This is a genomic window from Acidovorax sp. SRB_24 (assembly GCF_012931925.1).
In genome coordinates, this window is record NZ_MWOM01000002.1 from 1 (window position 1) to 56423 (window position 56423).

Genomic DNA, 56423 nt, shown 5'->3' on the forward strand with positions numbered 1-56423 from the left:
CCCGGTCCGCCGCGTGCGCCGGCTGCTGCAGCAGCGGCAGCACGTGGGCCACCAGGTCGGACGGGAACTTGCGGTGGTTGAGCCGCAGCATCAGCGACAGCTGCTGCGCTGGCATGTCGGGGTACTTTTCGTAGAACGCGGCCACGACTTCGGCCAGCAGAAGGATGCGGCCCAGGGGCGAAATGTCGGCACCTTGCAGGCCGCGCGGGTAGCCGGTGCCGTCCATGCGTTCGTGGTGTTCCAGCACCGCCAGCTCCACCGGGCGCGGATAGACCTGCGCAGCGCGCAGCACCAGCATGGCCGTGACCGGGTGGGCCACCAAGTGCTTGCGCCCGGCGCCCACGACCTTGTGCTGCGGATCCTGCCATGCGGGTTCCATGTGCAGCACGCCGACATCGTGCAGCAGCGCGGCGGTCGCCAACGGCACGCAGCCGCGCTCGTCCATGCCGCTTTGAACGCCCAAGAAAACCGCGACCATCATCATCTGCAGGCTGTGCTGGTACAGGTCGGGCCGCTGCTCGCGCATCACGGTGAGCCGGAACGCGAGCGGCGCGGGCAAGGGGATCAGCGGCAGCGGCGCCAACAGGCGGGCCGGTGAACCCAAGGCCCGCACCAGCAATTGCGTTAAGGGCTGCTGGGCCACACCGCGCCCCGCCGCCACCAAAGCGGCGTGGTCGACCATGTCTTCGGCGACCAGATGGGTGTCGATGGGCTCGCGCAGCTTGTGCTGCACCAGCCGCTCATAGAGGCGGCTGTCGATGCGCGTGCCCTGGTCCACGAGCTTGATGCCGCTGTGCGAATAGATGGCGCCCCGGGTCACCACCCGGCACTTGTCCGCCAGGTCGGTGACCGCGCGCAGGTAGGGCGCGTTGTCGACAAGAAGCTCGGATGCGCTGGCATCGGTGGGGGTCGGCAGGTCATGCATGGGAGAGGGTCAAAGGCAAAGCACTGCCAGCGAATATACGGTGCCCTGCGCAGGGAGCCGCCGGAGCCGGCCCTATCGCTCAGGCAGCGCGTGCGGCGCCGCAGCCCCCCGCCCAGCAGACAGCACGGCCTGCGCCACCAGCACGACGAGCACATTGAGCAGCAGCGCGCTGAGGCCGGTGTACAGGGCATAAGAATGGCCGCCCAGCACGAAGGCATGCACGGGCTTGATGCCGTCGGCAAAGGCCAGCGCCGTGCCGGTGGCCATGCCCACCACCCAGCCCAGCAGCAGGGCCGGCGCCCGGAAGACCTTGGCGAACAGGCCGAACACCACCGACGGGAAGGTCTGCACGATCCAGACGCCACCCAGCAGCTGCAGGTCCAGCGCGTACTGCGTGGGTACGAACAGGATGAACAGCAGGGCGCCGAACTTGACCACCAGCGAGGCGATCTTGGCGACCTTCGCCTCGCCGTGCGGCGACACGGCCGGGTTCACGTAGGCCTTCCAGAAATTGCGCGTGAACAGATTGGCCGCACCGATGGACATCACGGCCGCCGGCACCAGTGCGCCGATGGCAATCGCCGCAAACGCAAAGCCGCTGAACCAGGCCGGAAACAGCGCACCGAACAGCGCCGGCACCACGTCGTTGGGGGTCTTGATTGCCAGGTGCGCGGCATGCGCCATGTAGCCCAGCAGCGCAATCAGGCCCAGCAGCAGCGTGTAGGCCGGCAGGAACACCGCGTTCTTGCGGATGGTGTCGGCGCTTTTGGCGGCGAAGATGCCGGTCAGCGTATGCGGGTACATGAAGGCCGCCAGGGCCGAGCCCAGCGCCAGGCTGGCATAGGGCAGCATCTGCGCGGGCTGCAGGATCAGGCCGGTGGCGCCGCCCTTAGCCGCAAAGGCATCGCCAGCCGCCTGGAACACGGCGCCATAGCCGCCCAGCTTGGCCGGCACCAGCACCACCGCCACCAGCACCACAATGTAGATCATCAGGTCCTTCACGAAGGCGATCAGCGCCGGCGCGCGCAGGCCGGCCGAGTAGGTGTAGAGCGCCAGGATGACGAAGGCCGCCGCCAGCGGAAACTCACCCGACAGCCCCAGCGCCTTGATGACCACCTGCATGCCCACCAGCTGCAGCGCGATGTACGGCATGGTGGCCACCACGCCTGTCAAGGCCACGGCCAGCTCCAGCGTGCGCGAGCCGTATTGACCATAGACCACGTCGGCCGCCGTCACGTGGCCGGCCTCTTTGGCCACGCGCCAGAGCCGCGGCATGATGGCAAAGACGATCGGATAGACCACGATGGTGTAGGGCAGCGCGAAGAAGCCGTAGGCCCCCACGGCATACACCAGCGCGGGCACCGCGATCACGGTGTAGGCCGTGTAGAAATCGCCGCCGACCAGAAACCAGGTGATCCAGCCACCGAAACGGCGCCCGCCCAGGCCCCACTCGTCCAGGTGCTGGCCCTGCGGACCGCCCGGCGGCGGCGCCGGGCCCCGCTGCCAGCGCGAAGCCACGAAGCCCATCACCGTGACCAGGGCGAAGAAAAAGATGAACACCGCCAAAGCGGTCCAGTGGATGGGGGAGTTGTCCATCATGCATCCTCCCCGCCCCGCGCCTTGTAGTAGCGGTACACCAGCCACGTCAGCAGCGCGGTGACGAACACCCAGGCCAGCTGATACCAGTAGAAGAAGGGGAAGCCGAAAAGCGCGGGCTGTGCGTGGTTGTAGAACGGCACGTACAGCAGGCCGACAAACGGCAGCAGAAGAAGCACCCACATAGGTGGCCTTTCTTCACGAGGCAATGCCGAAAACTATACGCCTGGGCGCCGCAATGTACAGCGGCCGGCATTTCCTCTTTTCCCCACAGGGACATGGGTGGGCGCAGCATGCCCCTGGCCCGCAGCGCCCTGCTCGCGCATCCGCCGGCGCCCTTCCATGTTCAATCCAGCGCGAATGCCAAGAATGGCCGCAGACCGTGCCTTCGCACGGCCAGGCACTCCACCAAAGTGCGTTGGATTGGGCGCGGGGAATCAGAGCAGCGTGACGCCGGTCTTGGACTGCAGAAACGCGCGCGTGACCCCTGGGGCCAGCTCGACCACCTTCAGGCCCTGCGGCGTCACGTCCATCACGGCCAGGTCGGTGATGATGCGGTCCACCACACCCACGCCCGTGAGTGGCAGCGTGCACTGCGGCAGGATCTTGAGGTCTTCGGTGCCATCTTTCTTTTTGGCGACATGCTCCATGAGCACGATCACGCGCTTGACGCCCGCCACCAGGTCCATCGCACCGCCCATGCCCTTGACCATCTTGCCGGGGATCATCCAGTTGGCCAGATCGCCTTTTTCGCTGACCTGCATGGCACCAAGAATGGACAGGTTGATCTTGCCGCCGCGGATCATGGCAAAGCTGTCATGGCTGCCGAAGATGGACGACCCCTTGATGGTGGTCACGGTCTGCTTGCCCGCGTTGATGAGGTCGGCGTCGACCTGGTCTTCGGTCGGGAACGGGCCGATGCCCAGCATGCCGTTTTCCGACTGCAGCCACACTTCCTTGTCGCCCGTGAAATTGGCCACGAGCGTGGGGATGCCGATGCCGAGGTTCACATAGAAACCGTCCTCGAGTTCCTGCGCGGCACGCGCCGCCATCTGGTCTTGGGTCCACGGCATGATCAGGCTCCTGTCTTTTCGCTGAGGGTGCGCTTTTCAATGCGCTTTTCGGGGTGCGGGTTGTGCACGATGCGGTGCACATAGATGCCCGGCAGATGGACCTCGTCGGGCACCATGTCGCCGGTTTCCACGATCTCCTCGACCTCCACGATGCAGACCTTGCCCGCCATGGCGGCGGCCGGGTTGAAGTTGCGCGCCGTCAGGCGGAACTGCAGGTTGCCGGACTTGTCGGCGCGGTGCGCCTTGACCAGGGCCACGTCCGGCACGAGCGAGCGCTCCATGACATAGGTCTCGCCATCGAACTCGCGCAGCTCCTTGCCCTCGGCCACCACGGTGCCCACGCCGGTCTTGGTGAAGAACGCCGGAATGCCGGCGCCCCCGGCGCGCAGCTTCTCGGCCAGCGTGCCCTGGGGCGTGAATTCGAGCTCGAGTTCGCCCGCCAGGTACTGGCGCTCGAACTCCTTGTTCTCGCCGACGTAGCTGGCGATCATTTTCTGGATCTGGCGCGTGTTGAGCAGCTTGCCCAGGCCAAAGCCGTCCACGCCGGCATTGTTGGAGATCACCGTGAGGTTTTTCACCCCGCAGTCGCGCAGCGCATCGATCAAGGCCTCGGGAATGCCACACAGCCCGAAACCCCCGACGGCCAGCAACTGGCCATCGGCAACGACGCCCCGCAGCGCCTCGGCTGCAGAGGGAAATACCTTGTTCACATCGGTCTCCTAGTACAAATGGGTACGGTTAAGATACTACGTATTTTTATAAGTAGTTTTCCGTAGAGATTTGCACTATATGGGTTTTGATTACCGGCTGGCTTTCGATATGGCTCCTATGGGCTTGGTGCTCTCACGCAACCGCACGATGGTGGATTGCAACCAGCAATTGTGCGAGATGTTCGGCGCTTCGCGCGAAGTGCTGATCGGCCAGTCTTTTCAGATCCTCTACCCCAGCGCCGATGAATACGAAAGGTTGGGCGCGCGCATGGCGCCCATCCTCAACGCCCACGGTTATTACGCCGACAACCGCATCATGAAGCGCACCACGGGCGAGATGTTCTGGTGCCATGTCGCGGGCCGCGCGATCAACCGCGAAGCGCCCCACGAGTCGGGCATCTGGAGCTTTGAAGACCTGAGCGCGCAGCGCCCGGTCAAGGCCGACCTGACTGGCCGCGAGCGCGAAGTGGCAGCGCGCCTGCTCGAAGGCATGACCTCCAAGGAGATCGGCAAGGCGCTTACCATCAGCCACCGCACGGTCGAAATCTACCGCGCGCGCCTGATGCGCAAGTACGGCGCCTCCACCGCGGCCGACCTGGTGCACAAGCTGGTGACGGGCTGAAGACGCAGGCTTAAAGCGCCAAGTGCCCTTTGGCGAAAGTGGAACGTCGACCACAGCGACGAGTCTCCCGGCACCGCAGACGCCCCTCCTCCTTTTTGACGAGCCGGAACGAAGCCCGTCACCTGCACAGCGGGCGCGCAACGCTCGCGCCCCTGCCCAGCCGGTTACGCCGCTGCCGTCGCGGCGGGCGAGCGTCCCAGCACTTCGAGCAGGTTCTTCGCCGCGCTCACGCCCATGTTCACGTAGGCGTCGCTGGTCACGCCGCCGATGTGCGGGCTGAGAATGAAATTCTTCTCGCCCTGGAACGGATGGCCGGCCGCCATGGGCTCCACGGCAAAGCTGTCGAGCCCCGCCGCCATCACCTGGCCCGAGCGCACGGCCGCCAGCAGCGCCGCTTCGTCGATGAGCCCGCCGCGCGCGGTGTTCACCAAGATCACGCCGCGCTTGCATTGCGCCAGCGTGTCGGCGTTGAGCATGCCGCGGTTCCCATCGGTCAGCGGGCAGTGCAAGGAAACAGCATCGGACTCGCGCCAGAGGGTCTCCAGATCCACGCTCTGCACCCAGGCCGGAAGGTTGCTGGCGAACGGGTCGAAGCCGATGACACGCATGCCGAACGCGTCGGCCATCCTGGCAAAGCGCAGGCCGATGGCGCCCAGGCCCACAAGGCCCACGGTGCGGCCGCAAAGCTCCAGGCTCTTGTGCGTGGCCTTGTCCCAATGGCCGGCGTGCATGCGCGCATCCAACGCCACCACCGACTTGGCGCAGGCCAGCAGCAGCGCCAGCGCCTGCTCGGCCACGGCCGCTGCGTTGGCACCCACGGCGGCCACCACCTCGATGCCACGCGCTTGGGCTGCCACCTTGTCGATCGTGTCCGTGCCGCTGCCGTGCTTGGAGATGACCTTGAGCGAGGGCGCCGCATCCATCACCGCTGCGCCCACCTTGCCGTAGCGCACGATGATGGCCACGGGGTCGTGCCGCTGGCACAGCGCCACCAGATCCTCCTCGGTGGGTGTCTTTCCTGCATAGACGATCTCGTACCCGCTGAGCAGGTCCAGCGCCTGCTGCGCCAGGTCGGCGCCCGTGACGATGATGGCGGCGCTCACAGCAACTCCCCTTCCTTGAGCACACCCGCGGCGCGCAAAGCGGCTGGCAGCCACTTGGAGGCCGTGTCGCCACGCGCGATGGCTGCGATGCGCGCCGCTTCGTCAGCCACCTTCTTGGCGGCCAGCGCCAGCATGGCGGGCGCCTTGGCGCGCTCGATGACGACCACGCCGTCGGCGTCGCCCACCACCAGGTCGCCCGGGTTCACCATGGCGCCGCCGGCCGAGATCGGGTGGTTGATGCGGCCGGGCACATACTTGGTCGGACCGGCAGGGTTGAAGCCGGCGCTGAACACGGGAAAGCCCAGATCCAGCAGTTCCAGCCTGTCGCGGATGGCGCCATCCACGATCACGCCAGCCAGGCCCAGCTTCTTGCAGGCGCTGAGCATCAGCGTGCCCATCAGCGCGGCAGTCTGGTCGCCCTTGCCGTCGACCACCAGCACGTCGCCGGGCTTGGCCAGTGCGATGGCGGCGTGGATCATGAGGTTGTCGCCCGGGCGCACCTCGACGGTGAAGGCCGGGCCGGCGACCTTCATGTCATGGTGCACGGGCGCCACGCGGCTGTGCATGGTGCCGCGTCGGCCAGCCACGTCGGCCAGGATGGCGGCCTGGAAGGTCGCCGCTTTGTTCACGACCTCGGCGCTCACGCGCTCGATGTCACGGATGACTTCGGAAAGTGGGCTCATGGTGGTTCAGTCCGATGAAGAGGAAAAAGAAGAAATAGAGAGTGGTGCGGTAGTACGGCGGAACCCGGCCTTAATCGGCCTTGATGCCGGCCCGGATGACCCTGTTCTGGGACGGAGTCCACCTTCTATGGGTATCCGAGCGCCTTGCCGACTTCCTGGCTCAGGCGCTGCACGGTGGCGACGTGGCAGACGCGAACACGGTCTGGCTCTGCTCGACCACGAAGTCGCTCATGCTGGGGACGTTGGAGGCCGCGTCAGTCCAGGCTCGCGCCCGAATCCTTGACGATCTTGGCCCAGCGGGGCACTTCAGTGCGCAGCAGTTGGCCGAACTGTTCTGCGGTCCCGCCCAGGATATCGCCGCCTTCGGAGCGCAGCTTGTCGGCCACGTCGGGCTGTTGCAGCGCCTGGTTGATAGCCTTGTTGAGCTGCGCCACGATGGGCGCAGGCGTTCCAGCCGGTGCAAGGATTCCGAACCAGGTCACTGCCTCAAAGCCCTTGTAGCCCGACTCTGCCAGAGTGGGTGTATCCGGCAACTGGGCTGCGCGCTTGGCCGAGGTGATGGCAATTACCTTGAGTTTGCCGTTGCGCACTTGGCCCAGCAGCGTGGGCACCGACGACATGTACAAATCAATCTGCCCACCCAGCAGGTCCGTCATGGCCTGGGAGGCGCCCTTGTAGGGGATGTGGCGCAGCTTGATGCCGGCGGCGTTCTCGGCCAGTTCACCGGACAGGTGGGCCACGGTGCCGTTGCCGGAATAACCCAGGGTGACGACGTCGGGCTTGCTCTTGGCGGCGGCCACCACGTCGGCAAAGGTTTTGTACGGGGAACTGGCGGGTGCAGCGATCACGATGGGCGAAGACGACACCAGCGCCACGGGCACGAGGTCCTTGAGGGGGTCGTAGGGCAGCTTGGCGTAGAGCGAGGGGTTGATGGCCAAGTTGCTGGTCTGGCCCATGACCAGGGTGTAGCCGTCAGGGGCAGCCTTGGCCGCGGCATCCACACCCAGGTTCCCGCCCGCACCAGGGCGGTTGTCCACGATCACATTCCACTTGTTCTGATCGGTCAGCTTCTGCGCCACGGTACGGGCAATCATGTCCGTGCCGCCGCCGGGTGGGAATGGCACGATGAAGCGGATCGGCTTGTTCGGATAGGCGGCCTGCGCCCAGGCCGCCCCGGTGGGCAAGACAGCAGCGGCAAGGCCCAAGAAGGTTGCACACAGACGTGTGGCAAAGGAATGCGAACGCGATGAAATTGGCATGGATTTGTCTCCGTTGTGGTGATCGTCACGGCGTCGGCATTCGGGTCCGAGGCCGTGGGGCGCGACTGTACGTAGGCGTTTCAATCCATACAATGGCGTTGCGCACAACGAAACGAATTGCACCATGGGCAACCCACAGAAAACGGCCTCGGCCAGTGCCGAACCAACGCCGCCTGGTCCGTCCTTCCCCGGCAACACTGCCGCACCGATAGTCGGCAACGACGCCGGGGGCGTCGCCGCGGTCACCCGAGCCCTGCATGTGCTGGAAGCGTTTGCCCTGGGCGAATCCAGCCTTTCCCTGGCCGAGTTGAGCCGCCGTTGCGGCTTGCACAAGAGCACGGTGCTGCGCTTGGCGCGCACGCTTGCGCAGTCGGGCTTCATGGTGCAGCGCGAAGACGGCGACTGGCGCCTGGGCCCCGCCGCAGGCTGGCTGGGAGCGCGCTACCGGGCGGGGTTTGACGTACAAAACGTGCTCGAACCCGCGCTGCGCGAATTGACACACGCTACGGGTGAAAGCTCTGCTTTCTACGTGCGCGAGGGCCAGGTGCGCACCTGCCTGGTGCGCGTGGAAGGTCCCCAGGCTCTGCGCCACCATGCACGCATGGGCGAGGGCCTGCCACTGGACAAGGGCTCGCCTGGGCGGGTGATTCTGGCCTTCTCGGGAGAGCCGGGCAAAGCGTATGAAGAAATCCGCCGAAAGGGCTACCACTGGTCCATCGGCGAGCGCGAACAAGGCGTAGCCACCGTGACGGCCCCGGTGTTCGGCATGCACTGGCGGCTCATGGGTTCGGTGTGCATCTCGGGCCCGGCATCGCGCCTGCCTGCCCCCAAGCTCGAAGCCCTCGCACAGACCGTGATCGCCGCAGCCACCCGCCTTTCGTACGCACTGGCCGGCAACACGGCACCACCTTCGCAACGTCTGGTGCGCGCCGCCCAATGGCATCCGTGATACTGCCGGTGCACGACAACAGGAGACCGACTTGACCCGCTACCCCTTTCCCGACCTCAACACCCTGCCCGAAGACATCCAGGCCAAAGTGCTGGAAGTGCAAGAAAAAGCCGGTTTCATTCCCAACGTGTTTTTGGCCTTTGCGCGGCGCCCGGCCGAGTGGCGAGCCTTTTTTTCCTACCACGACGCACTGATGGATCCCGAAAGCGCGGGCCGCACCAGCAGCCTCACCAAGGGCGAGCGCGAGATGATCGTCACCGCCACCAGCGCGACCAACCAGTGCCTGTACTGCGTGGTGGCGCACGGCGCCCTTCTGCGCATCTACGAGAAGAAACCCTTTGTGGCCGACCAGGTGACGGTCAACCACCGCAAGGCCGACATCACACCGCGCCAGCGCGCCATGCTCGACTTCGCTATGAAGGTCTGCCAGCGCTCGCACGAGATCGAGGACGCCGACTTCGCCGCGCTGCACGCGCACGGCTTCGACGACGAGGACGCCTGGGACATCGCCGCCATCACCGCGTTCTTTGGCCTGTCCAACCGCATGGCGAGCTTTGCCGGCATGCAGCCCAACCCCGAGTTCTACCTGATGGGCCGCGTGCCGCGGCAGAAGTAATACTATCTTTTTGATAGCCTCCAACGCTTACCCTGAAAGCGCTGCAGCCACTTTTCATTCAAAAATCAGGCTGTGACCAGGGCCCGCATCCAGTCGGGCAAGGACTCGGCCTTTTGCCGGGGAAAATCCACCCAGATGGTGGTGGCGCCGCCGGCGGCGCAGATGACGCCGGGCTCGCCCACGCGCTCGAGCGTGCCCCAGGTCTCGAACGTGGTGCGGCCCGGGTCGCTGACATACAGCTTGAGCAACACCTCGTCGGGGTACTGCAGCTGCTGGTAGAAATTGCAGAACGCGTTGACGATCACCGGGCCCTGGCCCTGCGGGTCGGGCGTGCAGCCCACCTTGTACATCCACTCGATGCGCGCGGTCTCCAGGTAGCGAAAGTACACCGTGTTGTTGACGTGGCCCATGGCATCCATGTCGCCCCAGCGCACCGGAAAGCGCAGTTCGTGCACCAGCTTTTTGGTTTCGGGAATCTCGATCTTCACGCCAGCACCCGCCGTCACACCGCAAAACCGTCGTCGGCCGCGATCACCGCGCCGTTGACAAAATGGCTCTGGTCGCTGGCCAGCAGCACGATCAGGGCGTCCAGGTCCTGCGGCTGGCCGACGCGCTTGCGCGGCAGCATGGCCACGAGCTTCTGGCCCGGCTCGGTCTCCCAGTGGTGGTGGTTGATCTCGGTGTCGATGTAGCCCGGGCACAGCGCGTTGACGTTGATACCAAAGCGCCCCCATTCCAGCGCCATGGCCTTGGTCATTTGCACGACGGCCGCCTTGCTCATGCAATAGACGCCGATCTGCGGCAGCACCTTGAGCCCCGCCATAGAGGCGATGTTGATGATGCGCCCGCCCGTGAAGCCCCCGGGCGCGGCGCCGCGCGAGCGCGCGATCATGCGTTTGCCCACTTCCTGCGCCACGAAGAAGGCGCCTTTGACATTGGTGTCGAAGATGAAGTCGTAGTCCTCAGGCGTCACGTCCTGCAGGCGCTGCGTGGTGCTCACGCCCGAGTTGTTGACCAGGATGTCGATCGAGCCCATCTCGGTTTCGGCGTGGGCGACGGCCGCCTTGATGGAGTCGGGGTCGGTCACATCGAGCTCGACCACGTGCGCGTCGCCCCCCTCGGCCTCGATGCGCGCGCGCAGGTCCTTGAGTTTTTCCAGGCGCCGGCTGGCCAGCACCACGCCCGCGCCAGCGGCCGCAAGCGTGCGCGCAAACTGCGCCCCGAGGCCGCTGGAGGCGCCGGTCACGAATGCCACGCGGCCTGATAAATCGATGCTGTAAGCCATGGACACCTCTTGGACTGTTCGGCCATTGTTCAGTGGTAGGACGCACGTTCGATTGTGTGCGCAGCCCCCAATACAATCAGTCGCGCGCCAGACAGAGCCTGCAGGCCCTGTCTGCTGAGAATCCTCCATTATCAAACGCCCGACGAGACGCTCATGACCAACGAAGAAATCCTCGCCCAGTACGGCCCCCGCGAAGCCATGGAATACGACGTGGTCGTAGTCGGCGGCGGCCCTGCCGGCCTGTCCACCGCCATCCGTCTCAAGCAGCTTGCCGCGCACAGCGGCAAGGACCTCTCGGTCGTGGTGCTCGAAAAGGGCTCCGAGCCCGGCGCGCACATTCTCTCGGGCGCCATCATGGACCCCAAGGCGTTGACCGAGCTGTTTCCCAATTGGAGGGAGCTGGGCGCACCGCTGCACCAGCCCGTCACCGACGACGCCATGGTGTTCCTGGGCGAAAAATCGTCATTCCGCACGCCCAACTTCCTGCTGCCCGAGTGCTTCCAGAACCACGGCAACTACATCGTCAGCCTGGGCAATGTCACGCGCTGGCTGGCCGAGCAGGCCGAGGGCCTGGGCGTGGAGATCTTCCCCGGCTTTCCTGCGGCCGAGGTGCTCTACAACGCCGACGGCTCCGTCAAGGGCGTGGCCACCGGCAACATGGGCGTGGGCAAGGACCACGAACCCACGGCCGACTTCCAGCTGGGCATGGAGCTGCACGCCAAGTACACGATTTTTGCCGAGGGCGCGCGCGGCAGCCTGGGCCGGCAGCTGCTGGCCCGGTTCAAGCTCGACGAGGGCCGTGATCCGCAGGCCTATGGCATCGGCGTCAAGGAGCTGTGGGAGATCGATCCGGCCCGCCACCAGCCCGGCTTCGTGCTGCACACCGCCGGCTGGCCGATGGACGCCGACACCTACGGCGGCGCCTTCCTCTACCACGCCGAAGACAACAAGGTGGCGCTGGGCTTCATCACGGGCCTGGACTACAGCAACCCCTACCTGAGCCCGTTCGAGGAATTCCAGCGCTGGAAGACCCACCCCAACATCCGCTGGTACCTTGAAGGCGACGCTTCCAAGGGCATCAAGCCGGCCAAGCGCATCGGCTACGGCGCGCGCGCCATCACGGCCGGCGGCCTGATGTCGCTGCCCAAGACGGTGTTCCCCGGCGGCGCGCTGGTCGGCTGCGAGGCCGGCTACCTGAACGTGAGCCGCATCAAGGGCAGCCACGCCGCCATCAAGACCGGCATGCTGGCCGCCGAGGCCGCGTTCGACGCGATCCAGGCGGGCCGCCAGCACGACGAGCTCAGCGCCTACCCCAAGGCGTTTGAGGACAGCTGGCTCTACACCGAGCTCAACAAGGCGCGCAATTTCAAAGCCTGGTTCAAGAAGGGGCTGACCACCGCCACGCTGATGAACGGCATCGAGCAGTTCGTGCTCAAGGGCAACATCCCGTGGACGCTGCACCGCCACACGCCCGACCACGCCAGCCTCAAGCCCGCGGCCCAGTGCAAGCCCATCGTCTACCCCAAGCCCGACGGCAAGCTCACCTTCGACCGACTCTCGAGCGTGTTCATCAGCAACACCAACCATGCCGAAGACCAGCCGGCCCACCTCACGCTCAAGGATGCGAGCGTGCCGGTCAACGTCAACCTGGCCCAGTACGCGGGCCCCGAGGCGCGCTACTGCCCGGCCGGCGTGTACGAATTCGTGCCCGACGAAGCCCAGGGCGGCAGCGCCCAGCGCCTGCAGATCAATGCGCAAAACTGCGTGCACTGCAAGACCTGCGACATCAAGGACCCGACGCAGAACATCGTCTGGGTCACGCCCGAAGGCGGCGGCGGCCCGAACTACTCTGGCATGTAAAAACCATAGCACTCTGCGCTTTGTGGGCCTGCGTTGCAGGCCCTTTTTCATGTCGCATCCAAACCGGCCACCGCAGCAGCGCAGCGGGCGCCTCCGCGCCCTGGCCGCGGTCCGGCACAAACCCAGAAATAGGAACATACTGGCGCCACCTCACCCCCCGGGGTCTCCTCGCGGGCGTGACCCCACGATGGAGAAATGGCATGCCGTCCACCCCATTGAGCCCGCCCTTTGCCCTGCGCAGGCGCCACGTCATCGGCGGGGCCCTGGCCGCCGCCACCGTGGCGCTGTGGCCCTGGACACCGGCCTTTCCGGTGGAAGGCGGTGCGCAGACCACCTTCCTGACCTTGTCCCAGCTGCTCACCGGACGCGACACGCTGGACCCGACGCTGGGCCGCCGCTTGCTGGAGGCGCTGCAGGCCAGCGACACGAGCTTCGACCAGCACGCCACCGATCTGCTCGACCTCCTGCAAACGCGCAAAGTCCTGCTGCCCAACTTGCCAGCGCTGCTGACCGCTGAAAAGCCGCCCTTCGCCGCACTGCCCAGCCAGGTCATGGCGGCCTGGTACCTTGGTGTCGTGGGCGATGGACCACAGGCCCGCGTCGTGGCCTTCGAACACGCCCTCAATGCCGCCACCGTCTCGGACAAGCTCAGGCCGCCCACCTACGCCTACGGCGCGCCCGGCAGCTGGAGCGCCAACCCCAACACCTGAGGTGCCTATGCCGCAAGACCTCTCCGCAGATTTCGTCATCGTCGGTTCCGGCATCATCGGCGCGCTGCTGGCACGCAAGCTTGCCCTGGCTGGCGCCTCGGTGCTGATGCTCGAAGCCGGCCCGCTCGTCACGCGGGCCGAACTGGTGGCGCGCTTTCGCAATTCGCCGCGCCGCAGCGACTGGATGTCGCCCTACCCGCCTTCGCCCTGGGCGCCGCACCCCGTCTACCAGCCCGAAGACAACGGCTACATGGTGCACGCCGGCCCCTACCCCTACAAGGCCGAATACATCCGGCAGGTGGGCGGCACCACCTGGCACTGGGCCGCGCAGGCGTGGCGCAACGTGCCCAACGACTTCCACATCCACAGCCTCTATGGCGTGGGCGTGGACTGGCCCTTTGGCTACGACGAGCTGGAGCCGTATTACCAGGAAGCCGAGGAGATCATGGGCGTCTCGGGCGCGCCCAACACCGGCTCGCCGCGCAGCAAACCGTTCCCGATGGAGCCGGTGGCGGAGGTCTGGGCGATGCGCCGCCTGCGCGAACGCCTCGCCCCCGAATACGACGTGGTCGGCAACACCACCGCCCGCAACAGCCGCAGCTACGATGGCCGCCCGCCCTGCTGCGGCAACAACAGCTGCCAGCCGATCTGCCCGATCGACGCGCAGTACCACGGCGGCCTGTCCGTGGACGCGGCGCTGGCGGCCGGCGCCAGGCTGCAGGCGAACGCCAATGTGTTCAAGCTCGAGCACGATGCCGCTGCCCGCATCACCGCGGCGCACTACTACGACCCCGACAAGGTGGCGCACCGGGTCACCGGCAAGACCTTCATCGTTGCGGCCAACGGGGTGGAGAGCCCGCGCCTGCTGCTGCTGTCGCAAAGCGACAAGTTCCCGCGCGGCATTGCCAACAGCCGCGACATGGTGGGCCGCCACCTGATGGACCACCCCAGCACCTCGCTCACCTTCGACGCCGACGAGGACGTGTGGCTGGGCCGGGGGCCGCAGAGCCCCAATTCCATCAACACCATGCGCGATGGCGCCTTCCGCTCGGGGCATGCGGCCTACCGGCTCGACTTCACCAACATCTCCCGCGTGGACGTGACCACCAGGGCGCTGATCGACGAAGGGGTGTACGGGCCCGAGTTCGAACGCCGCCTGCGCTACAGCGCCGCCCGCGAAATGAACGTCAAGAACGTGCTCGAGGTGCTGCCCAGGCCCGAGCACCGCATCGCGCTCAGCGACCAGAAAGATGCCATGGGCCTGCCCAAGCCGCAGACCCACTACTCGATCGACGACTACACCCGCGCCGGCCATGTGCGCTCGCAGCAAGACTTCAAGCGCATTGCCGAGCTGATGGGCGGCACCAACCTGCGCTTCAGCAAGGACGGCGACTTCGCCAACAACCAGCACATCTGCGGCACCGTGAGCATGGGCACTGACCCGGCCGTGTCGGTGTGCGACGAATGGGGCCGGGCCCACGACCACGAGAACCTGTACCTCGCCGGCACCGGCGTGCTGCCCACCTCTTCCACCTGCAATTCGACGCAAAACGGCATCGCGGTGGCCCTGCGCAGCGCGCAGCACCTGCTGGCGCAGCAGACCGGCCAGCCGGTGCCGCGCGCCGCAGCCCCCAGCGCCAGGAGCTGAGCATGCGCACTTGCCTGAACTCTTGTCTTCGCACCGGCCTGGTTGCGGCCCTGTGTCTGGTGGCGCTCAGCGCCCGGGCCCAGGCCCCGGCCACCGCACCCCAAGACCTGGTCGAACGCGGCCGCTACCTCGCGACGGCGGGCGACTGCGTGGCCTGCCATACAGCGCCCCAAGGCGCGGCCATGGCCGGCGGCCTGGCTATCGCCACCCCGCTGGGCGCCATTTACTCCACCAACATCACGCCCTCGAAAACCTCGGGCATCGGCAACTACACGCTGGCGCAATTCACGGCCGCCCTGCGCCAGGGGCGGCGCGCCGACGGGGCCTACCTGTACCCGGCCATGCCGTACACGGCTTATGCCAAGACCACCGACGATGACATGGCGGCGATGTACGCCTACTTCATGCACGGCGTCGCGCCCATCGACAGCGCCCCCCCGGCCACCCAGCTGCCTTTCCCTTTCAGCATCCGGGCCTCCCTGGCCGTGTGGAATGCCTTGTTCCTCGACACCACGCCCTACCAGCCCAACGCACAGCAGACGCCCGAATGGAACCGGGGCGCCTACCTGGTGCAGGGCCTGGCCCATTGCAGCGCCTGCCATACGCCGCGCAACGCCCTGATGGCCGAAGACCCGAAGCGCAGCCTGGGCGGCGGTGAAGCCGGGCCATGGCATGCGCCCAACATCTCGTCCGACCCCCAGGGCGGCATCGGTGGCTGGTCCGAAGACGAACTGGTGCGCTACATGCGCGAAGGCCATGTGGTCGGCAAAGGCTCCAGCGGCGGCCCGATGGCCGAAGCCGTGGACCACAGCCTCAGCCGACTTTCCGAGGCCGACCTGCACGCGATGGCCGTGTACCTCAAATCCACGCCCGCCATCGCAGACCCCGCCGCTACCCAGCCCGCCTACTCCTGGGGCCAGGCCACGGACCAGCTGGCCAGCATCCGCGGCGTGGCACTGCCGCAAAACCTCGGCAGCATGACCGGACCGCAGCTCTACGACGCGCTCTGCGCCAGCTGCCACCAGGCGCAGGCGCAAGGCAGCGCCGACGGCAAGCTGCCCGCGCTGTTTCACCACAGCACCTTGGGGCGCAGCAACACCAACAACCTCGTGCTGTCCATCCTGCAAGGCGTGCCGCGGCACGGCCGCGACAGCATCATGCCGGCCTTCGCGCACGAGCTCACCGATCCGCAGATCAGCACCCTGGGCAACTACCTGCTCAAGGAATACGGCAATCCCCAGGCCCGCGTCACCGAAAGCCAGGTGGCCCGATTGCGCAGCAACGCCCCGGACAACACCCTGGTCCAGCTGGCCCGCTGGGGCATGGCCATCGCTGTTCTGATCGTGCTGCTCGTGTTGGGCTGGGCCATCCGGCGCGCGCAAGGGCGCAAGCACGCTCCAGCGCGCTGACTGCGCGGCGCGCCACCCCTGCTCCCTCGCTGCGCTGCAGTAGACTCGCCCGCGGGGCCCGGCGACCCTCCTGCGCGGGCCTTCTCGGAATCAAGCAGGACACAACGACAGATACAAGGTTGGAGATGGAAATGAAGCAAATGTCTTGGGCACCCCTGGGCGCATTGGCACTGGCCATGGCGTTCATCGCACCGGCCCACGCCCAGCAGAAATCGGTCGCCGTCACGGCCATCGTCGAACACCCGGCACTCGACGCCGTGCGCGACGGTGTGCAGGCCGCCCTCAAGGAAGCGGGCTTCGAATCGGGCAAGAACCTGAAGTGGCAGTACCAGAGCGCCCAAGGCAACACCGGCACGGCCGCGCAGATCGCGCGCAAGTTCGTTGGCGACAAGCCCGACGCCATCGTCGCCATCGCCACGCCCTCGGCCCAGGCCGTGATCGCCTCGACCAAGACCGTGCCCGTGGTGTTCTCGGCCGTGACCGACCCCGTCGCCGCCAAGCTCGTGCCCAGCTGGAACGCCTCGCACACCAACGTGACCGGCGTGTCCGACCTGCTGGCGCTCGACAAGCAGATGGACCTGGTCAAGCAGGTCGTGCCCAATGCCAAGCGCGTGGGCATGGTCTACAACCCCGGCGAAGCCAACTCGGTGGTCGTGATCAAGCAGATGAAAGAGCTGCTGCCCAAGCTGGGCATGACGCTGGTCGAAGCCGCCGCGCCGCGCTCGGTGGACGTGGGCAGCGCCGCGCGCAGCCTGATCGGCAAGGTCGACGTGATCTACACCAATACCGACAACAACGTGGTCTCGGCCTACGAAGCGCTGGTCAAGGTCGGCCAGGAAGCCAAGATCCCGCTCGTCGCCTCGGACACCGACAGCGTCAAGCGCGGTGCGATTGCCGCTTTCGGCATCAACTACCGCGACCTGGGCGAGCAGACCGGCCGCATGGTCGCGCGCATCCTCAAGGGCGAGAAGCCCGGCGACATCAAGCCCGAAGTGAGCACCAAGATGGAGCTGTTCGTGAACCCCGGCGCCGCCGAGAAGCAGGGCGTGAAGCTGTCCGACGCGCTCGTCAAGTCGGCCGCGCAAGTGGTGCAATGAGCGCCTGAGCGCCCTTGGGGCGCCGCACGGCGCAACCCACCGGCAGGGGCCATGCACCGCATGGCTCCTGCTTTCTTTTAATTCCACCGTTGGCCGTCCATGTCTCTCTTTTCCCTGCTCGGCGCCATTGAAATCGGCCTGATCTTCAGCCTCGTGGCGCTGGGCGTGTTCATTTCGTTCAGGCTGCTGCGCTTTCCCGACCTGACCGTGGACGGCAGCTTTCCGCTCGGCGGCGCGGTCTGCGCCATCCTGATCTCCTCGGGCGTCAACCCCTGGCTCGCCACGCTGGCCGCCACCGCCGCGGGCGCCTTCGCCGGGCTCGTCACCGGCTGGCTCAATGTGCGCCTCAAGATCATGGACCTGCTGGCCAGCATCCTGGTGATGATCGCGCTGTACTCGATCAACCTGCGCGTCATGGGCGGCCCCAATGTGCCGCTCATCAACGACCCCACGCTGTTCACCCTGCTGCAGCCCGCCGGCATGGACGACTACGTGGCGCGCCCGCTGCTGCTGGCCGTCATCGTCATCGCCGCCAAGCTGTTCATGGACTGGTTCTTCTCGACCGAACGGGGCCTGGCGATCCGCGCCACCGGCTCCAATGCGCGCATGGCCCGCTCGCAGGGCGTCAACACCGGCGCCATGGTGCTGCTGGGCATGGCCGTCTCCAACGCCTTGGTGGGCTTGGCGGGCGCGCTGTTTGCCCAGACGCAGGGCGGCTCCGACATCTCCATGGGCATCGGCACCATCGTCATCGGCTTGGCGGCGGTGATCGTGGGCGAGAGCATCCTGCCGTCGCGCCGCCTGATCTACGCCACGCTGGCCGTCGTCATCGGTGCCATCGTCTACCGCTTTTTCATCGCGCTGGCGCTCAACAGCGACTTCATCGGCCTCAAGGCGCAGGACCTGAACCTGGTCACCGCCGTGCTCGTCACCATCGCGCTGGTCATTCCCCAGCTCAAGCGCAAGCTGGCCAAACGCCGCCCGAACTGAGCGCACCCGAGAGAAGACCCATGCTGAGCGCCCAAAACCTCGAAATCACCTTCAACCCCGGCACGCCGATCGAAATGCGCGCGCTGCGCGGCATGTCGCTCGACATCCCGGCCGGCCAGTTCGTCACCGTCATTGGCTCCAACGGGGCCGGCAAGTCCACCTTCCTGAACGCCATCTCGGGCGACCTGGCGGTGGACAGCGGCCGCGTCACCATCGACGGCAGCGACGTCACGCGCCTGCCCGTATGGGAGCGCTCATCGCGCGTGGCCCGCGTGTTCCAGGACCCCATGGCCGGCACCTGCGAAGACCTGACCATCGAAGAGAACATGGCCCTGGCGCAGCAGCGCGGCACGCGCCGCGGCCTGCGCAGCGCCGTCAAGACCGCACTGCGCGAGACCGTCCGCGCGCGCCTGGCCACGCTGGGCCTGGGGCTGGAGAGCCGCCTCACCGACCGCATCGGTCTGCTCTCGGGCGGCCAGCGCCAGGCCGTGAGCCTGCTGATGGCGGCGCTGCAGCCCTCGCGCATCCTGCTGCTCGACGAGCACACCGCCGCGCTCGACCCGCGCACCGCCGACTTCGTGCTGCAGCTGACGGCCCGCATCGTGGCCGAAAACCGGCTCACCACGATGATGGTCACGCACAGCATGCGCCAGGCCCTTGACGTGGGCGAGCGCACCGTCATGCTGCACCAGGGCCAGGTGGTGCTGGACGTGTCGGGCGAGGAGCGCAGCCGCCTCGACGTGCCCGACCTGCTCAAGATGTTCGAGAAGGTGCGCGGCGAAAAACTGGCCGACGACGCGCTGCTGCTGGGCTGAGCCCGTGGCACCTGCCTGCGCTCCTTCCGGGGCTGCAGACAGGCCTTCAACATCAAAATCGACAGCTGCTGGCGCTTTACCAGAAAGCGTTAGAGGCCGATTTGACCTAAAACAGACTCAATCGGCGAACAGCGGCAGATCGGCTTTCTTCAGCGTGCGCAGCACGAAGCTGGAGCGACTGTGGCGGATGCCCTTGATCTTGTAGAGCTTCTCGCGCAGAAGGCGCTCGTAGTCGCGCGTGTCCTTGACCACCACGCGCAGCAGGTAGTCGTAGTCGCCCGACACCAGGTGCGCCTCGATCACCTCGGGAATGCTGGCCAAGGTTTCGCCAAACTTTTCCAGCGTGTTGTCGGAGTGGCTGTCGAGCGTGACCTGCACCAGCACCGTGTCGCCCAGCCCGAGGGCGTGCGGGTTCAGGCGCACGGTGTAGCCCTCGATCACGCCGGCCTCTTCCATCTTCTTGATGCGCCCCCAGCAGGGCGAGGGGCTCAGGCCCACGGCCTGGCCGATGTCGTGCAGGCTGGCGCGCGCATTGCCCTGCAGAACGGCGAGAATTTTTCTGTCCAATCGATCCATTCGCCGCATTATTCACAGAATGGCGATTTGTCAGAATAATTTTCTGCATTCTCAGAAAAACGTCGCAAATTCAGAAAAACCGTCTCCCCCCGCCGCACCATACTTGAACCATCAAGGCGCTTTTACCGGAGCGCACAAACCGACAGGCCCCCGACTGGTTACCGCCAGCTCCGGGGGCGCCTGGCAAGCCCGCGCCCCCTGCGGCATCCCGTCTCCCCCTGCACCACGGCCTTTTCTAGCACACCCGCGCAAACCCCGATGTCCCTGGCCATGTTGCAGCGCCATAATTTTTGCGAGTGGCACGCCGCACGCCCGCCGTGGCAGGCACCCCGCCCAACCCCCGCAAAAATCCCGACAGGAGACTCCATGCAATTGACCAAACTCGCCCTCGGCCTGGGCCTCGCGCTCGGCTTTGCTGCCGCCGCATCCGCACAGACCGCCATGCGCATCAGCATCTCGACGGCGCAGAACTCGCACCAGGGCGTGGCCATCGATACGTTTGCCAAGGAAGTCGAAAAGCGCACGGGCGGGCGCTACAAGGTGCAGACCTTCTACAACGGCGCCCTCGGCGGCGAGCGCGAATCCATCGAAGCCGTGCAGCTGGGCACGCAGGAGCTGGCGTTCAGCTCGACCGGCCCGGTGCCCAACTTCGTGCCCGAGACGAAGATCCTCGACGTGCCCTTCCTGTTCCGCGACAAGGCGCACGCCCGCGCCGTGCTCGACGGCCCCATCGGCCAGGAGATGCTGACCAAGTTCGACGCCAAGGGCTTCAAGGCCCTGGCCTGGGCCGAGAACGGCTTTCGCCACATGACGAACAGCAAGCGCGATGTGAAGGACCCGGCCGACCTCAAGGGCCTGAAGATGCGCACCATGGAGAACCCGGTGCACATCGCCGCCTACAAGGGCTTTGGCATCATCACCACGCCCATGGCCTTCCCCGAGGTGTTCACCGCGTTGCAGCAGGGCACCGTCGACGGCCAGGAGAACCCGCTGCCCGTCATCATCTCGGCCAAGTTCGACCAGGTGCAAAAGCACCTGACGCTCACCGGCCACGTCTACTCGCCCTGCATCTTCGTGATGAACAAGGCGTCTTTCGACAAGCTCTCGGCCGCCGACAAGCAGGCCTTCCTCGACGCCGCCAAGGAAGGCACCAAGGCCAACCGCGCGCGCGTGGACGAGGACGACGCGAAGGGCGTGGCCGACCTGCGCGCCAAGGGCATGACGGTGATCGACACCATCGACAAGGCCAAGTTCGTGGCGGCGCTCGCCCCCGTGAACGCCGAGTTCGAAAAGCAGTTCGGCAAGGCCACGCTCGACAAGATCCGCAACGTAAAGTAAGTCGATCCAACTTCTCTTTTCATAGCTATCAACGCCCGTCGGTATTGCACCAACGGGCGTTTTCATTCCAAAACTCTGCTCTTTGGGGTGAGCATCCCGGCGCGCCCGTGCAGTCCCATGAAAAATCAATTCCTTACTTTTGAACGCTGGTGCACGTCGGTCGCCATGTGGGGCGCCTGCGCCATGCTCGCCATCGCGTCCGCGCTCGGCATGTTCCAGATTCTGATGCGCTTCGTGTTCGAGCAACCCGCCGAGTGGACCGAGGTGCTGATCCGCTTCAGCCTGATCTGGATGGTGTTCCTCGGCATCCCGGCGGCCTTCCGCCAGGGCGCCATGGTCAGCGTGGACGTGCTCTACCGCTGGAGTCCACCCCATCTGCAGCGCGTGCTGGAATGGGTCGTGGCGCTCGCCGCGCTCACGCTGATCGCCATCATCATCTGGTGGGGCTGGGACTACACCCAGCGCGGCGCCGTGCAGAGCATGGCGGGCCTCGAATCGGTGTCGATGTTCTGGGCCTATCTGGCGATGCCGGCCGGTGGTGTGTTCTGCGTGGTCGGCATCATCGGCAACCTGATCGATCCGCGCCGCATGGAACTGGAGACCGCGCAATGACCAGCGTCATGATCTCCACCATGGTGGTGTGCTTCGCGCTCACCGTTTCCGTTGCGGTGTCCATCGGATTGGCGGCCATCCTGGGCATCCAGGCGTCGAACGCGCACATGCTGATTTCCGTGAAGGAAATGTTCGGTTCCATCAACAAGTTTCCGCTGGCCGCCATTCCATTCTTCATCCTCGCCGGCAACCTGATGGAGACCGGCGGCATCTCGCGCCGCCTGGTCGAGTTCGCCAAGAGCATCGTCGGCGGCGTGCAGGGCGGCCTGCCCATGACCTGCGTGCTGACCTGCATGATCTTTGCGGCGGTCTCGGGCTCGTCGGTGGCAACCACGTTCGCCATCGGCGCCATCCTGATCCCCGCGCTCATCAAGCACGGCTACCCGACCAGCTACGCCGCCGCGCTGCAGGCCACGAGCGCCGAGCTCGGCGTGATCATTCCGCCGTCGATTCCGCTGATCCTCTACGGCGTGAGCGCCGAGGTGTCGATCGGCGAACTGTTCATCGCGGGCTTTGGCCCGGGCTTTCTCATCAGCGGCGCGCTGATGCTGTTCGTGTGGCTCTATTGCAAATGGAAGGGCTGGGGCAAGAACGACGGCACGGGGCGCATGCCGCTCGGCCGCGCCACGCTGCAGGCCGGCTGGGCGCTGCTCATGCCGGTGATCATCCTGGGCGGCATCTACGGCGGCATCTTCACGCCCACCGAGGCCTCGGCCGTGGCGGTGTTCTATGCGCTGGTGGTGGGCGTCGTGATCTACCGCGAGATCAAGCCCCAGGACCTGGCCGCGATATTGCGCAAATCGGTGCTCTCGTCGGCGGTGATCATGTTCATCATCGCCAACGCCGGGCTGTTCGCCTTCCTGATCACGCGCGCCGGCGTGCCCGACGCGATCGGCCGCTGGCTGCAGGAGGTGCTGCAGTCGCCCGCGCTGTTCCTGCTCGGGGTGAATGCGGCCCTGTTCTTGATCGGCATGTTCATCGAGACCAGCGCCGCCATCATCGTGCTGGCGCCCATCCTGGCGCCCGTGGCCCAGCATTTCGGCATCGACCCGGTGCACTTTGGCCTGATCATGGTGGTCAACCTGGCGCTCGGCATGATCACGCCGCCGTTCGGCGTTAACCTGTTCGCCGCCTGCACGGTGGCGCGCATCTCGCTCGACCGCATCGTCACGCACCTGCTGCCCTTTGTGCTGGTCATCCTGGCCTGCCTGATGGTCATCACCTACGTGCCCTCGCTGTCGCTCGCGCTGCGCGATCTGGTCTACGCAAAGTAGGTAGAATTCGCCGGTTCAGGAGAGAGTGCCCCGCCATTGCCTGGTGCGCGGTACCGCCGAAGGCGCAGGTGAAAACCAAACGCTCAGGCAAAAGGACTGACAAGCGCCCGCAGGGATGCGGGCGTTCCCTTGCTGGAGAGAGGTGGCCGCCCCAGCGGCCACCCACCGAAGGAGCAACCCCCGCGCTGTGCAGCGCCGGGCGAATCTCTCAGGTAAAGCGGACAGCAGGGCAAATCGCGTGGCCTGTGGGCCACGGCCCCCATTTGCCCTGGAGATCTCCATGTCCGCCACCGCCGCCGCCCCCTTGCTGACCACGCCGCTGAACGCGCTGCACCTCGAACTGGGCGCGCGCATGGTGCCGTTCGCCGGCTACTCCATGCCCGTGCAGTACCCCGCCGGCCTGATGGCCGAGCACCTGCACACGCGCCAGGCAGCCGGCCTGTTCGATGTCTCGCACATGGGCCAGCTGCGCCTGATCGGACCCGACGCCGCGGCCGCATTCGAAACCCTGATGCCCGTCGACGTCGTCGACCTGCCCGTGGGCAAGCAGCGCTACGGCCTGCTGCTCAACGACGCGGGCGGAATCATCGACGACCTGATGTTTTTTCGCGTGGCGCAGGACGAGATCTTCGCCATCGTCAACGGCGCCTGCAAGCTGGGCGACATCGCGCACATCCAGGCCCACATCGGCCAGCGCTGCCAGGTCATTGCGCTGCCCGACCAGGCCCTGCTGGCGCTGCAGGGCCCGCACGCCGCAGCCGTGCTCGCGCGCCTGGCGCCCGGCACCGACAAGCTGGTGTTCATGACCGGCGGCAACTTCCGCATCGCGGGCAGCGACTGCTTTGTCACGCGCAGCGGCTACACCGGCGAGGACGGTTTTGAAATCTCCGTGCCCGCCGCCCAGGCCGACACCCTGGCGCGCGCGCTGCTGGCGCAGCCCCAAGTCAAGCCCATCGGACTGGGTGCACGCAACTCGCTGCGCCTGGAAGCGGGCCTGTGCCTGTACGGCAACGACCTCGACACCAGCACCACGCCGCCCGAGGCGGGCCTGAACTGGGCGATCTCGAAGGTGCGCCGCAGCGGCGGCGCGCGCGCGGGCGGCTTTCCCGGCGCCGGCACGGTGCTGGCGCAGCTCGACGACCCCGCCCTGCTCACGCGCAAGCGCGTCGCCCTGGTCGCCAAAGAGCGCGTCCCCGTGCGCGAACCCGCCGTGCTGGAGAACCTGGACGGCCAGGCCGTCGGCCAGGTCACCAGCGGCCTGCTGAGCCCCACGCTGAACCAGCCCATCGCCATGGCCTATGTGCAGCCCGACTACGCCCCCGTTGGCACCGAACTGTTCGCCCTCGTGCGCGGCAAGCCCGTGCCCATGGTGGTGGCGCCCACGCCCTTCGTGCCCACGCGCTACCACCGCGGCTGACCGCAGCTGCGGGCGTGCGCCCATGCGTTTTTTGCCTGCGCCGCCCGTTACATTCCTGATTCCACCACTTTGACCGGAGAACTGTTCCATGTCCATCCATTACTCGCGCGACCACGAATGGGTCAACGCCGCTGACCCCCAGGCCGCCGTTGTCGGCATCACCGTGCACGCGCAAGACGCGCTGGGCGACGTGGTCTTCGTCGACCTGCCCGAAGTCGGCGCCACCTTTGCGCAGGGCGATGTCGCCGGCGTGGTCGAGTCGGTCAAGGCCGCGGCCGATGTGTTCATGCCGCTGAGCGGCGAAATCGTCGAAGTCAACGAAGCCCTGCGCGCCGACCCGTCGCTCGCCAACTCCGACCCGCTGGGCGCAGGCTGGTTCTTCAAGGTCAAGCTCAGCGACCCGGCGCAACTGACCGAGCTCATGGACGAGACCGCCTACACCGACTTCGCCCAGAACGCCTAACCCCCTTCCAGACTGGCCCTTCCCATGCCGATGCCCTCCGCCCTGCAGAACCTTTCGCCGCTCGGCGAGCTCGAAAACGCCACCGAATTCCTGCCCCGCCACATCGGCATCGATCCGGCCGACGAGGCGCACATGCTGTCGGTGGTCGGCGAGGCCTCGCGCCGCGCCCTCATCGACTCCATCGTGCCCCGTTCCATTGCGCGCAGCCGCGCCATGGACCTGCCCGCGCCGGTGACCGAGGCGCAGGCGCTGGCCGAACTCAAGGCGTTGGCATCGAAGAACAAAGTCCTGCGCAGCTTCATCGGCCAGGGCTACTACGGCACGCACACGCCCGGCGTCATCCTGCGCAACGTGCTGGAGAACCCGGCCTGGTACACGGCCTACACGCCTTACCAGGCCGAGATCTCACAGGGCCGCCTCGAAGCCCTGCTCAATTTCCAGACCCTGGTGTGCGACCTCACGGCCATGCCCATGGCCAACGCCTCCATGCTCGACGAGGCCACGGCCGCCGCCGAGGCCATGGCGCTGGCCAAGCGCTCGGTCAAATCCCGCAGCAACCGCTTCATCGTGGCCGGCGACGCGCACCCGCAGACCATCGAGGTCATCCAGACCCGCGCCCAGCCGCTGGGCATTGAGGTCGTGCTCGCTGATTCACGCGAACAGTGGGACGCCGCGCTGGACGGCGACTATTTCGCCGTGCTGGCCCAGTACCCCGCCACCAGCGGCCGCATCGACGACCTGCGTGCCGACGTGGAGAAAGCCCACGCCCGACAGGCCGCCTTCATCGCAGCAGCCGACCTGCTGGCCCTCACGCTGATCACGCCGCCCGGCGAATGGGGCGCCGACATCGTCGTCGGCACCACGCAGCGCCTGGGCATGCCCATGGGCGCTGGCGGCCCGCACGCCGCCTACATGGCCTGCCGCGACGAGTTCAAGCGCTCGCTGCCCGGGCGCCTGGTCGGCGTGAGCGTGGACACGCACGGCAACCCGGCCTACCGCCTGGCCCTGCAGACACGCGAGCAGCACATCCGCCGCGAAAAAGCCACCTCCAACATCTGCACCGCCCAGGTGCTGCCGGCGGTGATCGCCAGCATGTACGCGGTCTACCACGGGCCGCAGGGCCTGCGCCGCATTGCGCAGCGCGTGGCAGCCTACACCGCCATCCTGGCGCAGGGCCTCGCACAGCTGGGGGCCCCCGTGCGCCCGCAACACTGCTTCGACACCCTGTCGCTGAAAACCGATGACGCTACCAAAACCATAGCTGCTCGCGCAGTGCAGATGGGCGCCAACCTGCGAATTTACTTCGAAGACTATCTCTGCATCTCGCTCGACGAAACCACCACGCGCGCCGACATCGAGCTGCTGTGGCAGATCTTTGCGCAGGACGGCCAGCCGCTTCCAAGCTTCGACGCCTTTGAAGACGGCGTCGAGCCCTTGATCCCTGCCGGGCTGCGCCGCACCAGCAGCTACCTCACGCACCCGGTCTTCAACACCCACCATTCCGAGACGGCCATGCTGCGCTACATCCGCCAGCTGTCCGACAAGGACCTGGCGCTCGACCGCAGCATGATCCCGCTGGGCTCGTGCACCATGAAGCTCAACGCCACGAGCGAAATGATCCCGATCACCTGGCCCGAGTTCGCGAACATGCACCCGTTCGCGCCGGCCGACCAGCTGCAGGGCTACGCCGAGCTCGACGCGCAGCTGCGCGCCTGGCTGTGCCAGGCCACAGGCTACGCCGGCATCAGCCTGCAGCCCAACGCCGGCTCGCAGGGCGAATACGCCGGCCTGCTCGCCATCAAGGCCTACCACGCGGCCCAGGGCCAGGGCCACCGCAACATCTGCCTGATCCCCAGCAGCGCGCACGGCACCAACCCCGCCAGCGCCCAGATGGTGGGCATGCAGGTCGTGGTGACCGCCTGCGACGCCAACGGCAACGTGGATTTGGACGACCTGCAGGCCCAATGCGAGCGGCACAGCGACCGCCTGGCCTGCGTGATGATCACCTATCCCAGCACGCACGGGGTGTTCGAGACCCAGGTGAAAGCGCTGTGCGCCCTGGTACACCAGCACGGCGGCCGCGTCTATGTGGACGGCGCGAACATGAACGCGCTGGTCGGCGTGGCCGCGCCCGGCGAGTTCGGCGGCGACGTGAGCCACCTGAACCTGCACAAGACCTTCTGCATCCCGCACGGCGGCGGCGGCCCCGGCGTCGGCCCCGTGTGCGTGGTCGAGGACCTCGTGCCCTACCTGCCCGGCCATGCCACGGGCGGTGTGGCGGGCGGTGTGGCGGGCGGCGTGGGCGCGGTCAGCGCAGCGCCGCTGGGCAATGCCGCCGTGCTGCCGATCAGCTGGATGTACATCCGCATGATGGGCGCCGAAGGGCTGCAGGCCGCCACCGAGACCGCCATCCTGAGCGCCAACTACATCAGCGCCCGCCTGGCGTCCCACTACCCGACGCTGTACGCCAGCGCCAACGGCCATGTGGCGCATGAATGCATCCTGGACCTGCGCGGGCTCAAGGACAGCAGCGGCGTGATGGCCGAGGACGTGGCCAAGCGGCTGATCGACTACGGCTTCCACGCCCCCACGCTCTCCTTCCCCGTGCCCAACACGCTGATGGTCGAGCCCACCGAGAGCGAGACGCTGTACGAGATCGACCGCTTCATCGACGCGATGGTCGCGATCCGCCACGAGATCCGCCAGATCGAGGCCGGCACCTGGCCGCAGGACGACAACCCGCTCAAGAACGCACCGCACACGGCCGAGAGCCTGCTCACCCACGAGTGGACCCGCCCCTACCCGCGCGAGGCGGCGGCCTACCCCGTGCCCTCGCTGCGCCAGACCAAATACTGGTCGCCCGTGGGCCGCGTCGACAACGTGTACGGCGACCGCAACCTGTTTTGCAGCTGCCTGCCGGTCGGCGACTACGAAGCCTGAGTCCGCCCGCCGCGGGCGGTCGGCAGGCGGCGGCGCGCTTACACTGCCGCAGCCGACACCCCGGCGCGCAGCGCAGCTGCCGCCGGCCTGTGCGGCCACCCCCTTTATGAGCCGCCCCGACCTCTCCTTTCTTCTGCGCACCGCCGAGTCCCCAGCGCCACCGCCGGACGCGGCCGCCGACACCGATCGCCGGCAGATGGCCGACCGGCCCACCGGCGCCGTGGCCAGCCTGATCGCCGAGCTGCGCGCCTACCAAGCCGAACTGGAGGTGCAAAACAAGGTTTTGCGCTACAGCCAGGCAGCGGCCGAAAGCGCCTCCGAGCGCTTCGAGACGCTGTTTTCGAGCGTGCCGCTGGCCCTTATGGTGCTCGACGAGCACGACATGGTGGTACAGGCCAATGCGATGGCGCACCGCTCGTTCCAGCCCACCGAAGGCGACCGCCCTCTCACGTCGCTGCTGCCTTTCGTCAGCGCCGCAGACACCGAGCGCGTGCAGCAGGCTTTTGCGCGCGCGCGCACCGAAGGCCACGGCGAGGCGACCGAAGTGGTGTTCCGCTGCGGTGCGCACAGCCACATCACTGGCGACCTGCACATCGCCCGCATCGAGGCGCCGCAGGACGGCGAGCCCACGCTGCTGCAGTTTCTCTGCGCCGTCATCGACCAGGGCCCGCTGCTGGCCGAGCGACGGGCGCTGCAGCACAGCGCGCAGGCACTGCAGCAGCGCAACGCCCAGCTGCACGCCAGCGAACGCCGGCTCGAAGCGGTCATCAACTCCGCCCTCGACGCCATCGTCTGCGTCGACCAGCACCAGCGCATCACGGTCTTCAACCCCACGGCAGCGGTGCTGTTCCAGTGCGCCGCCAGCGACGCGCTGGGCAGCCCGCTCACGCGCTTCCTGCCCGAGGCCGGGCAGGCCCTGGCCTTCGCCCAGCTCACCACCCAGGCCCTGCTGGGCGAGATGACCGCGATCAGCGCCAGCGGCAAGGAGTTGGCCGTGGAAGTGAGCGTGTCGTTCGAGCGCCACGCCGAGGGCGAGACCACGACCGTGTTCGCGCGCGACCTCACGGGCCGCAAGAAGGCCGAGGCGCACCGCAACGAGCTCGAAGCCCAGCTGCGCGAGTCGCACAAGATGCAGGCCGTGGGCACCATGGCCGGCGGCATTGCGCACGACTTCAACAACATCCTCAGCGCCATCCTGGGCAACGCCGAGCTGGCCAAGGCCGACTGCGGCCCCGATGCGCCGGCCTTCGAAAGCCTGGTCGAGATCGAAAAAGCGGGCCGCCGCGCGCGCGACCTGGTGCGCCAGATCCTCACCTTCAGCCGCAACGAGCCGCCGCACCGCAGCGCCGTGGTGGTGTCCGAGGTGCTGCACGACACCCAGCGCCTGCTGCGCGTGACCCTGCCGCCGGCCATCGAGCTGTGCCTGCACACCGCCCGCCCGCTGCCGGCCATCCACGCCGACCCCACCCAGGTCGAACAGGCCCTGCTGAACCTGTGCACCAACGCCATCCACGCCATCGGCGAGGCGCGCGGCACGGTCACCGTGGAGACCGTGCTGGCCCACCCCGACCCGCGGCTGTGCGAGCGCCTGGGCCTGGCGCAGGGCAGCTACGTGGCCATCACCGTGCACGACAGCGGCCCGGGCATGGACTCGGCGACCTTGCAGCGCGTGTTCGAGCCCTTCTTCACGACCAAGCCCGTGGGCCAGGGCACGGGCCTGGGCCTGGCCGTGGTGCATGGCGTCATGCGCACGCACCAGGGCGCGGTCGACGTGCACAGCACGCCCGGCCAGGGCAGCCGCTTCACGCTGTACTTCCCGGTGGCCGAACCCGCGCCGCCCGGCACCGCTGCTGCGGCCGCGGCGCCTGCCGCAGCAGCCGCCGCACCGGCCCCCGCAGCCACGCCAGCGCCTGCGCACCACCACGTCATGTACGTGGACGACGACGAGGCGCTGGTCTTTCTCGTGCAGCGCCTGCTGCGCCGGCGCGGCTACACCGTCAGCGGCTTCACCGACCCGCGCGCCGCCGCCGCCGCGCTGCGCGCCGACCCGCAGCGCTACGACCTGCTGGTGACCGACTACAACATGCCCGGCTACTGCGGCGTGGACCTGGTGCGCGAGGCCCACGCCATCCGCGCCGACCTGCCGGTGGCGCTGGCCTCGGGCTATGTCACGGCCGAGATCGAGCAGGCCGCGTTGGCCGAAGGCGCACGCGCCCTGATCCACAAACCCAACGACGCCGAGGAACTGTGCGCCACAGTGCAACGCCTGCTCAGCGGCGAGGGCGGCGACCCCGATGGCACAGGCCATGTCGGTCATTGAGCCGCACGGCGCGCCCGCCATCACCTGCCTGCACGCCGACGACAGCCTGCTGGTGCTGGTCAAGCCCGCCGGCCTGCTGTGCGTGCCCGGGCGCGGCGCCGACAAGCAGGACTGCCTGAGCGCGCGCGCCCAGCAGCGCTGGCCCGGTGCCCTGGTCGTGCACCGGCTGGACATGGCCACTTCGGGCCTGGTGCTGATGGCGCGCAGCGCAGGCGTGCAGCGCGCCCTCAGCCAGGCCTTTGCCGAGCGCCATGTCGAAAAGCGCTACCAGGCCGTGGTGCAGGGCTGCATGGCCGCGCCCGCCGGCGGTGCCTGGGGCAGCATCGACCTGCCGATTGCCGCCGACTGGGAGCGGCGCCCGCTGCGCGTGGTCGATGCCGCGCACGGCAAGCCGAGCCAGACGCGCTGGCGCGTGCTCGGCCACGACGCGGCCGCGCAGACCACGCGGCTCGAACTCGAACCCGTCACCGGCCGCACGCACCAGCTGCGCGTGCACCTCGCGGCCCTGGGCCACCCCATCCTGGGCGACGCGCTCTATGCCGACGCCGCCACCGCAGCGCGCACGCCGCGCCTGCTGCTGCACGCCACGCGGCTGGCGTTCGCGCACCCGGAAAGCGGCGCCTGGGTGCAATACGCCCTGCCGGCGGATTTTTAAGCCAAAACAGCCCCGAACGCTGATGGGACAAGCGCTGACAGCTATCATTTTCAAAACCCCAGCGACTGTCCCTCGCCGCCGTCGCAGCCACGACAGGCCCGCGCGCTGCGGCCCGCTAACATCACGCCATGCCTTACCACCTCACCATCCTCACAGGCGCCTCGCGCGGCATGGGCCTGGCCATGGCGCGCCAATTGTTGCGCCCCGGCCACCTGCTGCTGGCCATTTCCCGCCACGCCAACACCGACCTGGCCGCCCAGGCCCAAGCGTCGGGCGCCCAACTGGAGCAGTGGCAGCAAGACCTGGCGCAGGGCGAGGCAGCGGCCGAGCGGCTGCGCAGCTGGCTGGGCGCCCAGCCCCGCGGCGAGGTGCAGAGCGCCACACTGATCAACAACGCCGGCGTGATACCGCCGGTGGCGCCGCTGTCCGCCAGCGCCCCGGCGGACCTCGCGCGAGCCCTGCGCGTGGGCCTGGAGGCACCCCTGCTGCTGTGCGCGGCCTTCCTGGGCGCCACCGCGGACTGGGGCGTTCCGCGCAAGGTGCTCAACATCTCGTCGGGGCTGGGCCGGCGCGCCATGGCGTCGCAGTCGGCCTACTGCGCGGCCAAGGCCGGCATGGACCATTTCACGCGCTGCCTGGCGCTCGACGAAGCGCTGCAGCCGCACGGCGCCAAGGTATGCTCGCTGGCTCCCGGTGTGATCGACACCGACATGCAGCTCCAACTGCGCGGCACCGACCCGGCCGCCTTTCCGGATGCACAGAGCTTTGCCCGCCTCAAAACGGCGGGCCAGCTCACCTCGACCGACGACGCCGCGGCCCGCGTGCTGGCCTGGCTGCAGAGGCCGGACTTTGGCACCCACCCGGTCGCCGACGTGCGCGAGGCCTGAGCGCCTCCAGAATGATTTTGATAGCTACCAGCGCAGGCAGAGCAAGCGTTTGAAGCCCATTTGACCCTTAAAAGGAGTTTCCCATGACCCGTGAAGTCGTAGTTGTCAGCGGCGTGCGCACCGCCATCGGTACCTTTGGCGGCAGCTTGAAGGACGTGCCCCCCACCGAACTCGGTGCCCTGGTCGTGCGCGAATCGCTGGCGCGCGCCCACGTCGACGGCCAGGACGTCGGCCACGTGGTGTTCGGCCACGTCGTCAATACCGAGCCCAAGGACATGTACCTCTCGCGCGTCGCGGCGATCCAGGGCGGCTGCGGCGAACGCACGCCGGCCTACAACGTCAACCGCCTGTGCGGCTCGGGCCTGCAGGCCATCGTCAACGCCAGCCAGTCGATCCTGCTGGGCGACGCCGATATCGCCATCGGCGGCGGCGCCGAGAACATGAGCCGCGCGCCCTATGCCAGCCTGGCCACGCGCTTTGGCGCGCGCATGGGCGACACGAAAATGATCGACATGATGATGGGCGCGCTGCACGACCCGTTCCACACCATCCACATGGGCGTGACGGCCGAGAACATCGCCGCCAAATGGGGCATCACGCGCGAAGAGCAGGATCGGCTGGCGGTGGAAAGCCACCACCGCGCCGAGCGCGCCACGCAGGCGGGCTACTTCCACGGCCAGATCGTCCCGGTCATGCTCAAGGGCCGCAAGGGCGAAGTGGCCTACGCCACCGACGAGCATTTCCGCCCCGGCGCCACGCTCGAAGACATGGCCAAGCTCAAGCCCGTGTTCGCCAAGGAAAACGGCACCGTGACGGCCGGCAATGCCTCGGGCATCAACGATGCTGCCGCCGCCGTGGTGCTGATGGAAGCGAAGACCGCCCAGGCCCGCGGCGCCAAGCCGCTGGCCCGCCTCGTGGCCTATGCGCACGCGGGCGTGGACCCGAAGTACATGGGCATCGGCCCCGTGCCGGCCACGCAGCTGGCGCTCAAGAAAGCCGGCCTCACGGTCAACGACCTCGACGTGATTGAGGCCAACGAAGCCTTTGCCGCGCAAGCCTGCGCCGTCAGCCGCGACCTGGGGCTGGACCCGGCCAAGGTCAACCCCAACGGCTCGGGCATCTCGTTGGGCCACCCGATCGGCGCCACCGGCGCGCTGATCACCGTGAAAGCCCTGCACGAGCTGCAGCGCATCCAGGGCCGCTACGCCCTTGTCACGATGTGCATTGGCGGCGGCCAGGGCATCGCCGCCATTTTTGAACGCATGTAACCCCGTACCTGCGCCGCGCCCGCCGTTTGCGCTGCCGCCCGCCCGATGGGCAAGGTTGCGCACCGTCCATGATCAGCGATCATGCCCGGTGCCTTCCAGGCCACCGCAGCGGCGCGCGCAGACGCAGCCCTTCTTTTTTTGGAGACCCTACCCGATGATTCGCCACCTTCTTTCGTTCACCGCCCTCGCGCTCGCGCTGGGCACCGCGGCCCATGCCCAGGCCCCCGCCGCGGCCTACCCCACCAAGCCGGTGCGCATGATCGTGCCGTTCCCGCCCGGCGGCGGCACCGACATCCTCGCGCGCCTGGTGGCCACCAAACTCGCCGAACAGGCGCATTGGACCGTGGTGGCCGACAACAAGGCCGGCGCGGGCGGCACCATCGGCATCAGCGAAGCCGTGAAGGCCGCCCCCACGGGCTACGACATGGTGATGGGCCAGAAGGACAACCTCGTGATCGGCCCGTGGCTGTACAAGAACCTGCCCTGGGACCCCACCAAGGACCTGGTGGCCGTGGCGCACGTGGCCTACACGCCGGTGGTCATCGCCACCAGCGCCAACTCCAGGTTCAAGACCCTCGCGGATGTGATCGCCGCAGCGCGCGCCGAGCCCGGCAAGATCACCTACGGCTCGCCCGGCAATGGCACGTCCATCCACCTGGCGGGCGACCTGTTCGAAAAAGCTGCCGGGATCAAGCTCAGCCACATCCCCTACAAGGGCTCCAACCCCGCGCTGATGGACGCGCTGGCCGGCAACGTGGACCTGCTGGTGTCGTCCCTGCCCTCGGCCATGGGCCAGATCAAGTCCGGCAAGCTGCGCCCGCTGGCCGTCACCTCGGCCAGGCGCAGCTCGTCGCTGCCCGAGGTGCCCACCGTGGCCGAGTCGGGCTTCAAGGACTTTGACGTGAGCACCTGGTACGGCCTGTTCATGCCTGCCGGCACGCCCGCTGCCATCGTGAACACCGTCAACGCCGAGGTGAACAAGCTGCTGGCCACGCCCGAGATGAAGGCCGCTATCCAGGCCCAGGGCGCCGAGGCCGAGGCCATGAGCCCCGAACGCTTTGCCACGCTGCTCAAGACCGACTACGCCAAGTGGAAGGGCATCGTGCAGGCTTCGGGCGCCAAGATCGAATAAGCCGGCCCGGCACCAACAACAACGGCTCCAGAACGGAGCCGTTTTTTTTCCCTTGCGCAGGGTCACGCCCCTGCGGGCCGCCAACGCGCCATCAGTCGCGCACCACCAGCACAGGCACCTTCACCACGCCCAACACGCGCTGGGTCACGCTGCCGAGCATGAGTTTTTCGAGGCCGCGGCGGCCGTGCGAGCCCATGACCACCAGGTCGGCGCCCGTGCTTTCGATGGCACGCACGATGCCGTCGTGCACCGCATGGCCCTCGCCCACCACGGTATTGACCGCGATGCCAGCCTCTTCCATCGCTTTCTTGACCGCATCGAGCGCGGTGTTGGCCTCGGCCGTGGCGGCCGCGAGGTACTGGGCCTGTCCGTAGGCGAAATCGGCGCCGACGCCGGTGAACGGGTAAGGATCGATCACATACAGCGCCGTGATCGCGCTGCCAAACGTCTTGGCCAGGGCAGCGGCCTTGGACACCGCCAGCATCGCGGTGGGCGAGCCGTCCACAGGAACCAGAATGTGTTTGAACATGAAACCTCTCCTTCGGTGGTTGTTATCAGGCGGCGCCTGAGGAAGTAAAGCCCAAGTGTCGCCCTCGCGCGGCGCGGCGTCTTGACTCGCGTCAAATCAGGTGCGATCGCGCATGGCATCGCTGCCCTGAAAGCTGCCACGCCGGCAGGTCACCACCAGCGTGTCGCGGTGCCCGCCCTCGGCCAAGGGCTGGATCGGCGTGGTCTCGTGCACCATGCGCGCGTCGTCGAGCAGCAGCAGCGACCAGGGCTCGGTCAGTGTAAAACGCTGGCCGCCGCGCGCACTGGCCTCGAACACCCGCGTTTCCCCGCCCTTGACACCGCTGTGCCCCACCAGGAAGACCGCCACCAAGTCCACGCCGTCGCGGTGCGCGCCCTCGGGGGTGGGCCGGCCAATGCCGTCGGTGGTGTCGATGCGGAACTGGTGCGCCTCGACAAACCACGGCAGCGCAGTGCCTGCCGGCGCGAACAGCGCATCGCACACATCCGCCAGCGCTCGCAGCAAGTGCCCCCACGCGGGGTGCTGCAGCGAATCGGCACGCATGGGCTCGAACCACCGTTCCATGCCACCGTGCAGGGCGTTGTACTCGATCGGCTGCCAGTGTGCACGGTGCGGCACCTGCTGCACCACGCCCTCCTGCACCACAAAGCACGAATGGCGCCGGTGCCTGTAGCGCCCACCGTCCTTCAGGTAGGCGTCGGGCGGCAGTTCCTCCCAGTCCGCCCGCAATGCCTGCAGGTCGCTCAGCGAACAGCCCGCCCATGCGGCCACGTCGGCCGGGGCGAGCACGGCAAAACCCTCATTGCGCAAAGCCTGCGCGACATGCGAGGGAGAAGACAGCGGGGGAGAAAAAGTGACAGACGCCATAGCGTGCGAGCTTACCCCCAGAATGGGCGGCCCCAGGCAAGCACGCGCCCTGCAGGCAGCTCAGTCGCCGTGCCGCCCGTGGCCTTTGCCGTGGCCCTTGTCGTGGCCCCGGCCATGGTCGCGATCACGGTCGCGGCCGTGGTCGTGCCTCGCATCGCCGTGCCAGCGGTCGTCGCGGCCGCCCTTCCCTCCGTGCGGGCCGCGGCGGGGCGGCTCCTTGACAAAGTACACCGGCTGGGCGCAGGCGTTGTAGCGCGCGCAGTGCTTGCGCCAGTTCTTGGCATGGCCTGGCGGCACGTACAGGTACAGCGGTTCCTGGTGCACCACCACGGGCGGTCGCTGGATCAGCACCGGCTGCGCATACAGCAGCGGGGGCGGCGCGTTGCCAATCTGGACCCGGCCATACACGCCGGGAGCAATGACGCCGTCCACCGTGGCATTGACATAGGCCTGCGCATGAGCGCCCGCGGCGGTCGCCCAAAGCAGTGCTGCGGCACCTGCACAAAGCAGGCTGCGTATTGGATTCATGGGGGATTCCTCAAAGATGGGTGAACTCTTCCGTTGTAACAAGTCCTGGGGCACTTCCGGTGCCACCACCGGTTAAAAGTGTAAGTAAATCCAATGTCGCGCGGCATGGCGCCTGCCAATACGCCACCTAAATCCCAGCAAAATCGCCACATACCGTTTGCCTATCATCGTCTATTGCTATATTTTTAGAAGCAAACAACGGCACCATCGGTGTGGGACTGCGGCCACAGACGCTTGAAGGACATGGCTCGCGCGATGGCTGTCGCGGGGCATGCCCGGAACTGCACATTTCGCTTCCCCTGCATTAGCATGGCGACCATTGGCTGGAGCCGCGCGGAGAACACCATGCCCTACGAACGACGCCATTTCATCCGGGTCCTCTTTGAGGCGCCAGCGCAGTTGGCCATGCCCAGCGGCACGCGTCGGACCCAGGTGCTGGACCTCTCACTCAAGGGGGCTTTGGTGGTGCTGCCCACGCTGGCCCCCCTGGAGCCCGGCGCACTGTGCCGTCTCACGGTGCCCCTGACCGGCACGGGAACACACATCGCCATGTCGGTACAGGTGGCCTATGTGGAGGGGCGCCACGCCGGCCTGTTGTGCCGCGGCATCGACCTCGACAGCGTGACACATTTGCGCCGGCTGATCGAACTGCAACTCGGAGACCCTGCGCTGCTCGAACGCGATCTGGCGGAACTCGGTGCCCCTGGTGCGGCGCTCGCACGCTGAGCGCACCGGTTCCCGGTCCTCAGGCCGTGGGATGGGTCTCTTGCGGCGCGCGCCAGCGCTGCGGGCTCATGGTGGCCCGGGGCCCCGAAGCCACCGGCCAGCCAGCGCACAAAGCGCTGGTCGATCTTGAGACGTGCCAAACCACCAGCGCGGTGGCGCTTCGGTGAAAGCGGCACACGTTTCGTTCGATGACCTGGACAAGGGGCAGCAACGAGGCCACGGCCACTCCGCTGCGCTGCCAGGATCGGTGAGCACCACCGGCGATCGACGCATGAAAAGCGATGCGTCCGTTGCACCGACAGAACCGGGTGGCTCGACGGCCGTGTGATTGGTGGGCAGAACGACGCTCGGGCACCGACCTCTTATACTAAATTGAATGCCCACACCCCACCTCACCGCTCCCTCCGACGTGCGCATGCGCGGCTTCTCGCAGCGCGCAGAGGTTGCATCCGCACTGGCCTGGATTGATGCCAACACGCCGCTTTTGTCCAGCGAAACCGTGGCAGTCGAAGAGGCCAGTGGACGTGTCCTCTCCCAAGACGTGATCGCCCCCATCGCGGTACCCGAGTTCGACCGCGCAGCCATGGACGGGTACGCGCTGCACGGCAAAGAAACCATGGGTGCCGGCGAATACAACCCGCTGGAATTTCCACTGGTGGGCGAAGCGTGGCCTGGTCGGCCTTTCGAAGGCGACGTGTTGTCTGGTACCGCCATCCGCATCATGACGGGAGCACCGGTGCCCTGCGGATGCGACGCCGTAGTGCCCGCCGAATACGCGAGCGAGCATGAGGGGCGCCTCACCATCACTCGCGCGGTCGCTCCGGGGCAGCACGTGGGTCACGTTGGCGAAGACATAGCGCGCGGTAGCACGGCGCTCCACGCCAGTCGTCGACTGCGCCCGCAGGATGTGGGGTTGGTCGCGTCGTTGGGCATAGCGAGCCTGGAGGTGGTGCGTCGGCCGCGGGTGCGTCTGCTGGTCACCGGGAACGAAGTGCGCCCCCCCGGAAGCCCCAAAGGCCCCTACGAGATCTATGACGCCAATTCGATGACATTGCGCGGCCTGGTGGCGCGGGACGGGGGGGTGCTCGAATCGCACCAGCGGCTGGGCGACGATGCGGGGACGATCGAGCAAGCGCTGCAGGCCCCCGGCGCTGACGTGGTGCTGGTTTCTGGTGGCTCGAGCGTCGGCGCAGAAGACCATGCCCCTCGTGTGTTGGCCAAGGTGGGCGAGTTGGCGATCCACGGCGTTGCCATGCGTCCGTCCAGCCCGGCTGGCATGGGGCGCATCGCAGGCGCACTGGTATTTTTGTTGCCCGGCAACCCGGTGTCGTGCCTGTGCGCGTACGACTTTTTTGCAGGCCGCGCAGTCCGCACCATGGGCGGTCGGCCTGGAGACTGGCCATATCGCACACAACGTGCCACGGTGGCGCGCAAGATCGTCTCGCAAGTGGGCCGCGTTGACTATGTGCGCGTGCGGCTCGGCGCCGACGGCGTGGAGCCCCTCGCCCTGTCGGGGGCCTCCATGCTGAGCACCACCACGCGGGCCGATGGTTTCGTGATCGCGCCCTCTGAAAGCGAAGGCTATGGCCCCGGCTCCGAAGTGAGCGTCTATCTCTACGAATGGCCGTGAAAGCTCAAACCCAATTCCTCCATGTTGTCACGCGGGACGAAGCCGAGCGCCGCTTCCGTGAACACCTGACGCTCAAGCCCCTCGGCAGCGAGACCGTCGCGTTGCATGCCGCTCTTCGCAGGGTTTTGGCCGAGGATGTGGTGGCCCCCATCGATGTCCCCGGGTTTGACCGGTCCAACGTCGATGGCTTCGCCTTGCAGGCAGCCGACACCTGGGGTGCGATGGAAGAAGAGGCGCGCGCAGTGGCGCTGACCGATGAATCGCTGGCGCCTGGCACCGTGCCGCGCCGCGAAGTGGCGGCTGGCCTGGCTACGTCCATCGCCACCGGGGGCATGCTGCCACGCGGAGCGGATGCGGTGGTGATGGTGGAGCACACCGACGTCGATGGCGGCAGCGTACAAATCCGACGCGCTGCAACGGCCGGAGAGAATGTGAGCTACGCGGGCACCGACATCGCACGCGGCGAAACCGTGCTGCGCGCAGGCCAGCCACTGAGCTCGCGGGAGATTGGCGTGCTGGCGGCGCTGGGATTGGCCGAGATCAGAGTGCACCGCAGGCCGCGTGTGGCGATCTTTTCCACCGGCAATGAAATTGTTGCGCCCGGTGCGCCGCTGCCCACGGGCGCGGTGTACGACTCCAACGCCGCCATCATCGCTGCTGCCGTAGAGGAATTGGGTGGCGAACCTGTGCGGCTGGGCGTGGTCCCCGATGACGAGGCAGCCCTGTCAGCCGCGCTCACGAAGGGGTTGGATTGCGACGCTGTGGTTTTCTCCGGCGGCACATCGAAGGGCGAAGGCGACCTGTCCTACCGCGTGGTGGCCGCGCTCAGCGACCCGGGGATCGTAGCGCACGGCGTGGCGCTCAAGCCTGGGAAGCCGGTCTGCCTGGCGGTCACGGACGGCAAGCCGGTGGTGATCCTGCCGGGCTTCCCGACCTCGGCCGTTTTCACCTTCCACGAATTCCTCGCGCCCGTGATCCGCGCCTTCGCGGGCCTGCCGCGCGAGCAGCGCACGCAGGTGCCTGCCACGCTGCCCATGCGCGTGAACTCCGAGCGCGGCCGCACCGAATACCTGCTCGTGGGACTGGTGCCCACCGACGAAGGCCTGGCAGCCTACCCCATGGGCAAAGGCTCGGGCTCGGTCACCACCTTCAGCAGTGCGGACGGCTTCATCACGATCGGTCAGCACACCGAGATCCTCGATGCAGGCGCGCTCGTGCAGGTGCAACTGCTCGGCGAGGGCCTGGACCCGGCGGACCTCATTCTCATCGGCAGCCATTGCGTGGGGCTGGATTGGCTCTCGGGCGAACTCATGCGCCAGTGCATTCGCATCAAGACCATGAGCGTTGGCAGCACCGGCGGCCTGATGGCGGCCAAGCGCGGCGAATGCGATGTGGCGGGCATCCATCTGATGGATCCGGCCACGGGCGAATACAACCGGCCGCTGCTCACACCGGCGCTGGAGCTGATTCCCGGCTATGGCCGCATGCAGGGCATCGTCTACCGCCCCGGGGATGTGCGCTTTGAAGGCCGCAATGCCGCCGCGGCCATTGCCGCCGCCATCGCCGAACGCGGCTGCACGATGGTCAATCGCAATGCGGGCAGCGGCACCCGCATCCTCATTGACCGGTTGCTGGGTGATGCAAAACCCGCGGGCTATGGCGTGCAGACCAAGTCGCACAATGCGGTAGCGGTCGCCGTCGCGCAGCAACGCGCCGACTGGGGACTGGCCATCGACACGGTCGCGCGGCAGTACGGGCTGGGCTTCATTCCGGTGCAGGAAGAGCGCTATGACTTCGTGGTGCCCAAGGCGCGACTGGAGCGGGCCGCAGTGAAAGCGTTCATCGCGCTGCTGCAATCCGAGGCTGCGCGCACGGCGCTGCGCAATCTGGGCTTTCGAATCGACCCGCGCAGTTGAGGCAGCGGCACAGCCACCCCACCCGGGTTGCGCGCTCCACCTATGCTCTGCTGCTCATATGGTGCATTGAAGAGCAATCTTCGAAAATCGGCCCATCCTTGTCGTCAGAGGTACCCACACCCATGGTCTCGCGCAAACGCCTCGTCCTCATCGCCCTCCCCGCCATTGTTACCACTGTGCTGCTCGCGCCCTTGGCTCAGGCCCAGAGCAAGTTCATCGTGATGGCCTCGACCACCTCCACCGAGCAGTCGGGCCTGTTCAAGCACCTTCTGCCACAGTTCACGCAGGCCTCCGGCATTGAGGTGCGGGTGGTGGCTGTGGGCACCGGCCAAGCGCTGGACATGGCCCGCCGTGGCGACGCCGATGTGCTGTTCGTGCACGACCAGCCCGCCGAGGAAAAGTTTGTTGCCGAGGGATTCGGACTGGAGCGTCGGCCGGTCATGTACAACGACTTCATCCTGGTGGGCCCGAAAGCCGACCCGGCCGGTGTTCGCGGCAACAACATCGCTAACGCGCTCAAACGGCTGCGCGACATGGGCATGGCCTTCGTCTCGCGTGGCGACAAAAGCGGAACACATTCCGCCGAATTGCGCCAGTGGAAGGTGGCCGGCGTGGACCTCGCCGCCGCCAAGCCAGCCGGCTACAAAGAGTGCGGCTGCGGCATGGGTCAGGCGCTCAACATCGCGGCCTCCACCAACAACGCCTACGTGCTCTCCGATCGCGGCACCTGGCTCAACTTCAAGAACCGTGGCGATTTGGCCATCGTCGTCGAAGGTGACAAGCAGTTGTTCAATCAATACGGCGTGATGGTTGTGAACCCGGCCAAGCATCCGCACACGAAGAAAGACCAGGCGCAGGTCTTCGCCGACTGGGTCGTTTCGCGCGCTGGGCAGGATGCCATCGCCTCGTACAAGATCGGCGGCGAACAACTCTTCTTCCCGAACGCCAACCCAGGCGTGTAAACGCTGTTGCACAGCTGCGGAACGCGAAACACTGCGGAGTATTCAGCTTTTGCCCATGCCCTCTTCACGCCGCGGCATCCATCTGCGCTATACCTTCGAGACCGCCAAAGCCACCAGTCAGCTGGGGGCCGAAATCGAAAACCCGCTTTTCGACCTGCTTTCGGCGCTTCAGGCCCACGGCTCCATCAGCGCGGCCGCGCGCGCTCAGAACGGCTCTTACCGGCATGCCTGGAGCTCGCTCAAGCATTGGGAAGATGTGTTGGGCGCGCCCCTGGTGCATTGGGGGCAAGGCAAGCGTGCACGGCTCACCCCGTTCGCCCAGCGCCTCATGTGGGCCGAGCGCCAGGCGCGCGTGCGCATGACGCCCCATGTGGAGGCACTGCGTGCCGAACTGGCACGCGTGTTCGCGCTGGCCGATGACGCCACGCTGCAGGTGCTGGAGATATTCGCCAGCCATGATCTGGGCCTGCCACGGCTGCAGGCCCTGGCCGAGGAATGTGACGGTTTGCACATAGGCCTGCGCTTCGCGGGTAGCCAGGAGGCACTGCGTGCACTCAAAGATGGCCGCTGTCGCGTGGCCGGCTTTCATGTGGCGCAGGATGCGGCACCCGACAGCGTGATGGCACGCGCTTTGCGACCGCTGCTTCAGCCTGGACAGCACAAGCTCATCGGCAGCCATTGGCGGCGTCAGGGCTGGATCTGGCGGCCGGGCGAGCCCCGGCCCGACAGCATCGCGGCGCTGCGCACCGGGCGCTGGCGTTTCGTGTCACGCCGACCCGCGTCGGGCACGCGGCTGCTCACGGATCACCTGCTCGAACAAAGCGGGCTGCAGCCAGAACAGGTGCCGGGCTACACCACGCGCATGGAGGACACGCATGTGGCCGTGGCGGCGGCCATCGCCTCAGGCGCGGCGGACGTGGGCATTGGCATCGAAGCCGCAGCCATTCAAGCGGGTCTCGTCTTCTCGCCCCTGGTGCACGAAAACTATTACCTGCTGTGCCTGAAGGAAGACCTGGAGACGCCGCCCCTGAGGGCTTTGCGCAAGCGACTGGCGTCACCGGCTTGGGCCGAGGCGCTGGAGAAACTGCCCGGTTACGGGGTGAATCGGCCGGGCGAGGTGCTTGCGCTCACGCAGGCGCCGGCGTGGTGGCGCTACACAAAGCCGAAGCAGTGATGCTCAACGCTGCAGTTGGTGCAACTCGTCCAGCGTATTGGCGTTGAAGAACGCGGCTGCGTCGTCGAACGGCACTTCCAGCGTGCGATGCTGCGCTGTCCACTTGTCGAACTTGCGTTCGCCCGCGTGCAGGAAGGCCACCAGGCTTTCAATCAGGTCGGTGCGCAACAGGCAGAAGACGGGCTGCGGGCGCAGCTGGCCGTCCTCGCGCGTCGCCACCATGGCGATGTCGGCACCCTGCTCGGCTGCAGCCGCGGCCAGACGTTCAACGAAGTCCTCGGGAAAACCAGGCGTGTCGCAAGGCACGGTGACCAGCCAGCCGGTCTCCGCATGCTCCAGTCCGGTGAGCAACCCCGCCAGCGGCCCGGCGTAGCCCTCGGTGGAATCGGGCCACACGGGCACGCCCATGGCCTCGTAGGCCGACAGGTTGCGGTTGGCGCTGATCATGCTCGCGCCCACGTGCGGCTGCAGGCGCAGCAGTGTGTGCAGCGCAAGCGGCATGCCGCGATGGTTCTGCAGCCCCTTGTCCACCCCGCCCATGCGGGTGCCCCGGCCGCCTGCAAGCACCAAGCCGGTGATGTCTTCGCGTGCAATCGTGCTTATCGTTGTGTTCATGGTGCTCTTGCTCATGCTTCCAGCAGGTCGAAGGCCTGCGTCTCGATCTGCACGAAGGCCCGCGTCATCGCCGCGACGTCGCGCCACAAGCTGGCGCTCGGCTGCTCGTCCACGGCCCGGCACAACGGCTCGATCCATGATTGCACATGGACGCGGAAGAAGCGACGTTGCTGCTCCAGGTTGCTCACACCAGCGTCATCGCCCGCGATCAGATAGCGCATCACCTCGAAGACGTAAGCGATGTGGTCCTCGGTCTCGAACTGCGCCGTGTCGCGCGTCAGGCCCAGCGCTGCCAGATCGGTGCGCAACTGCGCCAGCGGCTTCTCATTGACGAATCCGGCCAGAAAGAAGGACGCATAGGGAAAGACCTCGGGCTTCCCCACGCCCTGGAACAGCGCCGCGAATTCGGCCGCGGCCGATTCCACGCTGGCTTCGCGCATGCGCGCGACCAGCGCCTGCCATGGGGCCTCCAGATAGCCACCGGCCTCGGGGGCTTCGGTCACGGCGACGCGGAATTGGTCCAGCAGCGCCGCATCGGGCGGTGCCAGCCACAGACGCGCCAGCAGGCCATAGAGTTCGGCGCGGGCAATCTCTTCGCTGAAAGGTTCGGTTTTCACAGATCGGTGATGCGTTGTTCGTTGGGATTGGAATACATGTCGACGACGCGGCAGTCCGAGCACATTTTCAGGCGCTCGGCAGCCGCGCCCTGGAAGGCTGCGTGGCCCGCAAGCTTGGTGATCATGTTCTCGATAGCGCGCAACGTCCCGAAAGGTTTGGCACAACGAACGCAATGGAACGGCGGTGCTTCGTGTAGCACCCGCGAGCGGGTGCGCGCGCGGCCGCCATCGGCCAGCAGCAGACGCGGCTCGAGCCGAATCGCATCTTCTGGGCAGGTGGTCTGGCACAGGCCGCACTGCACGCAGTTTTTTTCGATGAACTTGAGCTGCGGCTGATCGGCGTTATCGGCCAGAGCGCTGGACGGGCAAGCGCCCACACAGGAAAGGCACAAGGTGCACTTGCTGCCATCCACGCGCACGCCTCCATACAGCGCACCGGGCGCGGGCAGCGCGATCGCATCGGGAGCAATGAAAGTCTGGGGCAGCTGATCCAGCAGATGCGCAAGCGCAAGTTCGAGAGTCCCGCGCTTGTCAGACTGAACGGCGAAAGTAGCGGGTTTGGCCACGCCCTGAGCGGCAGGCGCGCGCAGCGCGTCGTCCAGAGCGCTCACGCTGGAGGCGGTGATCAGCCGGAAATGCTCCCCTGCGTAACCCAAACCATGCAAGATCGCCTGCGCTTGCGCCATCTGCTCGGACAGCGCCTGCAGGTACTGAGGCGCCTCCGAATCACCGACCAGCACCCAAACCTGGTTTGCGCCCTGAGCGAAGGCAGCGAGCCAGACGTCCAGACCGACGCTGGCGCTATGCCACAAGGACAGCGGCAGCACACGCGACGGCACGCCATGCGCCCGGCCCGCACTCGCGGCGCGGCCTAGGGCATTGATGCTGGCCGCTCCCTCCTCCTGGCTGTGCAACAGCAGCGCGGCATCGCGACCACCAGCCGCGGCATACGTGCCCAGCAACGTGCGCACGCGCTTGCCCAGGTCGGCAGGCCTGGGATATCCATAGCTCAGCGCCCCGCTCGGGCACACCGTGCCGCAGGCACCGCAGCCCATGCACAGATGGGGCTCAACAACAATGCCAGCTTTGGGATGGGCGACAGCACCGCGCCCACGGCCCGCCGTTTTTCCCTTGAGAGACGCGTCAGAGCGGATGGCCTGGGTGGAGCAGACATCGATACACGCCGAGCAGCCAATTTGCTGGTTGCGGCTGTGTGCGCAAAGTCGCTGTTCATAATGAAAAAACTTGGGCTTCTCAAACTCACCCACCATCTCGCGCAATTCGAGGACAGCTTGCGCAAGCTCGGCTTCGCCAGACACGTGGAAATACCCTTGCGGCGGTTCGTAGATGGCGCACGCAGGTGTGCTGCCAAGATCCAGCACCAGGTCGAATTGCCCCTCGTCGATGCGAGCACTGCGATTGAAATCGATCGCGCCTGCCGCTTCGCAGGCAGCCACACAGTCGCGGTGCGCTTTGCATCGTCCAAGATCAACCTGGTAACCGAAGTCGATTGCGCCCTCCGGACAGGCGGCAATGCAGGCATTGCAACGCGTACACAGATCCAGATCAATGGGGTTGGTGCTTTCCCAACCCGCTTCGAACGCACCAAGCCAACCTGTCAGGTACGTGAGGCGGCCACGCATGACGACACGCTCATGGGCCTGCGGCAACTCGCCACCATCGATCAGCAGTGTCAAATTTAGCTTGTCGCCCAGCATGGCCGCAGCACCCTCGGCCCGGGCGCCCGGACCAATGATCAGGCACCGACCAGCCGAACGGTAACTCACCGTGGCCACAGGCTCGGGCGGCGGCAACTGGGCGGCAGCGATCAGTGCCGCCAGCTTGGCGGTGGATGCCGCGCCGTCGCGCGACCAACCGCCGGTTTCGCGGATGTTGACGAAGCGAATCGGCCGCTCGTTCGTTGACGGCGCACCTTCGGTCTGTTCGGACAGTTCCAGGAACAGGCGGCTTTCCTGCGTGCAGGCGACCAGCAGGTCCTCACCCGACTTCGCGGCACGCTGAAAGGCAGGCGCCTCGCGCCGGCAGAGAACGGAATGGACGTCGCCGACGCCGTCAGCACTGGCCCCTGGGGTCTTCGCCAGAACCCGGATCAGGGCCGGGCGATCCAGGGGCATGGTGCGATTGCAATCGCAGATCAGGGTCTTCATCGTGGACTTTCATCGCGGCCGCATCAGATCTTTCGGCGGAAGAAATGGCAGCCGACACATTGTCGGCTGCGCATTCATGGGGGGACTGTTGCGCCAGTTCCAGCGCAGACTCAGGGGCGGGCGGCAAAGCGGATCTTTCCGCGTGAGCCTTTCCAGGCTCCGGCTCGACCAGGCCCAGGTAGGCCGCCTGCGCCATTTTCCGCAGCATCGACGCAGGAAGCGGATCGGGTTTGCTGTAGTCGTCGATGTAGGTATCGAGCCCGTCCATCACATTGAAGTGAGGGTCGCTGAACAGTTTCTTGAGCGCGGCATTGCGCACTTCGCCACTCACTTCAGGCTTCACGAAACGCGTAAAATCAGACTCGCGGGTGAGCGCAGCCACATCGTCCAACGTGGGCGGCGGCGGTGCGGGCTTAGGCGCGGAAGGCTGAACGACCGGAGCCTGCACGTCCGCCGTCTCTGCCTCCGCTGGATGGGCTTGCGCCGCGGCCGCAGTGAGCGCGGGTGCCTCCCCCACTCGCGCCTGCACTTTGCGCTGAGACCAGCGCGACAGGAAGCCGTCGTCTTTTGCCATTGCGTTCAGCGCCGCTCTTCGGGCGCTATAAAAGAGGCTGGGCGTTTGCGCTTCTTGGGCTCGGGACGGTAGTTGGCATCGACGTAGCCTTGCAAGGCCTCCCTCACACCTATATCCAGCGGACAGTTGTCAACCCGCTCCTGGGCATCGAGCCAGCGTCCCGCTTCGTTGTATGACAGGGTCACAATCTCGGGCCAAGCCAGCGACGGGTCCGCATGATCGGTGCGCCACATCACGAACCACACGGGGGATCCAGACGTGAGGTTGAGGTAATAGCCCTCCGCTTCATCCCGATGGAGAGTCACGGGCAGATGGGGGAAAAGCCATTGTGCGCACTGACCATCGTCGCGCAGCACCCGGCGCTCATCACCGAATCCACCATCGTCAATAACCACTTCTGCAATATTGAAGCGCCAATCTTCCCAGCGGGTTGGTTGCCGCAAACGGTCAATACGTACAGCGACGCGCATAGAAGGGGGAATGTCGTTCGAGAACACTGTAGGAATATGCACCTTGGCAGAGCACAGGGTCAATGTTGAACAGCGAGTTTAGCCAGCGCACAGCTGGCCGGAAGATGGGTACTAACCCTTAGCATGGTTTTAGGTACACGGCATATGCTCAAGTCAGTAGTAATACGTTGCTATGCGAAAGAGGTTAGCCCGATGTCCCTGCCAAACCCCCCGCGTGATTTGCACCAGCCCGCTCTTTCACGCCGCACTGTCTTCGCCGGAGCGGGAGCCGCGGGCGCAACCGTTGCTGTAGCCGCAGTACTTCCTGGAATGCTGCAAAAACCTATTTCCTCCGTTGCCACAGCCTCTTTCAGCGCCAGCTCGGGAGGCTACCAGCTGACCGAACACGTCCAGCGCTATTACGAGACCGCCAAGGTCTGAGCGCAAGGAGTCCGCCATGCTGCTTAGCCGCAAAAAAACATCTTCCGTCGCTACGCCCGTGTACTCGGGCCTGGTCTCCCATCTCGCGCGCGGGCTGGCACATGCGGTGCCGACCATTGATCGCCGGGCCTTCTTGCGTCGCTCGGGCCTAGGGGTCGGCGCGGGAATCGCTGCCTCGCAGCTTTCGCTCGTCAAGAAGGCCGAGGCCGCCGATCCCGCCCCACAGACCGGCACTGGCAAGGTCGAGGTCAAGCGCACCGTATGCGGTCACTGCTCGGTAGGCTGCGCTGTGGATGCAGTGGTCGAAAACGGTGTGTGGGTGCGCCAGGAACCAGTCTTCGACTCGCCCATCAACTTGGGTGCGCACTGCGCTAAAGGTGCTGCACTGCGCGAGCACGGCCATGGCGAGTTCCGTTTGAAATACCCGATGAAGCTCGTCAATGGCAAATACGAACGTATCAGCTGGGACCAGGCCCTTACAGAAGTCAGCGCCAAACTACTTGAACTGAAGAAGGCCAGCGGCCCCGACTCAGTCTTCGTGGTGGGTTCATCCAAGCACAACAACGAACAGGCTTATCTACTGCGCAAGTGGATGTCCTTCTGGGGCAGCAACAACACGGATCACCAAGCCAGAATCTGTCACAGCACCACCGTCGCCGGCGTCGCGAACACGTGGGGTTATGGGGCGATGACCAACTCTTACAACGACATGCAGAACTCCAAGGCGGCGCTCTACATCGGCTCCAACGCCGCTGAGGCGCACCCGGTGTCGATGTTGCACATGTTGCATGCCAAGGAGACGGGCTGCAAGATGATAGTGGTCGACCCTCGCTTCACGCGCACGGCAGCGAAGGCCGACGAGTACGTGCGCATCCGCTCGGGCTCCGACATTGCCTTCCTCTTTGGCGTGCTCTACCAGGTGTTCAAGAACGGCTGGGAAGACAAGCAGTACATCGAGGACCGCGTCTATGGCATGGACAAGGTGCGCGAGGAAGTGCTGGCCAAGTGGACGCCCGACAAGGTCCAGGAGGTCTGCGGTGTCGATGAAGCTACTACCTTCAAGGTCGCCAAGATCATGGCGGAGAACCGCCCCAGCACACTGGTGTGGTGCATGGGCCAGACCCAGCACTCCATCGGCAACGCAATGGTGCGCGCCTCATGCATCCTACAGCTGGCGCTGGGCAACGTTGGCGTGTCGGGCGGCGGCGCCAATATCTTCCGAGGCCACGATAACGTGCAAGGTGCGACCGACGTGGGCCCCAACCCCGATTCGCTGCCCGGCTACTACGGTCTGAGCGAAGGCTCCTTCAAGCACTTCGCGGCCACCTGGGGCGTAGACTCCGAATGGATCAAGCAGCAATACGCCCCGGGCATGATGACCAAGCCAGGCATCACAGTGTCGCGCTGGATCGATGGCGTGCTCGAGAAGAACGAGCTGATCGATCAGGACAGCAACTTGCGCGGCCTGTTCTTCTGGGGCCATGCGCCCAACTCGCAAACGCGCGGCCTGGAGATGAAGACCGCGCTCGACAAGTTGGACCTGCTGGTCGTGATCGACCCCTTCCCCAGCGCCACCGCAGCCATGGCCGCCATGCCCGGCAAGGCTGGTGACCTCAACCCGAATCGCGCGGTCTACCTGCTGCCGGCCAGCACGCAGTTCGAAACCAGCGGCTCGGTAACGGCCTCCAACCGCTCGCTGCAGTGGCGCGAGAAGGTGATCGATCCGCTATGGGAAAGCCGCAGCGACCACATGATCATGTACCAACTGGCCGAGAAGCTGGGCTTCGGCAAGGAACTTGTCAAGAACTACAAGATGCAGAAAGTGAAGGGCCTGGATGAACCCATGCCCGAGGACATCCTGCGCGAGATGAACAGGTGCGTCTGGACCATTGGCTACACCGGCCAGAGCCCCGAGCGGCTCAAGGCGCACATGCGCAACATGAACGTCTTCGACGTCAAAACGCTGCGCGCCAAGGGCGGCATCGACAAGGCAACAGGCTACTCACTGGACGGCGACTACTTCGGCCTGCCCTGGCCCTGCTGGGGCACGCCCGAGATGAAGCACCCAGGCACGGCCAACCTGTACGACACCAGCCTGCACGTAATGGACGGCGGTGGCAACTTCCGCGCCAACTTCGGCGTGGAGCGCGAGGGGGTCTCGCTACTGGCTGCCGACGGATCGCACAGCGAGGGTGCCGATCTCACCACCGGCTACCCAGAGTTTGACCACCTGCTGCTCAAGAAGCTGGGGTGGTGGACTGAGCTCAGCGAAGCTGAGCAAAAAGCCGCCGAAGGCAAGAATTGGAAAACCGACCCCACGGGGGCGATTATCCGCGTGGTCATGAAAAACCATGGCTGCCATCCGTTCGGCAACGCCAAGGCGCGCGCGGTGGTCTGGAACTTTCCCGACCCGATCCCGCAGCACCGCGAGCCCATCTATAGCACGCGCGCTGATCTCATCGAAAAGTACCCCACGCATGAGGACAAGAAGGCCTTTTGGCGCCTGCCGACCCTCTACAAGTCACTTCAGGACAAGAACAAGGACATCGGCAAGACCTTCCCGTTGATCATGACATCCGGCCGCTTGGTCGAGTACGAAGGCGGGGGCGAGGAAACGCGTTCCAACGCTTGGCTTGCCGAGCTTCAGCAGGAGATGTTCGTCGAAATCAACCCCAGGGCAGCCAACGACCGGGGCATTCGCAACGGTGAGTTCGTTTGGGTGAAGACCCCCCCCATGGCGGCCGTGCCCGATTTCAAGGGCCTGAAAGTGCGCGCTCTTGTGACCGAGCGCGTCGACGCGGGCACCGTGTTCTTGCCTTTCCACTTCTCTGGGCGTTGGGGCGGCATTGACCTTGCGCAGTACTACCCCGAGGGCGCCAAGCCAATCGTACGGGGTGAGGCAGTGAACACCGCCACCACCTACGGCTACGACAGCGTCACGATGATGCAGGAAACCAAGACCACCGTGTGCCAGATCGAGAAGGCTGAATAAGGAGACTGACCATGGCGCGAATGAAATTCATCTGCGACGCCGAGCGTTGCATTGAGTGCAACGGCTGCGTGACCGCGTGCAAGGCCGAGAACGATGTTCCCTGGGGGGTGAACCGGCGCCGTGTGGTCACGCTGGGAGACGGCGAGCCGGGCGAAAAGAGCATCTCGGTGGCTTGCATGCACTGCAGCGATGCGCCCTGCATGGCCGTGTGCCCGGTGGATTGCTTCTACCGCACGGACGAGGGCGTGGTGCTGCATGACAAGGACGTATGCATCGGCTGCGGCTACTGCAGTTATGCCTGCCCCTTCGGCGCGCCGCAGTTTCCGAGCAACGGCACCTTTGGCCTGCGCGGCAAGATGGACAAGTGCACTTTCTGCAACGGCGGCCCCGAGGCCAATGGCAGCGCCGCCGAGAACGAGAAGTACGGTCGCAACCGTCTGGCTGAAGGCAAGCTGCCCGCCTGCGCTGAGATGTGCTCAACCAAGGCCTTGCTCGGCGGCGACGGGGACGTCGTGGCCGACATCTTCCGCACCCGCGTGCTGCACCGTGGCAAGGGCAGCGAAGTCTGGGGTTGGGGTACGGCCTACGGAAAGCCGAGCAAGTCATGAGAGACTTCAAACTGACTCCCCGAATGACCTTGGTCGCCGCGGCACTGACCGTGTTGCTTAGCGCGTGCGGGGAAAAGCCGCAGACCGCTGGAACGCGCTCCGCCGACATCCAAGCCTGGAACGGTGGTGCCCACACGACCTTCAATGTCCCCGGCTGGGCGCCAGGCGACAAGGTCAGCTGGGAAGAGCAGATCAAGCAGCGCAATCGTAGCCAGAACGAGTACGTGCGCATGGCGCCTTGAGATTGATGCGGAGGCCCTGAAGATGAAAATGGCATTCTCTCGCTGGTTGGCTGCGGGTCTGCTGACCATCGCCAGTGCCTGGGTGCAGGCGCAATCACCCACGTCTTTACCTGCAGCGCCTCCCGTCTCCGCAGCAGACAAGGCCAGTGGCCCACCCGCAGACTTTGTGGCGCCCGCCGATCCAAAACCGGATGAAAACAATGCTGCCCGAGCGAAATCGCAACCGGGCAACAATGCGCCCTTCTGGCGCAGTGTTCGTCAATCCGGTGAAGTCGAGGGTGTGACCAACCTCCCCGGCGTCGAAAAAGGCGTGCTGATTCAGCGTTTCGTGACTTACCCCGCCTCTGACCACACCAACGCTGGCGAAGCGTGGCGCCAGGTACGCAATCGCGTGATCATTCCCTACGGGGGCTCGCTCATGCTGATCGTGCTGGTGGCCATCGCCCTTTTTTACTTCAGGCGTGGCGCTGTAGGCCATGAACACCCTGAAAGCAGAGGAAGGATCGAGCGCTTCACGCCCTTTGAACGTGCTGCACACTGGCTCAACGCGATTGCCTTCGTGCTTCTCGGCATCTCCGGTGTGGTCATGGCCTTCGGCAAGATTCTGCTGTTGCCATGGATGGGCCATGACATCTTTGGAGCGCTCACGTATGGACTGAAGACGCTGCACAATTTCGTCGGTCCGCTGTTTGCAGTGTCGCTGCTTGTCATCATTCTCACGTTCCTTCAGGACAACATTCCTCGCGCCTGGGATTGGCTGTGGATCAAAAAAGGCGGAGGCCTGTTCACGGGCGAGGAAGTTCCGTCGCACCGATTTAACGCAGGCGAGAAAGGTGTATTCTGGATCGGTGCCTTCGTGCTGGGCCTCACCGTCGTGGCCTCGGGTTTGGTGCTGAACCACCTGATTCCGAACATGCTTTACACACGGGGACAGATGCAAGCCGCTCACATGTTTCATGCCGTTGCTGCCGTTCTGATGCTGTGCATCATTTTTGGACATATCTACCTGGGCACACTCGGCATGCGCGGCGCCTACCGCGCCATGCGCACCGGCTATGTCAGCGAAGGCTGGGCCAGGGAGCACCACGAACTGTGGTACGAGGACATCCAGGCAGGAAAGATTCCAGCTCAACGCTCGAGCGCATCGCCTTCCCCAGAGCCACGAACGCAGCCGCGCAAGGCATAAGGCGCCGCGCCATTGCACACGGAGACGCCACATGAGATTCCAGATCACCCTGCTGGCTATTGCCCTGTCGGCACTGAGCGCAAGCACCGCCAATGCCAAGCTGCCTCCAGTGTCCGACGAGACAAAGGCGAAGGCGGATGAGGCTGCTGCGAAAACCGCATGGAGTGACAAGGTCGCCAACTACAAGCTTTGTCAATCCATGGATCGCGTGGCCGCTACCTACCTGGATCGTGCCAGGGCCGCCGGCCACTCGGTTCAGCCGGTGGCCACCCCCCCCTGCACCGACCCAGGCCCTTTCAGCTACACACCGGCTGAGCCAAAGCCGATCGAAGCATCCGGTGCGCATTCACCACCGCAAACCGCTTCCACGCCGCCCAGCACCACACAACCTGCAGCAGGAACGAAGCCCTGATTCCACAGCTTTCCGGACCTGCAAGCGCGCTCGGCTTTGAAGCCGACCTTCGCGCCTACCCGCCCCTGCCCCACGCGCCGCGCATGACCCATGCCAGCGCAGCTCTGCTGCGCGACATCGAGATCCTGGATCACCACGGCGTGCGGCGGAGCATTCAGATACCCGTTGAACGTCCGCTCACGGTCTTCGTCGACAAGCGCGAACTCGTTACGCTGATGACGTTGGGTGCGCGTCCCGAATTGCTGGTGCTGGGCTACCTGCTCAACCAGCGCTTGATAGACCGGTTAGAGGATGTCATTGCTGTCAGCGTGGACTGGGAAGTCGATGCCGCAGCCATCACCACCCGTGGGGGCATCACCGATCTGCAGGGTCGCACCGCGCACCGCATCGTCACGACCGGCTGCGGCCAGGGCACCGTGTTTGGCGAGGCCATGGACGCGCTCGGCCATATCCGTCTGCCCGACGCACGCGCCGCCCGCATCACGCAGGGCCAACTCTACAAGCTGCTTGACAGCCTGCGACAGCGTGACACCGTGCACCGTCGCGCGGGATCAGTCCATGGCTGCGCACTCTTCGAAGGCTCACGGATGCTGGTCTTCGTTGAAGACGTCGGGCGACACAACGCCGTCGACACCATTGCCGGATGGATGCTCATGCACGGCGTGAGCGGCACCGACAAGGTCTTTTTCACCACCGGACGGCTCACGAGCGAGATGGTCATCAAGGCGGCTCAGATGGGTGTGCCCATTGTCGTCTCTCGGAACGGCGTCTCCGCCATGGGCCATGACCTCGCAACCCGTCTGGGCATGACCCTCTTTGGGCGCGCAGCGAATCGACACTTTTTCTGCTACACGGGCTTCGAGCGCTTTGATGCGGAACCGGAGCCTTCACCTGAAGCGAATTCGGATCACGCCATCTCGAGCTGAATTGGACGACCGCCAACGGTCTTGATGAAAATCAGCTCCCCATGAACACCATGTCTGAAAGTTGGGTGTTGGCCTGGCAGCTCATTGCCCATGCCGAACCCGAACTGGTGCACATCGCATCGCTCTCGCTGCAGGTCAGCGCTACGGCGTGCGTTGTAGGCGCCTCGATCGGCCTGTTGCTAGGTGCTTGGCTTGCGGCGGCACGTTTTCCCGGCCATGCCCTGATCGTATGGCTCGTCAACACCCTGCTGGCCTTGCCAGCCGTGGTGGTAGGCCTGTTTGTGTACCTGCTGCTCTCGCGCTCCGGGCCGTTGGGAGAGTTGGGCATTTTGTTCACTCCGTCCGCCATGGTGGTCGCACAGAGCGTACTTGTTACCCCCTTGATTGCAGCCCTGTCGCGCCGACTCGTGCTCGCAGCCCTGAACGATGGAGGGAGCCAGTTGCAGTCGCTGGGCGCCCGCCCACTCACCGCCGCCTTGTTGATGCTGGTGCATGACCGCATGGGCGTGGCCACGGTGCTGCTCACGGCCTTCGCCCGAGCCATCGCCGAAGTGGGCGCCGTGATGATCGTGGGTGGAAATATCGCTGGCGTGACACGCGTGATGACCACCACCATCGCGCTTGAGACCAGCAAAGGGGACCTTGCATTGGCGCTCGCACTGGGCTTCGTGCTGCTGGCCGTGGTGGCCGCAGTCAACGGCGCAATTGGGCTGCTGCACTGGTTGGCCTCCCGCCCGCGGGTGGGCAATCCGCTGACCAACACCCCCTTGGCGCCTGCTCAACCGGCCAGCGCGCCTCCATCTGCGGCGGAGGCGACACCCCTGGTGGTGATCGAGTGTGCCACCGTGCGCTTCGGCAATGTGGTCGCACTGCACGAGGTCTCACTGACGCTCACACGAGGTGAGCGCCTGATCCTGGTGGGAGCCAATGGCTCGGGCAAAACCACGCTGCTGCGACTTCTGCACGGCTTGCTGCCTTGCGAGGGCCGCTATGAGCGCCTGCCGCTGCGCCCCGAAGGCCATGTCTCGCGCGCCTCCATGTTGTTTCAACGGCCCTTTCTGCTGAGCCTCTCGGTCTGGCGCAATGTTTGGGTCGGCCTGTGGCTGGCGGGGGTGCCCGCAGCTGAACGCCGTGAGCGATGCCACCGGGCGCTGGCGCGTGTGGGCTTATTGGAGCACGCTGCTCGGCATGCACGCACACTCTCGGGGGGCCAGCAGCAGCGCCTGGGACTTGCGCGCGCCTGGGCGCTGTCACCGGACATCTTGTTTCTGGACGAACCTACCGCCAGCCTGGACCCGAGCGCAAAAAGCGAAATCGAACTGTTGATCGAAGAAGTGGCCGCCAGCGGCGTCACGATTGTGATGAGCACGCACAACCTGGGCCAGGCCAAACGCTTGGCAACGCGCGTGGCTTACCTTCAGGGAGGGCGGCTTATTGTGCAGCGCCCGGTGGCGGCATTCTTCCATGGCGAGGACCTGCCTCCTGAGGCCGCCCAGTTTCTTCAAGGCGAACTCGGCTGGCGGTGATGGTGAAGTGCGCCGTTGCATGCCGTGCAGGCTCGAAGCCCAGGGCGTGAGCCCATTGGCAGGCGCGCATTCGGACCATTTTGGTGTTGACGTGCCATCCCATGGTGCATCGACATTTTCATGCCCGCGTCAAACAATCGGCCAGTTGCTGTCCCGCAGATGGCATCGAATCCGTGGTGTTTATGGATTTTCAGATTCCTGCAGCGCGCGCCACATCACCTTGCCGCTGCCACTCTTTGGCAGCGCCGTGACGAACTGCACGCTGCGCGGCACCTTGTAGACCGCCATGTGTTCGCGGCACCAGTCGATGATCTGCTGCTCGCTGGTGTCGGCGTGGCTGGTGCGCAGTACCACCACGGCCTTCACGCTTTCGCCGCGGTAGCTGTCGCGCGTGCCGATGACGCAGGCTTCCTGGATGGCCGGGTGGCGGAACATCAGGGCCTCGACCTCCGCCGGCCAGACCTTGAAACCCGAGGCGTTGATCATGCGCTTGAGCCGGTCGGTGAGGAAGAAGTAGCCCTCTGCGTCCATATGCCCGAGGTCGCCGGTGCGAAAGAAGCGCTGTCCCTCAAGCTCCATGAACGCCGCCGCCGTGGCCTGGGGCTGCTTCCAGTAGCCCTCGAACACTTCCGGCCCGCGCACGACGATTTCGCCCTGCTCGCCCACGGGCAGCTCCTGCAGCGTCTCGGTGTCGACCACGCGCGCGTCCGTGCCCATGAAGGGAATGCCCAGGCACTGCTGTTTGGGGCGGTCGGGCGGGTTCGAATGCGAGGGAGCGGCGGTTTCCGTCAGGCCATAGCCCTCGGCGTACTGCAACCCGTACTGCTCCAACAAGCGCTGCGCGACCGCCTGGGGCATGGCCGCACCGCCGCCGCCGATGTAGACCAGGCTGGAGAGGTCGTATCGGGCGAAGTTCGGACTGCCCAGCAGGTCGATCACCATGGTGGGGATGTTGGTCCAGCTGGTCACGCGCCAGCGCGAAATGAGGCGCCCCGCCAGTTCGCGGTCCCAGCGCGGCATGACCACCAGCGTGGCGCCCAGATAGATGGCGGTGTGCATCACGCTCACCATGCCCGTGATGTGGAACATCGGCACCACGGCCA

The 56423-nt window shown here is 66.1% G+C and carries 53 protein-coding genes and 2 riboswitches (1 of these 55 running past the window's edge); of the genes, 33 read left to right on the forward strand and 20 right to left on the reverse strand.

The genetic code is table 11. From position 1 onward, the window contains the following. The 5 genes from B2J89_RS00660 to B2J89_RS00680 all read right to left on the reverse strand — a co-directional run. Positions 1–925, reverse strand: a 925-nt coding sequence (locus B2J89_RS00660; protein WP_169167301.1) for an HD-GYP domain-containing protein, incomplete at its 3' end; no start/stop codon positions are given. Between the two features lie 72 nt (positions 926–997). Beyond that, complete coding sequence (gene mctP / locus B2J89_RS00665; RefSeq protein WP_169167302.1) at positions 998–2521, reverse strand: monocarboxylate uptake permease MctP; 1524 nt, start codon at positions 2519–2521, stop codon at positions 998–1000. Further along, a complete protein-coding gene (locus B2J89_RS00670; protein ID WP_169167303.1) occupies positions 2521–2706 on the reverse strand; it encodes a DUF3311 domain-containing protein in 186 nt (61 codons plus the stop codon). The genes mctP and B2J89_RS00670 overlap by 1 nt, the downstream gene beginning before the upstream one ends. 252 nt (positions 2707–2958) lie before the next feature. Continuing rightward, positions 2959–3594, reverse strand: coding sequence for a 3-oxoacid CoA-transferase subunit B (locus B2J89_RS00675; protein ID WP_169167304.1), 636 nt, complete (start codon positions 3592–3594; stop codon positions 2959–2961). A 2-nt stretch (positions 3595–3596) separates the two neighbouring features. Next, a complete protein-coding gene (locus B2J89_RS00680; RefSeq protein ID WP_169167305.1) occupies positions 3597–4304 on the reverse strand; it encodes a CoA transferase subunit A in 708 nt (235 codons plus the stop codon). 79 nt (positions 4305–4383) lie between these two features. Here B2J89_RS00680 and B2J89_RS00685 point away from each other — a divergent pair, with 79 nt between their 5' ends. Continuing rightward, entirely contained in the window at positions 4384–4926 is a 543-nt protein-coding gene (locus B2J89_RS00685) for a PAS and helix-turn-helix domain-containing protein (RefSeq protein ID WP_169167306.1), read from the forward strand. A gap of 164 nt (positions 4927–5090) precedes the next feature. Here the strand turns inward: B2J89_RS00685 and B2J89_RS00690 are convergent, their stop codons facing one another. The 3 genes from B2J89_RS00690 to B2J89_RS00700 form a co-directional block, all read right to left on the reverse strand. Continuing rightward, on the reverse strand, positions 5091–6029 hold the full coding sequence (locus B2J89_RS00690; RefSeq protein ID WP_169167307.1) for an NAD(P)-dependent oxidoreductase: 939 nt from the start codon (positions 6027–6029) through the stop codon (positions 5091–5093). Then, positions 6026–6712 carry an RraA family protein gene (locus B2J89_RS00695; RefSeq protein ID WP_169167308.1) on the reverse strand — a complete coding sequence of 229 codons (687 nt, stop codon included), beginning with the start codon at positions 6710–6712 and terminating at the stop codon, positions 6026–6028. Before B2J89_RS00695 ends, B2J89_RS00690 begins: the two co-directional genes overlap by 4 nt. 254 nt (positions 6713–6966) lie before the next feature. Continuing rightward, positions 6967–7971: a tripartite tricarboxylate transporter substrate binding protein gene (locus B2J89_RS00700; RefSeq protein WP_169167309.1), complete on the reverse strand. Its 1005-nt coding sequence runs from the start codon at positions 7969–7971 to the stop codon at positions 6967–6969. Between the two features lie 124 nt (positions 7972–8095). Between B2J89_RS00700 and B2J89_RS00705 the strand changes: the two genes are divergently transcribed. Together B2J89_RS00705 and B2J89_RS00710 are read left to right on the forward strand one after the other, a co-directional pair. Further along, positions 8096–8920: an IclR family transcriptional regulator gene (locus tag B2J89_RS00705; protein ID WP_205763650.1), complete on the forward strand. Its 825-nt coding sequence runs from the start codon at positions 8096–8098 to the stop codon at positions 8918–8920. Positions 8921–8951: 31 nt separating this feature from the next. Then, the gene (locus B2J89_RS00710) at positions 8952–9536 is read left to right on the forward strand and encodes a peroxidase-related enzyme (RefSeq protein WP_169167310.1); all 585 of its coding nucleotides are present in this window, start codon (positions 8952–8954) and stop codon (positions 9534–9536) included. A gap of 65 nt (positions 9537–9601) precedes the next feature. Here the strand turns inward: B2J89_RS00710 and B2J89_RS00715 are convergent, their stop codons facing one another. Continuing rightward, complete coding sequence (locus B2J89_RS00715) at positions 9602–10024, reverse strand: acyl-CoA thioesterase (RefSeq protein ID WP_169167311.1); 423 nt, start codon at positions 10022–10024, stop codon at positions 9602–9604. A 14-nt stretch (positions 10025–10038) separates the two neighbouring features. Continuing rightward, positions 10039–10821 carry an SDR family oxidoreductase gene (locus B2J89_RS00720; RefSeq protein ID WP_169167312.1) on the reverse strand — a complete coding sequence of 261 codons (783 nt, stop codon included), beginning with the start codon at positions 10819–10821 and terminating at the stop codon, positions 10039–10041. Positions 10822–10974: 153 nt separating this feature from the next. Here B2J89_RS00720 and B2J89_RS00725 point away from each other — a divergent pair, with 153 nt between their 5' ends. The 7 genes from B2J89_RS00725 to B2J89_RS00755 all read left to right on the forward strand — a co-directional run bounded on the left by B2J89_RS00725 (position 10975) and on the right by B2J89_RS00755 (position 19350). Next, positions 10975–12681, forward strand: coding sequence for an electron transfer flavoprotein-ubiquinone oxidoreductase (locus tag B2J89_RS00725; protein WP_169167313.1), 1707 nt, complete (start codon positions 10975–10977; stop codon positions 12679–12681). Between the two features lie 200 nt (positions 12682–12881). Next, entirely contained in the window at positions 12882–13391 is a 510-nt protein-coding gene (locus B2J89_RS00730; RefSeq protein WP_169167314.1) for a sugar dehydrogenase complex small subunit, read from the forward strand. 7 nt (positions 13392–13398) lie between these two features. Continuing rightward, positions 13399–15039 carry a GMC family oxidoreductase gene (locus B2J89_RS00735; RefSeq protein WP_169167315.1) on the forward strand — a complete coding sequence of 547 codons (1641 nt, stop codon included), beginning with the start codon at positions 13399–13401 and terminating at the stop codon, positions 15037–15039. A gap of 2 nt (positions 15040–15041) precedes the next feature. After that, on the forward strand, positions 15042–16448 hold the full coding sequence (locus B2J89_RS00740; RefSeq protein WP_169167316.1) for a cytochrome c: 1407 nt from the start codon (positions 15042–15044) through the stop codon (positions 16446–16448). A 131-nt stretch (positions 16449–16579) separates the two neighbouring features. Then, on the forward strand, positions 16580–17545 hold the full coding sequence (locus tag B2J89_RS00745; RefSeq protein ID WP_169167317.1) for an ABC transporter substrate-binding protein: 966 nt from the start codon (positions 16580–16582) through the stop codon (positions 17543–17545). A 99-nt stretch (positions 17546–17644) separates the two neighbouring features. Next, positions 17645–18535, forward strand: a complete 891-nt coding sequence (locus B2J89_RS00750; protein WP_169167318.1) for an ABC transporter permease — start codon at positions 17645–17647, stop codon at positions 18533–18535. 20 nt (positions 18536–18555) lie between these two features. Further along, complete coding sequence (locus tag B2J89_RS00755) at positions 18556–19350, forward strand: ABC transporter ATP-binding protein (protein WP_169167319.1); 795 nt, start codon at positions 18556–18558, stop codon at positions 19348–19350. A gap of 117 nt (positions 19351–19467) precedes the next feature. Here B2J89_RS00755 and B2J89_RS00760 read toward each other — a convergent pair whose 3' ends face one another. Further along, entirely contained in the window at positions 19468–19926 is a 459-nt protein-coding gene (locus B2J89_RS00760; protein ID WP_169167320.1) for an Lrp/AsnC family transcriptional regulator, read from the reverse strand. A 366-nt stretch (positions 19927–20292) separates the two neighbouring features. Between B2J89_RS00760 and B2J89_RS00765 the strand changes: the two genes are divergently transcribed. The 11 genes from B2J89_RS00765 (at position 20293) to B2J89_RS00815 (ending at position 34232) form a co-directional block, all read left to right on the forward strand. Continuing rightward, positions 20293–21264 (forward strand): TRAP transporter substrate-binding protein, encoded by a 972-nt coding sequence (locus B2J89_RS00765; protein WP_169167321.1) that lies wholly within the window; start codon positions 20293–20295, stop codon positions 21262–21264. Between the two features lie 117 nt (positions 21265–21381). Continuing rightward, the gene (locus tag B2J89_RS00770; RefSeq protein ID WP_169167322.1) at positions 21382–21876 is read left to right on the forward strand and encodes a TRAP transporter small permease; all 495 of its coding nucleotides are present in this window, start codon (positions 21382–21384) and stop codon (positions 21874–21876) included. Continuing rightward, a complete protein-coding gene (locus tag B2J89_RS00775; RefSeq protein WP_169167323.1) occupies positions 21873–23150 on the forward strand; it encodes a TRAP transporter large permease in 1278 nt (425 codons plus the stop codon). Before B2J89_RS00770 ends, B2J89_RS00775 begins: the two co-directional genes overlap by 4 nt. Positions 23151–23156: 6 nt before the next feature. Further along, a riboswitch (glycine riboswitch) is annotated at positions 23157–23259 on the forward strand. Between the two features lie 13 nt (positions 23260–23272). Then, a riboswitch (glycine riboswitch) is annotated at positions 23273–23385 on the forward strand. 45 nt (positions 23386–23430) lie between these two features. Next, complete coding sequence (gene gcvT, locus B2J89_RS00780) at positions 23431–24567, forward strand: glycine cleavage system aminomethyltransferase GcvT (protein WP_169167324.1); 1137 nt, start codon at positions 23431–23433, stop codon at positions 24565–24567. A gap of 88 nt (positions 24568–24655) precedes the next feature. Further along, a complete protein-coding gene (gcvH, locus tag B2J89_RS00785; protein WP_169167325.1) occupies positions 24656–25030 on the forward strand; it encodes a glycine cleavage system protein GcvH in 375 nt (124 codons plus the stop codon). A gap of 24 nt (positions 25031–25054) precedes the next feature. Next, the gene (gene gcvP / locus B2J89_RS00790; protein ID WP_169167326.1) at positions 25055–27970 is read left to right on the forward strand and encodes an aminomethyl-transferring glycine dehydrogenase; all 2916 of its coding nucleotides are present in this window, start codon (positions 25055–25057) and stop codon (positions 27968–27970) included. 106 nt (positions 27971–28076) lie between these two features. Continuing rightward, positions 28077–30290 (forward strand): PAS domain-containing sensor histidine kinase, encoded by a 2214-nt coding sequence (locus tag B2J89_RS00795; RefSeq protein WP_169167327.1) that lies wholly within the window; start codon positions 28077–28079, stop codon positions 30288–30290. Continuing rightward, positions 30277–30945 (forward strand): RluA family pseudouridine synthase, encoded by a 669-nt coding sequence (locus B2J89_RS00800; RefSeq protein WP_169167328.1) that lies wholly within the window; start codon positions 30277–30279, stop codon positions 30943–30945. Before B2J89_RS00795 ends, B2J89_RS00800 begins: the two co-directional genes overlap by 14 nt. 128 nt (positions 30946–31073) lie before the next feature. Continuing rightward, entirely contained in the window at positions 31074–31832 is a 759-nt protein-coding gene (locus B2J89_RS00805) for an SDR family NAD(P)-dependent oxidoreductase (RefSeq protein WP_169167329.1), read from the forward strand. Positions 31833–31915: 83 nt separating this feature from the next. Beyond that, positions 31916–33100: a beta-ketothiolase BktB gene (gene bktB, locus B2J89_RS00810; protein ID WP_169167330.1), complete on the forward strand. Its 1185-nt coding sequence runs from the start codon at positions 31916–31918 to the stop codon at positions 33098–33100. A 154-nt stretch (positions 33101–33254) separates the two neighbouring features. Next, positions 33255–34232, forward strand: coding sequence for a tripartite tricarboxylate transporter substrate binding protein (locus B2J89_RS00815; protein ID WP_169167331.1), 978 nt, complete (start codon positions 33255–33257; stop codon positions 34230–34232). Positions 34233–34323: 91 nt separating this feature from the next. On the opposite strand, the gene B2J89_RS00820 is transcribed toward B2J89_RS00815, so the two are convergent. The 3 genes from B2J89_RS00820 to B2J89_RS00830 all read right to left on the reverse strand — a co-directional run bounded on the left by B2J89_RS00820 (position 34324) and on the right by B2J89_RS00830 (position 36156). Further along, positions 34324–34761, reverse strand: a complete 438-nt coding sequence (locus tag B2J89_RS00820) for a universal stress protein (protein ID WP_169167332.1) — start codon at positions 34759–34761, stop codon at positions 34324–34326. 96 nt (positions 34762–34857) lie between these two features. Then, complete coding sequence (locus tag B2J89_RS00825) at positions 34858–35628, reverse strand: 2OG-Fe dioxygenase family protein (protein ID WP_169167333.1); 771 nt, start codon at positions 35626–35628, stop codon at positions 34858–34860. A gap of 60 nt (positions 35629–35688) precedes the next feature. Then, the gene (locus tag B2J89_RS00830; protein WP_169167334.1) at positions 35689–36156 is read right to left on the reverse strand and encodes a hypothetical protein; all 468 of its coding nucleotides are present in this window, start codon (positions 36154–36156) and stop codon (positions 35689–35691) included. A gap of 345 nt (positions 36157–36501) precedes the next feature. Here B2J89_RS00830 and B2J89_RS00835 point away from each other — a divergent pair, with 345 nt between their 5' ends. The 5 genes from B2J89_RS00835 (at position 36502) to B2J89_RS00855 (ending at position 42564) form a co-directional block, all read left to right on the forward strand. After that, positions 36502–36882: a PilZ domain-containing protein gene (locus B2J89_RS00835; RefSeq protein ID WP_169167335.1), complete on the forward strand. Its 381-nt coding sequence runs from the start codon at positions 36502–36504 to the stop codon at positions 36880–36882. A 376-nt stretch (positions 36883–37258) separates the two neighbouring features. Beyond that, entirely contained in the window at positions 37259–38512 is a 1254-nt protein-coding gene (gene glp, locus B2J89_RS00840; RefSeq protein WP_169167336.1) for a gephyrin-like molybdotransferase Glp, read from the forward strand. Continuing rightward, positions 38509–40428 (forward strand): molybdopterin biosynthesis protein, encoded by a 1920-nt coding sequence (locus B2J89_RS00845; RefSeq protein WP_371809013.1) that lies wholly within the window; start codon positions 38509–38511, stop codon positions 40426–40428. Before glp ends, B2J89_RS00845 begins: the two co-directional genes overlap by 4 nt. 122 nt (positions 40429–40550) lie before the next feature. Further along, entirely contained in the window at positions 40551–41390 is an 840-nt protein-coding gene (locus B2J89_RS00850; protein ID WP_169167338.1) for a substrate-binding domain-containing protein, read from the forward strand. Next, positions 41323–42564: a substrate-binding domain-containing protein gene (locus B2J89_RS00855; protein ID WP_240964670.1), complete on the forward strand. Its 1242-nt coding sequence runs from the start codon at positions 41323–41325 to the stop codon at positions 42562–42564. Before B2J89_RS00850 ends, B2J89_RS00855 begins: the two co-directional genes overlap by 68 nt. 3 nt (positions 42565–42567) lie before the next feature. Here B2J89_RS00855 and mobA read toward each other — a convergent pair whose 3' ends face one another. The 5 genes from mobA to B2J89_RS00880 are packed head-to-tail and all read right to left on the reverse strand — an operon-like array spanning position 42568 to position 47008. Beyond that, entirely contained in the window at positions 42568–43179 is a 612-nt protein-coding gene (mobA, locus tag B2J89_RS00860; protein ID WP_169167339.1) for a molybdenum cofactor guanylyltransferase MobA, read from the reverse strand. Between the two features lie 11 nt (positions 43180–43190). Further along, the gene (locus B2J89_RS00865; RefSeq protein WP_169167340.1) at positions 43191–43796 is read right to left on the reverse strand and encodes a molecular chaperone TorD family protein; all 606 of its coding nucleotides are present in this window, start codon (positions 43794–43796) and stop codon (positions 43191–43193) included. After that, on the reverse strand, positions 43793–45964 hold the full coding sequence (locus tag B2J89_RS00870; RefSeq protein ID WP_169167341.1) for a 4Fe-4S binding protein: 2172 nt from the start codon (positions 45962–45964) through the stop codon (positions 43793–43795). Before B2J89_RS00870 ends, B2J89_RS00865 begins: the two co-directional genes overlap by 4 nt. After that, entirely contained in the window at positions 45870–46538 is a 669-nt protein-coding gene (locus B2J89_RS00875) for a DUF3306 domain-containing protein (protein WP_169167342.1), read from the reverse strand. Before B2J89_RS00875 ends, B2J89_RS00870 begins: the two co-directional genes overlap by 95 nt. 5 nt (positions 46539–46543) lie before the next feature. Then, positions 46544–47008, reverse strand: a complete 465-nt coding sequence (locus B2J89_RS00880; RefSeq protein WP_169167343.1) for a DUF3305 domain-containing protein — start codon at positions 47006–47008, stop codon at positions 46544–46546. Between the two features lie 436 nt (positions 47009–47444). Between B2J89_RS00880 and B2J89_RS00890 the strand changes: the two genes are divergently transcribed. From B2J89_RS00890 to B2J89_RS23150, 7 genes are all read left to right on the forward strand, one after another. After that, on the forward strand, positions 47445–50420 hold the full coding sequence (locus B2J89_RS00890) for a formate dehydrogenase subunit alpha (protein ID WP_169167345.1): 2976 nt from the start codon (positions 47445–47447) through the stop codon (positions 50418–50420). Positions 50421–50431: 11 nt separating this feature from the next. After that, on the forward strand, positions 50432–51028 hold the full coding sequence (gene fdh3B, locus B2J89_RS00895; protein ID WP_169167346.1) for a formate dehydrogenase FDH3 subunit beta: 597 nt from the start codon (positions 50432–50434) through the stop codon (positions 51026–51028). A 23-nt stretch (positions 51029–51051) separates the two neighbouring features. After that, positions 51052–51270 (forward strand): hypothetical protein, encoded by a 219-nt coding sequence (locus tag B2J89_RS00900; RefSeq protein ID WP_169167347.1) that lies wholly within the window; start codon positions 51052–51054, stop codon positions 51268–51270. A gap of 28 nt (positions 51271–51298) precedes the next feature. Further along, positions 51299–52456: a formate dehydrogenase subunit gamma gene (locus B2J89_RS00905; RefSeq protein WP_240964671.1), complete on the forward strand. Its 1158-nt coding sequence runs from the start codon at positions 51299–51301 to the stop codon at positions 52454–52456. 31 nt (positions 52457–52487) lie between these two features. Beyond that, a complete protein-coding gene (locus B2J89_RS00910) occupies positions 52488–52868 on the forward strand; it encodes a hypothetical protein (protein WP_169167349.1) in 381 nt (126 codons plus the stop codon). Between the two features lie 83 nt (positions 52869–52951). Next, on the forward strand, positions 52952–53794 hold the full coding sequence (locus B2J89_RS00915) for a formate dehydrogenase accessory sulfurtransferase FdhD (RefSeq protein WP_169167350.1): 843 nt from the start codon (positions 52952–52954) through the stop codon (positions 53792–53794). A gap of 41 nt (positions 53795–53835) precedes the next feature. Beyond that, positions 53836–55320, forward strand: a complete 1485-nt coding sequence (locus tag B2J89_RS23150; protein ID WP_169167351.1) for an ABC transporter permease — start codon at positions 53836–53838, stop codon at positions 55318–55320. Positions 55321–55500: 180 nt separating this feature from the next. On the opposite strand, the gene B2J89_RS00925 is transcribed toward B2J89_RS23150, so the two are convergent. Then, a protein-coding gene (locus B2J89_RS00925) for a long-chain fatty acid--CoA ligase (RefSeq protein ID WP_169167352.1) crosses the window boundary here: on the reverse strand, positions 55501–56423 show its 3' portion. It continues 763 nt past the right edge of the window; the window shows 923 of its 1686 coding nt (coding positions 764–1686); the start codon falls outside the window, past its right edge; the stop codon is at positions 55501–55503.

Coding starts and splice junctions, on each gene's coding strand:
- gcvT (WP_169167324.1), top strand. CDS start 23,431: ATGTCCGCCACCGCCGCCGCCCCCTTGCTGACCACGCCGCTGAACGCG.
- B2J89_RS00875 (WP_169167342.1), bottom strand. CDS start 46,538: ATGGCAAAAGACGACGGCTTCCTGTCGCGCTGGTCTCAGCGCAAAGTG.
- B2J89_RS00870 (WP_169167341.1), bottom strand. CDS start 45,964: ATGAAGACCCTGATCTGCGATTGCAATCGCACCATGCCCCTGGATCGC.
- fdh3B (WP_169167346.1), top strand. CDS start 50,432: ATGGCGCGAATGAAATTCATCTGCGACGCCGAGCGTTGCATTGAGTGC.
- B2J89_RS00830 (WP_169167334.1), bottom strand. CDS start 36,156: ATGAATCCAATACGCAGCCTGCTTTGTGCAGGTGCCGCAGCACTGCTT.
- gcvH (WP_169167325.1), top strand. CDS start 24,656: ATGTCCATCCATTACTCGCGCGACCACGAATGGGTCAACGCCGCTGAC.
- B2J89_RS00805 (WP_169167329.1), top strand. CDS start 31,074: ATGCCTTACCACCTCACCATCCTCACAGGCGCCTCGCGCGGCATGGGC.
- bktB (WP_169167330.1), top strand. CDS start 31,916: ATGACCCGTGAAGTCGTAGTTGTCAGCGGCGTGCGCACCGCCATCGGT.
- B2J89_RS00700 (WP_169167309.1), bottom strand. CDS start 7,971: ATGCCAATTTCATCGCGTTCGCATTCCTTTGCCACACGTCTGTGTGCA.
- B2J89_RS00855 (WP_240964670.1), top strand. CDS start 41,323: ATGCCATCGCCTCGTACAAGATCGGCGGCGAACAACTCTTCTTCCCGA.
- B2J89_RS00910 (WP_169167349.1), top strand. CDS start 52,488: ATGAGATTCCAGATCACCCTGCTGGCTATTGCCCTGTCGGCACTGAGC.
- mobA (WP_169167339.1), bottom strand. CDS start 43,179: ATGAACACAACGATAAGCACGATTGCACGCGAAGACATCACCGGCTTG.
- B2J89_RS00800 (WP_169167328.1), top strand. CDS start 30,277: ATGTCGGTCATTGAGCCGCACGGCGCGCCCGCCATCACCTGCCTGCAC.
- B2J89_RS00760 (WP_169167320.1), bottom strand. CDS start 19,926: ATGGATCGATTGGACAGAAAAATTCTCGCCGTTCTGCAGGGCAATGCG.
- B2J89_RS00745 (WP_169167317.1), top strand. CDS start 16,580: ATGAAGCAAATGTCTTGGGCACCCCTGGGCGCATTGGCACTGGCCATG.
- mctP (WP_169167302.1), bottom strand. CDS start 2,521: ATGGACAACTCCCCCATCCACTGGACCGCTTTGGCGGTGTTCATCTTT.
- B2J89_RS00730 (WP_169167314.1), top strand. CDS start 12,882: ATGCCGTCCACCCCATTGAGCCCGCCCTTTGCCCTGCGCAGGCGCCAC.
- B2J89_RS00890 (WP_169167345.1), top strand. CDS start 47,445: ATGCTGCTTAGCCGCAAAAAAACATCTTCCGTCGCTACGCCCGTGTAC.
- B2J89_RS00900 (WP_169167347.1), top strand. CDS start 51,052: ATGACCTTGGTCGCCGCGGCACTGACCGTGTTGCTTAGCGCGTGCGGG.
- B2J89_RS00670 (WP_169167303.1), bottom strand. CDS start 2,706: ATGTGGGTGCTTCTTCTGCTGCCGTTTGTCGGCCTGCTGTACGTGCCG.
- B2J89_RS00880 (WP_169167343.1), bottom strand. CDS start 47,008: ATGCGCGTCGCTGTACGTATTGACCGTTTGCGGCAACCAACCCGCTGG.
- B2J89_RS00685 (WP_169167306.1), top strand. CDS start 4,384: ATGGGTTTTGATTACCGGCTGGCTTTCGATATGGCTCCTATGGGCTTG.
- B2J89_RS23150 (WP_169167351.1), top strand. CDS start 53,836: ATGAACACCATGTCTGAAAGTTGGGTGTTGGCCTGGCAGCTCATTGCC.
- B2J89_RS00765 (WP_169167321.1), top strand. CDS start 20,293: ATGCAATTGACCAAACTCGCCCTCGGCCTGGGCCTCGCGCTCGGCTTT.
- B2J89_RS00835 (WP_169167335.1), top strand. CDS start 36,502: ATGCCCTACGAACGACGCCATTTCATCCGGGTCCTCTTTGAGGCGCCA.
- B2J89_RS00725 (WP_169167313.1), top strand. CDS start 10,975: ATGACCAACGAAGAAATCCTCGCCCAGTACGGCCCCCGCGAAGCCATG.
- B2J89_RS00825 (WP_169167333.1), bottom strand. CDS start 35,628: ATGGCGTCTGTCACTTTTTCTCCCCCGCTGTCTTCTCCCTCGCATGTC.
- B2J89_RS00755 (WP_169167319.1), top strand. CDS start 18,556: ATGCTGAGCGCCCAAAACCTCGAAATCACCTTCAACCCCGGCACGCCG.
- B2J89_RS00815 (WP_169167331.1), top strand. CDS start 33,255: ATGATTCGCCACCTTCTTTCGTTCACCGCCCTCGCGCTCGCGCTGGGC.
- B2J89_RS00915 (WP_169167350.1), top strand. CDS start 52,952: ATGACCCATGCCAGCGCAGCTCTGCTGCGCGACATCGAGATCCTGGAT.
- B2J89_RS00905 (WP_240964671.1), top strand. CDS start 51,299: ATGGCATTCTCTCGCTGGTTGGCTGCGGGTCTGCTGACCATCGCCAGT.
- B2J89_RS00770 (WP_169167322.1), top strand. CDS start 21,382: ATGAAAAATCAATTCCTTACTTTTGAACGCTGGTGCACGTCGGTCGCC.
- B2J89_RS00735 (WP_169167315.1), top strand. CDS start 13,399: ATGCCGCAAGACCTCTCCGCAGATTTCGTCATCGTCGGTTCCGGCATC.
- B2J89_RS00750 (WP_169167318.1), top strand. CDS start 17,645: ATGTCTCTCTTTTCCCTGCTCGGCGCCATTGAAATCGGCCTGATCTTC.
- B2J89_RS00705 (WP_205763650.1), top strand. CDS start 8,096: ATGGGCAACCCACAGAAAACGGCCTCGGCCAGTGCCGAACCAACGCCG.
- gcvP (WP_169167326.1), top strand. CDS start 25,055: ATGCCGATGCCCTCCGCCCTGCAGAACCTTTCGCCGCTCGGCGAGCTC.
- B2J89_RS00675 (WP_169167304.1), bottom strand. CDS start 3,594: ATGCCGTGGACCCAAGACCAGATGGCGGCGCGTGCCGCGCAGGAACTC.
- B2J89_RS00740 (WP_169167316.1), top strand. CDS start 15,042: ATGCGCACTTGCCTGAACTCTTGTCTTCGCACCGGCCTGGTTGCGGCC.
- B2J89_RS00820 (WP_169167332.1), bottom strand. CDS start 34,761: ATGTTCAAACACATTCTGGTTCCTGTGGACGGCTCGCCCACCGCGATG.
- B2J89_RS00695 (WP_169167308.1), bottom strand. CDS start 6,712: ATGAGCCCACTTTCCGAAGTCATCCGTGACATCGAGCGCGTGAGCGCC.
- B2J89_RS00720 (WP_169167312.1), bottom strand. CDS start 10,821: ATGGCTTACAGCATCGATTTATCAGGCCGCGTGGCATTCGTGACCGGC.
- B2J89_RS00850 (WP_169167338.1), top strand. CDS start 40,551: ATGGTCTCGCGCAAACGCCTCGTCCTCATCGCCCTCCCCGCCATTGTT.
- glp (WP_169167336.1), top strand. CDS start 37,259: ATGCCCACACCCCACCTCACCGCTCCCTCCGACGTGCGCATGCGCGGC.
- B2J89_RS00775 (WP_169167323.1), top strand. CDS start 21,873: ATGACCAGCGTCATGATCTCCACCATGGTGGTGTGCTTCGCGCTCACC.
- B2J89_RS00795 (WP_169167327.1), top strand. CDS start 28,077: ATGAGCCGCCCCGACCTCTCCTTTCTTCTGCGCACCGCCGAGTCCCCA.